Source organism: Tsukamurella pseudospumae (assembly GCF_001575195.1).
Classification (GTDB): domain Bacteria; phylum Actinomycetota; class Actinomycetes; order Mycobacteriales; family Mycobacteriaceae; genus Tsukamurella; species Tsukamurella pseudospumae.
In genome coordinates this window covers 1-56,415 of the sequence record NZ_LSRF01000058.1, presented here as the reverse complement: position 1 = coordinate 56,415, position 56,415 = coordinate 1, and the positions used below count along the sequence as shown (strand labels likewise).

General features: G+C 70.8%; 54 protein-coding genes (1 of these 54 only partly in view). 30 read left to right on the top strand and 24 right to left on the bottom strand.

Going from position 1 to position 56,415, the window contains the following annotated elements; genetic code table 11:
• The 6 genes from AXK60_RS18725 to AXK60_RS18700 all read left to right on the top strand — a co-directional run.
• Positions 1 to 617, top strand: the 3' portion of a protein-coding gene (locus AXK60_RS18725; protein WP_068573518.1) for an aminobutyraldehyde dehydrogenase. It extends 811 nt beyond the left edge of the window; only the last 617 of its 1,428 coding nucleotides appear in the window; the start codon falls outside the window, past its left edge; it ends in the stop codon at positions 615 to 617.
• A 31-nt stretch (positions 618 to 648) separates the two neighbouring features.
• Positions 649 to 2,622 (top strand): primary-amine oxidase, encoded by a 1,974-nt coding sequence (locus AXK60_RS18720; RefSeq protein WP_068573517.1) that lies wholly within the window; start codon positions 649 to 651, stop codon positions 2,620 to 2,622.
• Complete coding sequence (locus tag AXK60_RS18715) at positions 2,619 to 3,485, top strand: universal stress protein (RefSeq protein ID WP_068573516.1); 867 nt, start codon at positions 2,619 to 2,621, stop codon at positions 3,483 to 3,485. Before AXK60_RS18720 ends, AXK60_RS18715 begins: the two co-directional genes overlap by 4 nt.
• Complete coding sequence (locus AXK60_RS18710; RefSeq protein ID WP_068573515.1) at positions 3,482 to 5,041, top strand: APC family permease; 1,560 nt, start codon at positions 3,482 to 3,484, stop codon at positions 5,039 to 5,041. The genes AXK60_RS18715 and AXK60_RS18710 overlap by 4 nt, the downstream gene beginning before the upstream one ends.
• Positions 5,038 to 6,402, top strand: coding sequence for a 4-aminobutyrate--2-oxoglutarate transaminase (gabT, locus tag AXK60_RS18705; RefSeq protein WP_068573514.1), 1,365 nt, complete (start codon positions 5,038 to 5,040; stop codon positions 6,400 to 6,402). The genes AXK60_RS18710 and gabT overlap by 4 nt, the downstream gene beginning before the upstream one ends.
• Before the next feature lie 111 nt (positions 6,403 to 6,513).
• Entirely contained in the window at positions 6,514 to 7,971 is a 1,458-nt protein-coding gene (locus AXK60_RS18700; protein ID WP_068573513.1) for an NAD-dependent succinate-semialdehyde dehydrogenase, read from the top strand.
• Position 7,972: 1 nt separating this feature from the next.
• Here the strand turns inward: AXK60_RS18700 and AXK60_RS18695 are convergent, their stop codons facing one another.
• The 3 genes from AXK60_RS18695 to AXK60_RS18685 are packed head-to-tail and all read right to left on the bottom strand — an operon-like array spanning position 7,973 to position 10,436.
• Entirely contained in the window at positions 7,973 to 8,332 is a 360-nt protein-coding gene (locus AXK60_RS18695) for a hypothetical protein (protein WP_139058037.1), read from the bottom strand.
• Entirely contained in the window at positions 8,329 to 8,742 is a 414-nt protein-coding gene (locus AXK60_RS18690; protein ID WP_068573511.1) for a hypothetical protein, read from the bottom strand. Before AXK60_RS18690 ends, AXK60_RS18695 begins: the two co-directional genes overlap by 4 nt.
• A gap of 20 nt (positions 8,743 to 8,762) precedes the next feature.
• A complete protein-coding gene (locus AXK60_RS18685) occupies positions 8,763 to 10,436 on the bottom strand; it encodes a sugar transferase (RefSeq protein ID WP_068573510.1) in 1,674 nt (557 codons plus the stop codon).
• Positions 10,437 to 10,889: 453 nt separating this feature from the next.
• Here AXK60_RS18685 and AXK60_RS18680 point away from each other — a divergent pair, with 453 nt between their 5' ends.
• The 4 genes from AXK60_RS18680 to AXK60_RS18665 are packed head-to-tail and all read left to right on the top strand — an operon-like array spanning position 10,890 to position 14,587.
• Positions 10,890 to 12,137 (top strand): class I SAM-dependent methyltransferase, encoded by a 1,248-nt coding sequence (locus AXK60_RS18680; RefSeq protein ID WP_068573509.1) that lies wholly within the window; start codon positions 10,890 to 10,892, stop codon positions 12,135 to 12,137.
• Between the two features lies 1 nt (position 12,138).
• Positions 12,139 to 12,924: a glycosyltransferase family protein gene (locus AXK60_RS18675; protein ID WP_068573508.1), complete on the top strand. Its 786-nt coding sequence runs from the start codon at positions 12,139 to 12,141 to the stop codon at positions 12,922 to 12,924.
• Positions 12,921 to 13,574: a PIG-L deacetylase family protein gene (locus tag AXK60_RS18670; RefSeq protein ID WP_068573507.1), complete on the top strand. Its 654-nt coding sequence runs from the start codon at positions 12,921 to 12,923 to the stop codon at positions 13,572 to 13,574. The genes AXK60_RS18675 and AXK60_RS18670 overlap by 4 nt, the downstream gene beginning before the upstream one ends.
• Positions 13,571 to 14,587 carry an NAD-dependent epimerase/dehydratase family protein gene (locus tag AXK60_RS18665; RefSeq protein ID WP_068573506.1) on the top strand — a complete coding sequence of 339 codons (1,017 nt, stop codon included), beginning with the start codon at positions 13,571 to 13,573 and terminating at the stop codon, positions 14,585 to 14,587. The genes AXK60_RS18670 and AXK60_RS18665 overlap by 4 nt, the downstream gene beginning before the upstream one ends.
• Before the next feature lie 8 nt (positions 14,588 to 14,595).
• Here AXK60_RS18665 and AXK60_RS18660 read toward each other — a convergent pair whose 3' ends face one another.
• Complete coding sequence (locus AXK60_RS18660; protein ID WP_068573505.1) at positions 14,596 to 15,150, bottom strand: dTDP-4-dehydrorhamnose 3,5-epimerase family protein; 555 nt, start codon at positions 15,148 to 15,150, stop codon at positions 14,596 to 14,598.
• A 14-nt stretch (positions 15,151 to 15,164) separates the two neighbouring features.
• Between AXK60_RS18660 and AXK60_RS18655 the strand changes: the two genes are divergently transcribed.
• From AXK60_RS18655 to AXK60_RS18645, 3 genes are read left to right on the top strand one after another with little or no spacing between them, the layout of a single operon-like run.
• On the top strand, positions 15,165 to 16,268 hold the full coding sequence (locus AXK60_RS18655; protein WP_068573504.1) for a class I SAM-dependent methyltransferase: 1,104 nt from the start codon (positions 15,165 to 15,167) through the stop codon (positions 16,266 to 16,268).
• A complete protein-coding gene (locus tag AXK60_RS18650; protein WP_068573503.1) occupies positions 16,265 to 17,617 on the top strand; it encodes a glutamate-1-semialdehyde 2,1-aminomutase in 1,353 nt (450 codons plus the stop codon). Before AXK60_RS18655 ends, AXK60_RS18650 begins: the two co-directional genes overlap by 4 nt.
• Entirely contained in the window at positions 17,614 to 18,696 is a 1,083-nt protein-coding gene (locus tag AXK60_RS18645) for a glycosyltransferase family 4 protein (RefSeq protein ID WP_068573502.1), read from the top strand. The genes AXK60_RS18650 and AXK60_RS18645 overlap by 4 nt, the downstream gene beginning before the upstream one ends.
• Here the strand turns inward: AXK60_RS18645 and AXK60_RS18640 are convergent.
• The 3 genes from AXK60_RS18640 to AXK60_RS18630 are packed head-to-tail and all read right to left on the bottom strand — an operon-like array spanning position 18,662 to position 23,075.
• Positions 18,662 to 19,690: a glycosyltransferase family 4 protein gene (locus AXK60_RS18640; RefSeq protein WP_068575225.1), complete on the bottom strand. Its 1,029-nt coding sequence runs from the start codon at positions 19,688 to 19,690 to the stop codon at positions 18,662 to 18,664. The genes AXK60_RS18645 and AXK60_RS18640 overlap by 35 nt on opposite strands.
• An 8-nt stretch (positions 19,691 to 19,698) precedes the next feature.
• Positions 19,699 to 21,678, bottom strand: a complete 1,980-nt coding sequence (locus AXK60_RS18635; RefSeq protein ID WP_068573501.1) for a glycosyltransferase — start codon at positions 21,676 to 21,678, stop codon at positions 19,699 to 19,701.
• On the bottom strand, positions 21,675 to 23,075 hold the full coding sequence (locus AXK60_RS18630) for a flippase (protein WP_082778119.1): 1,401 nt from the start codon (positions 23,073 to 23,075) through the stop codon (positions 21,675 to 21,677). Before AXK60_RS18630 ends, AXK60_RS18635 begins: the two co-directional genes overlap by 4 nt.
• Before the next feature lie 92 nt (positions 23,076 to 23,167).
• Between AXK60_RS18630 and AXK60_RS18625 the strand changes: the two genes are divergently transcribed.
• Positions 23,168 to 24,211, top strand: a complete 1,044-nt coding sequence (locus AXK60_RS18625) for a glycosyltransferase family 4 protein (protein ID WP_068575223.1) — start codon at positions 23,168 to 23,170, stop codon at positions 24,209 to 24,211.
• Here the strand turns inward: AXK60_RS18625 and AXK60_RS18620 are convergent.
• Complete coding sequence (locus tag AXK60_RS18620) at positions 24,171 to 24,968, bottom strand: WecB/TagA/CpsF family glycosyltransferase (protein WP_068573500.1); 798 nt, start codon at positions 24,966 to 24,968, stop codon at positions 24,171 to 24,173. The two genes, AXK60_RS18625 and AXK60_RS18620, sit on opposite strands and share 41 nt — an antisense overlap.
• A gap of 130 nt (positions 24,969 to 25,098) precedes the next feature.
• Here AXK60_RS18620 and AXK60_RS18615 point away from each other — a divergent pair, with 130 nt between their 5' ends.
• Complete coding sequence (locus AXK60_RS18615) at positions 25,099 to 26,088, top strand: GumC domain-containing protein (RefSeq protein WP_068573499.1); 990 nt, start codon at positions 25,099 to 25,101, stop codon at positions 26,086 to 26,088.
• Positions 26,085 to 27,707 carry a hypothetical protein gene (locus tag AXK60_RS18610; RefSeq protein WP_068573498.1) on the top strand — a complete coding sequence of 541 codons (1,623 nt, stop codon included), beginning with the start codon at positions 26,085 to 26,087 and terminating at the stop codon, positions 27,705 to 27,707. The genes AXK60_RS18615 and AXK60_RS18610 overlap by 4 nt, the downstream gene beginning before the upstream one ends.
• A 13-nt stretch (positions 27,708 to 27,720) precedes the next feature.
• On the opposite strand, the gene AXK60_RS18605 is transcribed toward AXK60_RS18610, so the two are convergent.
• From AXK60_RS18605 to AXK60_RS18590, 4 genes are all read right to left on the bottom strand, one after another.
• A complete protein-coding gene (locus AXK60_RS18605) occupies positions 27,721 to 28,701 on the bottom strand; it encodes an NAD(P)H-dependent flavin oxidoreductase (protein ID WP_068573497.1) in 981 nt (326 codons plus the stop codon).
• Positions 28,702 to 28,858: 157 nt separating this feature from the next.
• Complete coding sequence (locus AXK60_RS18600) at positions 28,859 to 29,785, bottom strand: metal-dependent hydrolase (protein ID WP_068573496.1); 927 nt, start codon at positions 29,783 to 29,785, stop codon at positions 28,859 to 28,861.
• 91 nt (positions 29,786 to 29,876) lie between these two features.
• On the bottom strand, positions 29,877 to 30,719 hold the full coding sequence (locus AXK60_RS18595; protein WP_068573495.1) for a MurR/RpiR family transcriptional regulator: 843 nt from the start codon (positions 30,717 to 30,719) through the stop codon (positions 29,877 to 29,879).
• A gap of 62 nt (positions 30,720 to 30,781) precedes the next feature.
• Positions 30,782 to 31,078 carry a hypothetical protein gene (locus AXK60_RS18590; protein ID WP_068573494.1) on the bottom strand — a complete coding sequence of 99 codons (297 nt, stop codon included), beginning with the start codon at positions 31,076 to 31,078 and terminating at the stop codon, positions 30,782 to 30,784.
• 73 nt (positions 31,079 to 31,151) lie between these two features.
• Between AXK60_RS18590 and AXK60_RS18585 the strand changes: the two genes are divergently transcribed.
• On the top strand, positions 31,152 to 32,564 hold the full coding sequence (locus AXK60_RS18585; protein WP_068573493.1) for an MFS transporter: 1,413 nt from the start codon (positions 31,152 to 31,154) through the stop codon (positions 32,562 to 32,564).
• An 11-nt stretch (positions 32,565 to 32,575) separates the two neighbouring features.
• Entirely contained in the window at positions 32,576 to 33,805 is a 1,230-nt protein-coding gene (locus AXK60_RS18580; protein WP_068573492.1) for a metal-dependent hydrolase family protein, read from the top strand.
• 10 nt (positions 33,806 to 33,815) lie between these two features.
• Here AXK60_RS18580 and AXK60_RS18575 read toward each other — a convergent pair whose 3' ends face one another.
• Positions 33,816 to 34,109: a hypothetical protein gene (locus AXK60_RS18575; RefSeq protein WP_068982551.1), complete on the bottom strand. Its 294-nt coding sequence runs from the start codon at positions 34,107 to 34,109 to the stop codon at positions 33,816 to 33,818.
• A gap of 285 nt (positions 34,110 to 34,394) precedes the next feature.
• Between AXK60_RS18575 and AXK60_RS18570 the strand changes: the two genes are divergently transcribed.
• The 11 genes from AXK60_RS18570 (at position 34,395) to AXK60_RS18520 (ending at position 45,808) form a co-directional block, all read left to right on the top strand.
• Entirely contained in the window at positions 34,395 to 35,396 is a 1,002-nt protein-coding gene (locus AXK60_RS18570) for a LysR family transcriptional regulator (protein WP_068573491.1), read from the top strand.
• Between the two features lie 154 nt (positions 35,397 to 35,550).
• Positions 35,551 to 36,564 (top strand): quinone oxidoreductase family protein, encoded by a 1,014-nt coding sequence (locus AXK60_RS18565; RefSeq protein ID WP_082778117.1) that lies wholly within the window; start codon positions 35,551 to 35,553, stop codon positions 36,562 to 36,564.
• A gap of 150 nt (positions 36,565 to 36,714) precedes the next feature.
• Positions 36,715 to 38,022: an MFS transporter gene (locus tag AXK60_RS18560; RefSeq protein ID WP_068573489.1), complete on the top strand. Its 1,308-nt coding sequence runs from the start codon at positions 36,715 to 36,717 to the stop codon at positions 38,020 to 38,022.
• 24 nt (positions 38,023 to 38,046) lie between these two features.
• Positions 38,047 to 38,970, top strand: coding sequence for a fumarylacetoacetate hydrolase family protein (locus tag AXK60_RS18555; RefSeq protein WP_068573488.1), 924 nt, complete (start codon positions 38,047 to 38,049; stop codon positions 38,968 to 38,970).
• 29 nt (positions 38,971 to 38,999) lie between these two features.
• The gene (locus AXK60_RS18550; RefSeq protein ID WP_068573487.1) at positions 39,000 to 39,479 is read left to right on the top strand and encodes a hypothetical protein; all 480 of its coding nucleotides are present in this window, start codon (positions 39,000 to 39,002) and stop codon (positions 39,477 to 39,479) included.
• 18 nt (positions 39,480 to 39,497) lie between these two features.
• Positions 39,498 to 40,466: a fumarylacetoacetate hydrolase family protein gene (locus AXK60_RS18545; RefSeq protein WP_139058036.1), complete on the top strand. Its 969-nt coding sequence runs from the start codon at positions 39,498 to 39,500 to the stop codon at positions 40,464 to 40,466.
• 27 nt (positions 40,467 to 40,493) lie between these two features.
• Positions 40,494 to 41,426 carry an MBL fold metallo-hydrolase gene (locus AXK60_RS18540; RefSeq protein WP_068573485.1) on the top strand — a complete coding sequence of 311 codons (933 nt, stop codon included), beginning with the start codon at positions 40,494 to 40,496 and terminating at the stop codon, positions 41,424 to 41,426.
• Between the two features lie 5 nt (positions 41,427 to 41,431).
• A complete protein-coding gene (locus AXK60_RS18535) occupies positions 41,432 to 42,667 on the top strand; it encodes a thiolase family protein (protein ID WP_068573484.1) in 1,236 nt (411 codons plus the stop codon).
• Positions 42,667 to 44,226 (top strand): class I adenylate-forming enzyme family protein, encoded by a 1,560-nt coding sequence (locus AXK60_RS18530; RefSeq protein ID WP_068573483.1) that lies wholly within the window; start codon positions 42,667 to 42,669, stop codon positions 44,224 to 44,226. The genes AXK60_RS18535 and AXK60_RS18530 overlap by 1 nt, the downstream gene beginning before the upstream one ends.
• Positions 44,227 to 44,258: 32 nt before the next feature.
• A complete protein-coding gene (locus AXK60_RS18525) occupies positions 44,259 to 44,804 on the top strand; it encodes an NAD(P)H-binding protein (protein ID WP_068573482.1) in 546 nt (181 codons plus the stop codon).
• Positions 44,805 to 44,887: 83 nt separating this feature from the next.
• A complete protein-coding gene (locus AXK60_RS18520; RefSeq protein WP_068573481.1) occupies positions 44,888 to 45,808 on the top strand; it encodes an NAD-dependent epimerase/dehydratase family protein in 921 nt (306 codons plus the stop codon).
• Here the strand turns inward: AXK60_RS18520 and AXK60_RS18515 are convergent.
• The 9 genes from AXK60_RS18515 to AXK60_RS18475 all read right to left on the bottom strand — a co-directional run bounded on the left by AXK60_RS18515 (position 45,789) and on the right by AXK60_RS18475 (position 54,642).
• Complete coding sequence (locus tag AXK60_RS18515) at positions 45,789 to 46,166, bottom strand: hypothetical protein (protein WP_139058035.1); 378 nt, start codon at positions 46,164 to 46,166, stop codon at positions 45,789 to 45,791. The two genes, AXK60_RS18520 and AXK60_RS18515, sit on opposite strands and share 20 nt — an antisense overlap.
• Before the next feature lie 41 nt (positions 46,167 to 46,207).
• The gene (locus AXK60_RS18510; RefSeq protein ID WP_068573477.1) at positions 46,208 to 47,239 is read right to left on the bottom strand and encodes an amidohydrolase family protein; all 1,032 of its coding nucleotides are present in this window, start codon (positions 47,237 to 47,239) and stop codon (positions 46,208 to 46,210) included.
• 88 nt (positions 47,240 to 47,327) lie between these two features.
• Complete coding sequence (locus tag AXK60_RS18505; protein ID WP_068573475.1) at positions 47,328 to 48,320, bottom strand: hypothetical protein; 993 nt, start codon at positions 48,318 to 48,320, stop codon at positions 47,328 to 47,330.
• 15 nt (positions 48,321 to 48,335) lie between these two features.
• Positions 48,336 to 49,094 (bottom strand): lysophospholipid acyltransferase family protein, encoded by a 759-nt coding sequence (locus AXK60_RS18500; RefSeq protein ID WP_068573473.1) that lies wholly within the window; start codon positions 49,092 to 49,094, stop codon positions 48,336 to 48,338.
• Positions 49,091 to 50,224 carry an amidohydrolase family protein gene (locus AXK60_RS18495; RefSeq protein WP_244881131.1) on the bottom strand — a complete coding sequence of 378 codons (1,134 nt, stop codon included), beginning with the start codon at positions 50,222 to 50,224 and terminating at the stop codon, positions 49,091 to 49,093. The genes AXK60_RS18500 and AXK60_RS18495 overlap by 4 nt, the downstream gene beginning before the upstream one ends.
• A 17-nt stretch (positions 50,225 to 50,241) precedes the next feature.
• Positions 50,242 to 51,033 carry a 2-keto-4-pentenoate hydratase gene (locus AXK60_RS18490; RefSeq protein ID WP_068573471.1) on the bottom strand — a complete coding sequence of 264 codons (792 nt, stop codon included), beginning with the start codon at positions 51,031 to 51,033 and terminating at the stop codon, positions 50,242 to 50,244.
• The gene (gene mhpA, locus AXK60_RS18485) at positions 51,030 to 52,751 is read right to left on the bottom strand and encodes a bifunctional 3-(3-hydroxy-phenyl)propionate/3-hydroxycinnamic acid hydroxylase MhpA (RefSeq protein WP_068573470.1); all 1,722 of its coding nucleotides are present in this window, start codon (positions 52,749 to 52,751) and stop codon (positions 51,030 to 51,032) included. The genes AXK60_RS18490 and mhpA overlap by 4 nt, the downstream gene beginning before the upstream one ends.
• A complete protein-coding gene (locus AXK60_RS18480) occupies positions 52,748 to 53,779 on the bottom strand; it encodes a VOC family protein (protein WP_068573468.1) in 1,032 nt (343 codons plus the stop codon). Before AXK60_RS18480 ends, mhpA begins: the two co-directional genes overlap by 4 nt.
• Positions 53,776 to 54,642 (bottom strand): alpha/beta fold hydrolase, encoded by an 867-nt coding sequence (locus AXK60_RS18475; RefSeq protein WP_068573466.1) that lies wholly within the window; start codon positions 54,640 to 54,642, stop codon positions 53,776 to 53,778. The genes AXK60_RS18480 and AXK60_RS18475 overlap by 4 nt, the downstream gene beginning before the upstream one ends.
• A 112-nt stretch (positions 54,643 to 54,754) precedes the next feature.
• On the opposite strand from AXK60_RS18475, the gene AXK60_RS18470 reads away from it, so the two are divergent.
• Positions 54,755 to 55,402 (top strand): TetR/AcrR family transcriptional regulator, encoded by a 648-nt coding sequence (locus AXK60_RS18470; protein ID WP_068573463.1) that lies wholly within the window; start codon positions 54,755 to 54,757, stop codon positions 55,400 to 55,402.
• 357 nt (positions 55,403 to 55,759) lie between these two features.
• On the opposite strand, the gene AXK60_RS27985 is transcribed toward AXK60_RS18470, so the two are convergent.
• Both AXK60_RS27985 and AXK60_RS18465 read right to left on the bottom strand, forming a co-directional pair.
• The gene (locus tag AXK60_RS27985) at positions 55,760 to 56,005 is read right to left on the bottom strand and encodes a carboxymuconolactone decarboxylase family protein (protein ID WP_175400071.1); all 246 of its coding nucleotides are present in this window, start codon (positions 56,003 to 56,005) and stop codon (positions 55,760 to 55,762) included.
• A partial coding sequence (locus AXK60_RS18465; RefSeq protein ID WP_139058034.1) for a transposase occupies positions 55,975 to 56,415 on the bottom strand: 441 nt, incomplete at its 5' end. The genes AXK60_RS27985 and AXK60_RS18465, both read right to left, overlap by 31 nt.

Sequence of the window (56,415 nt, the reverse complement as noted above, 5' to 3'; positions counted from 1 at the left end):
CGCAGGCGGCCTTCTTCAACGGCGGCCAGGACTGCACCGCCGCGACGCGGGCGCTGGTCCACGAGTCGGTGCACGACGAATTCGTCGCCGCGCTCGCCGCGCAGGCGCAGTCCTTGCGGCCCGGCGCGCCCGACGATCCGGACGCCTTCTACGGCGCCCTCAACAACGCTCGCCACTTCGGCGCCGTGCTCGACAAGCTCGCCGCCCTGCCCGCGCACGCCGCCGTCGCGACCGGCGGGAAGCGCGTCGGCGAGACGGGCTTCTACGTCGAGCCGACCGTGATCACCGGTGTGCACCAGGACGATCCGATCGTCCAGGAGGAGACCTTCGGCCCGATCATCACGGTTCAGCCCTTCGCCACCGAGGACGAGGCCGTCGCCCTCGCCAACGGCGTCGATTACGGCCTGGCGTCCAGCGTCTGGACCACCGACCACGCCACCGCGAACCGGATGAGCATCCGGATCGACGCGGGCGCGGTGTGGATCAACTGCCACATCCCGCTCGTCGCCGAGATGCCGCACGGCGGATTCAAGCACTCCGGTTACGGCAAAGACCTCTCGGCGTACGGCCTGGAGGACTACACCCGTATCAAGCACGTCATGAGCAGCAACGACTAACCACCCGCACCGTCGGAAAGGCCCTCGCGCGATGACCGCACACTCCCACCCCCTCGACCCGCTCTCCGCCGACGAGATCCGCGCCGTCACCGCGCTGCTCGCGCAGGAGCACGGCGTGGGCGCCACGTGGCGCTACGCGTCGATCGAGATGTTCGAGCCGAGCAAGGCCGAGATCACCGCCTTCGACACCGACGGGACGCCGTGCGAGCGCGTCGCGGTCGCGGTGCTCTTCGATCGCACCGCGAACCACACCTACAAGGCCCGCGTGTCCCTGACGGACGGCACCGTCACCACGTTCGAGCACATCCCGGACGTACAGGCGAACGTCACCGTCGACGAGTGGGACGAGGCCGACCGGGCCCTGCGCGCCCACCCCGACGTGATCGCCGCGCTCGCGGCGCGGGGCGTCACCGACATGTCGCTGGTGTTCATGGACACCTGGACCTACGGCGCGGTGCTCATCCCCGAGGAGTTCGCCGGCCGGCGCATCGGCTGGTCCGATACGTGGGTCCGGGCGTCCGACGGTGCCAACCCCTACGCCGGTCCGGTCAACGGCTTCCACTGCGTGATCGACCTGAACACCATGGAGCTGCTCAAGATCGAGGACACGTTCCACGTGGAACGGCCGGAGATCATGGGCGAGTACGTGCCGCGGATGCTGCCCAAGGAGATCCGTGAGGCGTCGACCCGCCCGGAGCGCAAGCCGCTGGAGATCACCCAGCCCGAGGGCCCCGGCTTCACACTGGAGGGCAACAAGCTGACGTGGCAGAACTGGTCACTGCGCGTGGGTTTCAACTACCGCGAGGGCATGACCCTGCACGCGATCACCTACAACGACAACGGGAACGTGCGCAAGATCGCGCACCGCCTCTCGTTCTCCGAGATGATGGTCCCCTACCGCGATCACTGCGACGACCACTACCGGCGCACCGCCTTCGACATCGGCGAGTGGGGCCTCGGCTTCATGACCACCTCGCTCGCCCTGGGCTGCGACTGCCTCGGCGAGATCCGGTACCTGGACGCCGTCCTGCACGACAGCAAGGGCGAGCCCTACGACATCGCCAACGCGATCTGCATCCACGAGGAGGACAACGCCGTCCTGTGGAAGCACGTCGACCACCACGACGGCGCCGAGGTCCGCCGCATGCGCCGCCTGACGGTGTCCTTCCACGTGACCGTCGCGAACTACGAGTACCTCACGTACTGGCGGTTCTACGAGGACGGCAACATCGAGTGCGAGGTGCGCGCCACCGGCATCATGGTGGTCAGCCACTTCCCCGAGGGCGGATCCCATCCGCACGGCACGCTCGTGGACAACCGCACCTACGCGCCCTTCCACCAGCACTTCATCGTCGCCCGCATGGACCTCGACGTGGACGGCGAGGACAACACCGTCTACCAGTCCGAGACGCGCATGGTGCCCACCGGGCCGGACAACCCCTACGGCCTCTCGCTGCAGCAGGTGAACACCCCCTTGCGCACCGAGGAGGAGGGCAAACAGGACCCGCACTACCCCACGCAGCGATCGTGGAAGGTGGTCAACGACAACGTGAAGACGGGCCTGGGCGTCTCCCCGTCGTACAAGCTCGTCGCCTCCGCGAACGTGCCCGCGATGTTCGACCCGGCCTCCCCCATCCTCGACCGCTGCCGCGCCATCGAGCACACTCTGTGGGTCACGCCCAACGATCGCGAGGAGCGCTGGCCCGCAGGTGAATTCGTGAACCAGGGCGGCGGCGGCATGGGCCTGCCGGCGTGGACCGCGCAGAACCGCTCGATCGAGAACACCGACGTGGTGCTCTGGTACACCTTCGGCATCCACCACATCACCCGTCCCGAGGACTGGCCGATCATGCCGGCCGACACGGTGAACTTCTGGCTCAAGCCCTTCGGCTTCTTCGACCGGAACCCCTCGCTGGACGTGGCGCCCACGCCCGCCAAGTCCGGGTCGTGCTGTTCCACCGAGTCCGACGGTGCCGAATCGTCCTGTTGTGAGGGGGAGAAGTGAAGATCTACGTCGCCTACCTGGCCACCGACGGCGGCCGTGACGCCGTCGCGCTCGGCGTGCAGCTGGCCCGCACCCTCGGCGCCGAGCTCGCGCTCGGCATGGTGGTGCCGCCCGACCAGACCGGGTCCTTCGTCTCCGGCGACCTGACCTCCCAGGTGCTCACCGAGCAGGCGGACGCCTGGCTGACGCAGGCCCGGACGCTGGTGCCGGACGACGTGACCACGAGCACCCATGTGGGCGTGCATGACTCGATCGCCGGCGGCATCATCGCCGAGGCGGAGCGGATCGGCGCCGCGATCGTCGTGACGGGCGCCACCGGTGGAGGGCTGCTCGGCAAGCACTCGCTGGGCCCCGTCGTCAACGACCTCATCCACTCCGCGCCCATGGCCGTGGCGCTGGCCCCGCGCGGGCAGCGCCACTCCAAGGCGGAGCGGGTGCGCTCGGTGACCTGCGCGGTCGGCACCCGGCCGGGCGCCGCGGAGCTGCTGGACGCCGCGATCGCCGGCGCCGAACGCGCCGGGGTCCCCCTCCGGCTCGTCTCGCTCATCGCGGTCGACCTCATGCCCGGCCCGCAGCAGAGCGACGACGGCAAGCTCGACGAGGCCCGCCGCCACTCGCTCGCGGTACTCGACGAGGCCCGCGCCAAGCTGTCCGGATCGGTCGAGGTGACCTCGGCGGTCGTCCTCGGCGACACCGTCGAGGACGCCGTCAACAGCCTCGACTGGCACCCGGGCGACGTGATCCTCGTCGGCTCGAGCCGCCTCGCCGCGCCCCGCCGCCTGTTCCTCGGCTCGACCGCGGCGAAGATGCTCCGCGTCCTCGACGTCCCGATGGTCGTCGTGCCCCGGGCCGGGATCTCATGACCGCCGACGCGGGCCGCGGTCCCGACACCGCGTCCGCGGACGGGAGCGGCGACACCGTCGACAAGGGCCTCGCGAAGGGCCGGATCGGCACCTTCGCCGGTGCGGTCCTGGGCATCTCGACGGTGGCCCCCGGCTACACGCTGACCGCGAGCATCGGCCTCATCGTCGCCTCGGTGGGGCTGAAGATGCCCGCGATCTTCATCGCCGGTTTCATCCCGATGTTCCTCACCGCGTACGCCTACCGCGAGCTCAACTCGCGGGTGCCGGACTGCGGCGCGTCGTTCACCTGGTCCACCAAGGCCTTCGGGCCGTACGTGGGCTGGATGTGCGGATGGGGCATGGTGCTCGCCACCATCATCGTGCTGTCGAACCTGGCGGCGATCGCCGTCGACTACTTCTACCTGTTCCTCGCCCAGGTGATGGGCAACGACTCGATCGCGGACCTGGCGTCGAACAAGCTCGTCAACATCGCGACCACACTGGTGTTCATCGTGATCGCGACCTACATCTCGGGTCGCGGCGTCACCACCAGCGCCGTGGTGCAGTACGCGCTGGTCGGCTTCCAGATGGTGGTGCTGGTGGCCTTCGCGGTCACGGCGATCGTGCGCTCGCACGGCGTGCCCACCGGACTGTCCTTCTCGATCGACTGGTTCAACCCGTTCACGGGGCTGACGATCGCCGCGTTCGTCGTCGGCCTCACGGGCTCGATCTTCGCGTTCTGGGGCTGGGACACCTGTCTCACGCTCGGTGAGGAGTCCAAGGACCCCACGAAGGTCCCCGGCCGCGCCGGGCTGCTCGCCGTGGTGTCGATCCTCATCACCTACCTGCTCGTGGCGATCGCCGTGATGATGTACGCGGGCGTGGGCACCGAGGGCGTGGGCCTGGGCAACCCGGACAACTCCGAGAACGTCTTCCGGCCGCTCGCGAACCCGGTGCTGGGCGGCTTCGGCGGCCTCATGCTGTTCCTCGCGATCTTCGCCTCGTCGATCGCGAGCCTGCAGACCACCTTCCTGCCCGCCGCGCGGACGATGCTCGCGATGGGCAGCTACGGCGCCTTCCCGAAGAAGCTGGCGGCGGTGCACCCGCGCTACCTGGTCCCGACCTACGCGACCGTCGTCTCCGGCATCATCACCGCCGTCTTCTACGCCGTGGTCAAGATGCTTTCGGACCGCGCCCTGCTCGACACCATCGCCGCGCTGGGCATCATGATCTGCTGGTACTACGGCATCACGGCATTCGCCTGCGTCTGGTTCTTCCGTCGCGAGCTGTTCACCAGCGTCCACAACATCGTCTACAAGTTCCTGTTCCCGTTGCTCGGCGGCGCGATCCTGGCGGTCGTCTTCGTCATCTCGGTGCAGGAGAGCCTCAACCCCGAGAACGGCAGCGGCTCCTCGCTGTTCGGGATCGGCCTCGTGTTCTACATCGGCTTCGGCCTGCTCCTGCTGGGGGTCGTGCTGATGTTCGTACGGCGGGCCACCCACCCCGCCTTCTTCCGCGGCGAGACCCTGCGCCGCACCATCGCCCCCGTCGACGTCGACAAGGAGACACTGACATGACCGCATCCACCACCTCGCTGACGTACCGCCTGCCGCAGGTCCGCAACCTCGTCACCGCCCTGCCCGGCCCGGAGTCCGCCCGCCTGGCGGAGCGCCGACGGTCCGCCGTGGCCGGCGGGGTCGGCTCGTCGGTGCCCGTGTACGCCGCGGACGCCGACGGCGGCGTCATCGTGGACGTGGACGGCAACTCGCTGATCGACCTGGGCTCCGGCATCGCCGTGACCAGCGTCGGCGCGTCCGACCCGCGCGTCGCGGAAGCCGTTGCGGCGCAGGCGCAGCACTTCACCCACACCTGCTTCATGGTGACCCCGTACGAGGGCTACGTGGCCGTGGCGGAGCGTCTGAACGCGCTCACCCCCGGCTATCACGACAAGCGCACCGTGCTGTTCAACTCCGGGGCGGAGGCCGTGGAGAACGCGATCAAGGTGGCGCGCCTGGCCACCGGGCGCGATGCGGTGGTCGCCTTCGACCACGCCTACCACGGCCGCACCAACCTGACGATGGCGCTGACCGCGAAGACCATGCCCTACAAGAAGAACTTCGGCCCGTTCGCGCCCGAGGTCTACCGGATGCCGATGTCGTACCCGTACCGGGACGCCGCCGCGGGCCTCGACGCCGACGGCAAGGCCGCCGCCGCCCGCGCCATCACGCAGATCGAGAAGCAGATCGGCAGCGACGCGGTAGCCGCCGTCATCATCGAGCCGATCCAGGGCGAGGGCGGCTTCATCGTTCCCGCACCGGGATTCCTTCCCGCGCTGGCCGCTTGGGCGAAGGAGAACGGCGTCGTCTTCATCGCCGACGAGGTGCAGACCGGCTTCGCCCGCACCGGCGCCTGGTTCGCCTGCGAGGACGAGGGCATCGTGCCGGACATCATCACCATGGCCAAGGGCATCGCGGGCGGCATGCCGCTGTCCGCGATCACCGGCCGCGCCGACCTGCTCGACGCGGTGCACGCCGGCGGGCTCGGCGGCACCTACGGCGGCAACCCCGTCGCCTGCGCCGCGGCGCTCGCCGCACTGGACACCATGGAGGACCTCCACCTCCCGGCGCGCGCCCGGGCCATCGGCGAGAGCGCCACGACCCGGCTGCGCGCCCTCGCGGACGAGATCGGTGTGATCGGCGACGTCCGCGGCCGCGGCGCGATGATCGCGATCGAGCTGGTCCACCCCGGCACCTCGGAGCCGGACGCCGACCTGACGAAGGCCGTCGCCGCGAAGGCCCTCGCCGCCGGAGTCGTGATCCTGACCTGCGGCACCTACGGCAATGTCATCCGCCTGCTCCCGCCGCTGGTGATCGGCGACGCGCTGCTCGACGACGCTCTCACGGTCCTCGAGACCGCGCTCCGCGAGGCCGCGGCCTAGCCGGCTGCTCCATCCCGGCGAACCCGCCCGCGCGCACCGTCCCATCCGGCCGATGCGCGCGGGCACCGTCGCACCCCAGACTGACCGCTACACCCGACTCGAGAGGTCACTGTGAACGTCACCGAACTCCTGAACTCCGTCCCCACCGGCCTGTGGCAGGGGGGCCGCTCCGTGCCGAGCGAGTCCGGCCGCACCTTCGACGTGGTCAACCCCGCCACCGGCGAGGTCCTCGCCTCCGTCGCGAACGCCACTCCCGCCGACGCCCGCGCCGCCCTGGACATGGCGACCGCCGTCGCCGACGACTGGGCCGCCACCCCGGCCCGCACCCGCGCGGAGATCCTGCGCGCGGCATTCGAGGCGGTCACGGCCCGCGCCGACGACTTCGCCCTGCTCATGACCCTCGAGATGGGCAAGATCCTGCCCGAGAGCCGCGGCGAGGTGACCTACGGCGCCGAGTTCCTGCGCTGGTTCTCCGAGGAGGCCGTCCGCATCGGCGGCCGCACCGCGACCGCCCCCGCCGGGACCGGGGAGATCGCCGTCGTCAAGGAACCCGTCGGGCCGTGCCTGGCGATCACGCCGTGGAACTTCCCGCTGGCCATGGGAACCCGCAAGATCGGGCCGGCGCTCGCCGCGGGCTGCACCATGATCGTCAAGCCCGCCGAGGACACCCCGCTCACCATGCTGCTGCTCGCGCAGGTCTTCGCCGAGGTCGGCCTTCCCGCCGGCGTGCTGTCGGTGCTCCCGACCCTCGATGCGCCCACCGTCGTCGGGGAGCTCATGGCCGACGACCGCCTGCGCAAGGTCTCCTTCACCGGCTCCACCGGCGTCGGAAAGATCCTCCTCGCCCAGGCCGCGAACAACGTGCTGCGCACCTCGATGGAGCTCGGCGGCAGCGCCCCGTTCGTCGTCTTCGACGATGCCGACCTCGACAAGGCCGTCGACGGCGCCATGCTCGCCAAGATGCGCAACGGCGGCGAGGCGTGCACCGCCGCCAACCGCATCCTGGTGCAGAGCGGCATCCGCGAGGCCTTCACCGCGAAGCTCACCGAGCGCGTCGCCGCGATGCGCGTCGGGCCGGGCTGGGAGGAGGGCTCCGCCATCGGCCCGATCATCAACGCCAAGCAGCGCGGTTCCATTGCCGCACTCGTCGACGAGGCCGTCGCCGCCGGTGCCACGGTGCGCACCGGCGGCAAGCAGGTCGACGGTGCCGGGTTCTTCTTCGAGCCCACCGTCCTGGACGGCATTCCCGACGGTGCCCGCATCCGCCGCGACGAGATCTTCGGTCCCGTCGCCGCGATCGTCGGCTTCGACACCGAGGAGGAGGGCGTCGCCATGGCCAACGACACCGAGTACGGCCTCGCCGCCTACTTCTTCACGGAGAACCTCGGCCGGGCGCAGCGCGTCGCGCGGAAGCTGCAGGCGGGCATGGTCGGCGTGAACCGCGGCGTGATCTCCGACCCGGCGGCACCGTTCGGCGGGATCAAGCAGTCCGGCCTCGGCTCCGAGGGCGGCAGCGAGGGCATCGAGGAGTACCTCAACACCAAGTACATCGCCCTGCCCGCGGTCTGATTCAGCCGATGCGCGGCAGCTTGAGGTACGCCAGGCCGAGCAGGTCGAAGGAGAGGTAGCCCAGGATCGCGGCGGCGGCGGCGCTCGCCACCACGACGAGCCCCCGCCACCAGGTTCCTCGCGGCGCGGCCTGCAGCCACCAGAGGATGCCGGTGAAGGTCACGATCGGCCCCAGCAGAGCGATCGGCACCGTCGCCAGGCCCGTGTCGCCGACGACCCGGACGACACGGGCCACCGCACCCAGCAGCACTGACAGCGGAACCGTGACCAGCAGCAGCCGCGTCCAGCCCGGACCGGCCGCGATCAGGCGGTATCCCGCTACGGAGCCGGCTGCGCCGGCAAGCGCCACGAGCACGATCACCGGCGGAGCCTCCGTACCGACCACAGCCCCGCCGCTGTTCCGAGCCCGGCGACGACTGGCGCCGCGAACAGGAATCGGACCCCTGCCGACGGCGGCATCCCCAGCAGGCCGACCAGCGCGTAGACCCCCACCGAGGAGACGCCGGCGAGCAGACCGAACACGAGCAGGCCGAAGGCTCGGGGGCCCAATCGGTCCCGCAGGCCGAACAGGACACCGGTGGCGACCGAGACGAGGGCGAGGCCGAGGAGGCGGACGTCGAACTCCGTGCCTCGCCACGCCGGCGCCGACGACAGCTCGCTCACGAACACCGCGGCGAACGCTCCGCCCGCGGCGACCGCCAGGAGGGTTCGACGGTCGGTGGGCAACCGCGCACCGTCGGGCGCGGTCCGGTCCCGGGATCGGTCCTGCACGGAGACGACGATACGGCCCGTCAGTACGCGCCGTCGGAGGTGAGCACCGTCTTGACCGTGCGGGCGATGATGCTGATGTCCTGGCCGAGGGACCAGTTCTCGACGTACCCCACGTCGAGCCGGATCGACTCGTCCCAGGAGAGGTCGGAGCGACCACTGACCTGCCACGCACCAGTCACGCCGGGCTTGACCAGCAGGCGACGCCGCATCACGGGCGGGTACTGCTCGACCTCGTGGGCGAGCGCGGGCCGCGGGCCGACGACGGCCATCTCGCCGCGCAGCACGTTGAAGAACTGCGGCAGCTCGTCGAGGCTGTACCGGCGGATGACACGCCCGACCCGGGTCACCCGCGGGTCGTCCTTCACCTTGAACAGTGGTCCCGCACCGACGTTCTCGCCGGACAGGACGTCGCGGCGCGCGTCGGCGTCGATGTACATGCTGCGGAACTTGATCATGTCGAAGAGGGCGCCGCCGGACCCGACGCGGGTGGCGCGGTAGAAGACCGGCCCGCGGCTGTCGATCTTGATCGCAACGGCGACCGCGACCATCACGGGCGCCGTCAGCACCAGGCCGACTGCGGCCACGGTGAGGTCGAGGAGCCGCTTCCCCAGGCCGAACGACCGGCTCGGCTTCGGGGCCGCGATGTACATCATCGGCGTCTGCCCGAGCGGCTGGCTGACGATCCGGCTGCCTGCGACGTCGGCGATGCCTGCGGTGACGACCAGCTCCACACCGTCCTCGGCGAGCTGCCACATCAGATCACGCACGTCGTCCGGGCCGAGCGAGTCGGTGGCAGTGAGCACGACGACGCCCGCTCCGGTCTCATGAACCGCCTCGAGGACGGTGCGGTCGGTCCCCACGACGGGGATCCGGGCACCGCGCACTTCGATCGCGTCGACGGCCGTCGCGTCACCGGGCGGTAGGCACACCCCGACGATCCGGGCGCCCGCGTACTCGGCGCGCAGCATGCTCCGCACGGAGGCGGTGGCCGACGCGTAGCCGCCGACGATGAGGGTGGGTGCGCCCACGGCGCCCGAGTCCGTGCGACCGAGGCGGCGGCGGAACCAGATGCGGCTGAGCAGGATCCCGCCCAGGGCGACGGGACCGGAGACGACGACGAGGGAGTGCGGCAGGAAGGCGGGGAACAGCACCTCGACCACGACCAACGGGCCGAACACGAGCCGGACGGTGCCGAACACACGCCGTAGTTCGGCCGACCCCAGACGGAGCAGCGGAATGTCCATCGGCCGCGTGCGGGTCAGCTGATGGAACCAGAGCAGATGCACGACGATGACGAGAACGACGAGCAGGGTCGGGTCGGCGCCCTGTCGCAGTCCGACGATCAGGCCCGCGCACGCGGCGATGAAGGCGATCGTGCCGTCCGCGGCGAGGATCCAGCGGGAGAGCCTCGCGCGATACGCGTCCGCGGCCGCGCGGGTCGACGACGAGCCGACGGGGACCGCCACGCCGGCGTCGAGCGCTGCAGGGGGGTCGAGTGCGACCGGGATGTCGAGGGTCGTTACCAGCGGGTCCACGGTGGACTGCGGTGCCGGGGCGCTCGGGCGGACGGCCTCGGGGACCTCCGGCACCGTCGAGGGCGCGGGCAGCGGGGCGGCGTCGGGCGCGGGGGCGATGAGGGTGGTGAGCACGGTGGCTCGCGGCGCACGCGCGTCGGTCCAGGTGTCGATCGACATGTCCCGCCTCTCCGAATCAGGTGCCGGGGCACGCCACGGTGCGAATACCTCGTCGGCAATCACAATCGGCGATCAATGCCATTGCAACTGTGAATTACCAGCGAGGACGCGCCGACACCCGGCCCTCACGCCGCACCGGGTTCGGTGCGCCGCGACGAGGCGCGAAGCCCCGGGGGACGCCGCACCCTCCACCCGCAGGACGAGGGCGGCGACGAGGCCGAAGCGCTGATACTCCGCTGTTGACGGTGCATGCGTCCGCCTACCGACCTCGACCCTCCGGCGTCCGGACCGCCGGTTCTCGACGGTGGACGGAGACGGATTCGAGTGACTGTCGTTAGCCACCGTAGACGTTCAGAATTGCGATCGCAACATCAATAGCCATTTGCAACCAGAAAAGTCTGAGAGACTATGCTCAGATCCCGAAGCGCCCCGTCGACAGTTACGGAATCCATCATGCAGTGCCGTTTGTGCGGTTCGTCGCGACTGCGGAGTGTGGTCGATCTCGGAGCCACACCGCCCTGTGAGAAGTTCCTCACGGCGGACGAGCTCGACCTGCCGGAGCCGACCTATCCGCTGCACCTGCGGATCTGCGAGGAGTGCCTCCTGCTCCAGATCCCCGCCCTGATCATCCCGGAGGAGACCTTCTCGGAGTACGCGTACTTCTCGTCGTTCTCCGCCAGCTGGGTCGACCACGCACGGCGCTTCGTCGAGACGTCCATCGACCGGCTGGGGCTCGACGCCGACAGCCTCGTCGTCGAGGTCGCCAGCAACGACGGCTACCTGCTGCAGCACGCGGTCGCCGCCGGTGTCCCGTGCTTGGGCATCGAACCCTCGGTCAACGTCGGCGAGGCCGCCCGCGAGCGCGGGGTCCCGACGGTGACCGCCTTCCTCGGCCCGGAGACCGCCGCGGCGGTGCGCGCCGAACACGGCCCCGCAGATCTCGTGGTCGCCAACAACGTCTACGCCCACATCCCGGACCTGCTGGGCTTCACGCAGGGCCTGCGCGGGCTCCTGGCCGACGACGGCTGGCTGAGCATCGAGGTGCACCACGCGCTTCCTCTCGTCGCCGAGGGCCAGTTCGACACGATCTATCACGAGCACTTCCAGTACTACTCGGTGCTGACGGCGCAGCGCGCGCTCGCGACCGCGGGGCTGACCGTCGTCGACGTCGAGACGATCCCCACGCACGGCGGCTCGATCCGCGTCTGGGCGCGGCCGGACGGGGTGGCGCAGGCACCGTCGGACCGGGTGCGCGCGGTGCTGCGCGCCGAGGAGGAGGCGGGCCTGCACGACCTCGCCGGGTACGCGGGCGTGCAGGCGCTGGCCGAGCGCGCGCGGCAGGACCTGCTGCGCTTCCTGCTCGAGCGCCGCGCCGAGGGCAAGCGGATCGCGGGCTACGGCGCGCCCGGTAAGGGCAACACCCTGCTGAACTACTGCGGCATCCGGACCGACCTGCTCGAGTACACCGTGGACCGGAACCCGTACAAGCACGGCCGGTTCACGCCCGGCGCGCGGATCCCGATCCACGAGCCCGAGCGCCTCGACTCGGATCGCCCGGACGTCGTGGTGGTCCTGCCGTGGAACCTCGAGACCGAGATCACCGAGCAGCTACGGCATCTCGTCGATGCCGGCACCGAGCTGGTCTATCCGATGCCCCACCTGCACGCCGCGCGGCCGCACGCCGCAGTCACGGAGGTCTGAGATGAAGGTCGTCCTGTTCTGCGGAGGCTACGGCATGCGCATGCGAAACGCCGCCGACGACGCGGTGCCCAAGCCCATGCAGCTCGTCGGGCCGCGACCCCTGATCTGGCACGTCATGCGCTACTACGCGCACTACGGCCACAAGGACTTCGTCCTCTGCCTGGGCTACGGCGCCCAGCACATCAAGGACTACTTCCTGAACTACCGCGAGACCGAGTCCAACGACTTCGTCATGCGCGGCGGCGAGGTGGAGCTGCTGTCGACCGACATGAGCGACTGGTCGATCACCTTCGTCGATACCGGGCTGGAATCGGCCATCGGAGAACGGCTCCGGCGCGCCCGCCCGTACCTCGACGGTGACGAGTACTTCCTCGCGAACTACGCCGACGTGCTGAGCGACGCCCCGATGAACGACATCATCGACCGGGTCCGCGAGACGGGATCGGCCGCCTCGATGCTCCTGGTCCCGCCGCAGTCCTCGTTCCACTGCGTGGACGTCGACGGTGCCTCGAAGGTCACCGGGATCACGCCCGTGTCCGAGTTCCCGATCTGGGAGAACGGCGGGTACTTCGTGCTCACCCAGGAGGTCTTCGACCACCTGCCGCCCGGCGGCGATCTCGTCGCCGACTCGTGCACGGCGCTGGCCAAGGAGGGGAAGCTGTTGGGCTACCAGCACCGCGGCTTCTGGAAGCCCGCCGACACCTTCAAGGAGCGCGCCGACCTCGACGCCGGCTACGCGCGCGGCGACCGGCCGTGGATGGTGTGGCAGACCCCCGTCGCGCCATGATCGACCTGTTCACCGGCCGCCTGTCCGAGATCGCGGTGCTCGGCGCGCACTGCGACGACATCGCGATCGGCATGGGCGGCACGCTCCTTCAACTGGCGGAGGCCAACCCGGGGCTGCGGGTCCGCGCGTTCATCGGTAGCGGCGCCGGCACGCCCCGCGAGGCGGAGGAGCGGTCCGCATTGGCCGCCTTCACGCCCGAGGCGGAGCTGCACGTGACGGTGCTGGACCTCCCGGACGGCCGGGCGCCGGCCCACTGGGAGCGCGCGAAGTCGCTGCTGTCGACGTTCCGCCGCTCCACCGAGCCCGATGTCGTGTTCGCACCGCACCGCGGCGACGCGCACCAGGACCACCGCCAGCTGGCCGAGCTGGTCCCCACCGAGTTCCGTGACCACCTGGTGCTGGGCTACGAGATCCTCAAGTGGGAGACCGACACTCCACGGCCCACGCTGCTCAACCCACTCTCGCCGTACTCGGCGATGGCGAAGGCGCGGCTGCTCGCGGAGCACTATCCGTCGCAGACCGCGCACGACTGGTTCGACGACGACGCCTTCCTCGGCCTGGCCCGGTTGCGCGGCATCCAGTGCCGCGCGACCTACGCCGAGGGATTCATGCTGGAGAAAGCAATCATCCGATTCGGAGGAGATCGATGAAGGTCCTGCTCACGGGCAGCCAGGGGTATCTGGGCACGGTCATGGCACCGGTCCTGCGCGCCGAGGGGCACGAGGTGACGGGCCTCGACTCGGGCCTGTTCGCCGACCGCGTGCTCGGCCCGGCGGTGGACGACCCGCCGACGCTGACCACGGACCTGCGCGACGTGACGGTCGAGGAGCTCCAGGGTTTCGACGCGGTGATCCACCTCGCGGCCCTGTCGAACGATCCACTCGGCTCGCTCGCGCCGGAGATCACCTACGACATCAACCACGCGGCGTCGAGCCGGCTGGCACGGCTGGCGAAGGAGGCGGGCGTCTCCCGCTTCCTGTACGCCTCGACGTGCTCGGTGTACGGCGCCGCGGGCGAGGGTCTCGTCGACGAGGAAGCGCCGCTCAACCCGATCACCCCCTACGCGATCAGCAAGGTGCGGGTCGAGGACGACGCGGCCGCGCTCGCCGATGCCGACTTCACCCCCGTCTTCCTGCGCAACGCCACCGCCTTCGGCTTCTCGCCCCGCCTGCGCGCGGACATCGTCCTCAACAACCTGATGGGCTACGCCGTCCTCACCGGCGAGGTGCTGGTGCTCTCCGACGGCACCCCGTGGCGGCCGCTGGTGCACGCGCAGGACATCGCGCGGGCCTTCGCGGTGTGCCTCACCGCGCCGAAGGAGACGGTCTCGGCGCGCGCCTACAACGTGGGCACGGAGGCCAACAACGTGACGGTCGCGCAGATCGCGCAGTCCGTGGTCGACGTGGTCCCCGGCGCAGCTGTGCGGATCACCGGCGAGGCCGGCAACGACCCCCGCTCGTACCGCGTCGACTTCTCCCGTGCCCGTGACGAACTGGGCTTCGAGGCGCAGTGGACGGTGCCCGACGGCGCCGCGGAGCTGCACAAGGCGTACACCGAGTACGGGCTCACGGAGCACTCCTTCCACCAGGACTTCACGCGGCTCGCGGTGCTCAAGGGCCTGCAGGCCGGCGGTGCGATCGACGGATCGATGCGCCGTCGATGACGGTGCGCTCAGCCCAGCCGCGACCGCAGGTCGGCCCACGAGCCGGCCGCGCGGTCGCGGGGCGAGACGATCGACGTCGTGAGCGGCCAGTCGAGCGCCAGGTCGGGGTCGGAGTGGTGCACCGCGAGGTCCTCGGCGGGGTCGTGCGGCCGGTCGATCCGGTAGCACACGTCCGCCACGTCGGTCAGGGCCTGGAACCCGTGCAGGAAGCCCGGCGGCACGTACAGGGTGTGGAACTCGATGTCGTCCAGCCGGAAGGCCTGCGATCGACCGAAGGTCGGCGAGTGCGGCCGCGCGTCCACCAGCACGTCATGCACCGCACCTCGGGCGCTGCGCACCAGCTTCGCCTCGCCGCGCCCGGACCGGCCGTGCATCCCGCGCAGCACGCCGCGCACGGACCGCGACTGCGAGTCCTGCACGAATCGCGCTGCGGCACCGTCCTCCCCGAGGTGCGCGTCGAAGACCTCCGCGTCGAACGTGCGGGTGAACAGGCCCCGGTCGTCGACGTGCGGCACGGGGACGAACAGGACCACATCGGCGAGCTCGGTCTCACGGATCTGCATGGGAGTACTGTGCCATGATCTCGTCCCGCACGTGCCGCGGCTGCGGCTCCCCCGACCTGACCCGGGTGCTCGACCTGGGTCGGGTGCCCGCGGCGGACCTGTTCCCGCCCGCCGATTCCCCGGTCTCCCCGGACGAGTCCGCGCACCCGTCGGCCATGGACCTGTGCGGCGACTGCGGTCTCGCGCAGCTCGCCGACGACGACACCGTCGCCGACGAGCCGCGGGGCGTGGAGCCCCGCGCCCTGCGCGAGCAGGCCGCGGACGCGGTGAACCGGGTGGCGGCCGCCGGGCTGTTGGCCGGTTCGACGGTGCGCGAGTTCGGGAGTCCGCACGGCGGGACCTGGCTCCCACTGCTGGCGGACCGGGGGTTCGCCGTCACCGACGATGAGGCGCCCGCGGATGTCGTGCTCGACTGCTTCGGCATCATGCATGAGCCCGACCAACGCGCTGCCTTCGCGGCGCGGGCGGCCGCCGTCGCACCCGGCGGCGTTCTCCTCCTGCAGTATCAGCCCCTCGGATCGATCGTCGCGCACCGGCAGTGGACAGCGCTGCGGCACGGCCACTTCGGCTACTACACGCTCTCCGCGCTGCTGCGACTACTCGGGGATGCCGGTCTGGAGCCGGTGCGCGCCTTCGAGTTCGACCTCTACGGAGGCACCGTACTGCTCGCCATCCGGCACAGCGGGGCCGCGCCGACCCACCGCAGCGCCGGCGTCGAGCGGATCCTGCGGGACGAACGCACCGCACGCCTGACGGAACCCGAGGGCCTCCGCCCACTGGCCGACGCGCCGCGCGAACAGGCTCGCGCCCTGCGGAACTGGGTCGACCGCGCCGCGGCCGGCGGTGAGACCGTTGCGGCGTACGGCGCCGCCTCCCGCGCCGTCGCGCTGTTCGCCCTGGCCGGGTTGGATCGCAGCAGGATGTCCTGCATCGCCGACGCCTCGCCCACCAAGCAGGGCCGCCGCATGCCCGGCACCGACGTGCCGATCGTCGCGCCCGAGGCGCTCGACGCAACCACGGGCCCCGTGTTCCTGACCCTGCCGGACCTCTACGACGAGATCACCGAGGCGTACCCCGCGCTGCGCGGGCGCCTGGTGACGGAGGACGAACTGTCGTGACCGAGCCCGTCTTCGACGAGTCCCGCCGCCTGCAGGACCGCCTGCACGCCCTCGTGCCGGGCGGCGCGCACACCTACGCCCGCGGCGCGGACCAGTACCCCGAGTTCATGCCGCCGGTGCTCGTCCGCGGCAGCGGCGCACGCGTCTGGGACGCCGACGGCAACGAGTACGTCGAGTACGGCATGGGCCTGCGCGCCGTGACCCTGGGCCACGGCTACGCCCCGGTCGTCGACGCCGTCCGATCGGTCCTCGACGCCGGCCTCAACTTCAGCCGCCCGACGGTGACGGAACTCGCCGCCGCCGAGGACTTCCTGGACCTCGTGCCCACCGCGGAGATGGTGAAGTTCGCCAAGAACGGGTCCGACGCCACCACCGCCGCCCTGCGCCTGGCGCGCGCCGTCACCGGCCGCGACCTGGTCGCCGTCTGCGAGCAGCCCTTCTTCTCGGTGGACGACTGGTTCATCGGCGCCACCGACATGAACGCCGGAATCCCGGCGGCCACCAGCGATCTCACAGTGCGCTTCGGCTACAACGACGCGGCATCCCTGCGCGCCCGGTTCGCGGAGCACCAGGGACGCATCGCCGCCGTCTTCCTGGAAGCTGCGACCGCGCTCGCCGAGCCGGAACCCGGTTTCCTGGAGGAGGTCCGGGCACTGTGCGACGAGCACGGCGCGCTGCTCGTCTTCGACGAGATGATCACCGGCTTCCGCTGGTCGCCGCACGGGGCGCAGTCGGTCTACGGCGTCACTCCCGACCTGTCCTGCTGGGGCAAGGCCATGGGCAACGGCTTCCCGATCGCCGCGCTCGCCGGCAAGCGCGAGTTCATGGAGCTCGGCGGACTGAACACGGACGCCGACCGGGTGTTCCTGCTGTCCACCACGCACGGGCCGGAGTCGATGTCGCTCACCGCCTTCCGCGCCGTGGCCCGCGCTTATCGGGAGACGGACCCGGTGAGTGCGATGGAACGCGCAGGCCGCCGCCTGGCGGACGGCGTGAACGCGGCAGCCGCGGCGGCGGGCGTGGGTGACGCGGTCGCCGCGATCGGCAGGCCCTCGTGCCTGGTGTTCACCACACGCGACGCCGACGGCGCACCGTCGCAGGCGTTCCGCACCCTGTTCCTGCAGGAACTGCTGCGCCGCGGCGTACTGGGCCAGTCCTTCGTCGTCTCCGCCGCGCACACCGACGCCGACATCGACCACACCATCCGCGCGGCCGCCGGCGCGCTGACGGTGTACCGGCAGGCGCTCGAGGCGGGCACCGTCGACGGGCTCCTCCAGGGTCGCCCCGTGGCACCCGCGCTGCGCCGCACCGCCGCGCCGCGGCGCCTGCCCGGCGGAGCCGCCCGGTGACGCCACCGATCCGGGTCCTCGTCGTGGGCCCCGCGCCGCCCGGCCCGACGAGCCGGGGCGGCATGGCCACCGTCATCGGGCACATGGCCGCGATCACCGACCCGGGCATCGAGGTACGACTGCTCACCACCTACGTCGACGCGCCCACCGCGAAACGGATCCGGGTGGGACTGGCGGGCATGGCGCGCGGCACCGTCGCCGTCGCGCGCGGCGATGCGGACGTCCTGCACGTGCACCTCTCACACGGGGGCAGCGTGCTGCGCAAGGCCCCGCTGCTGTGGGCGGCGCGCCTGCGCGGCGTTCCGGCGGTCGTGCACGGGCACAGCTTCGATTTCGGCGGTTGGATGGCCCGGCTGCCCGCCCCCGCTCGGTCCCTCGTCCGGGCGGCGCTGCCGGCCGACCACTGGCTGGTTCTGGGCGCGGGCCTCGCCGTCGAGTACGCCGCGGCACTGCGGCTCGACCCCGCGCGGGTCGAGGTGCTCTACAACCCCGTCCCCCCGGCCGCACTCGACGCTTCCGCACCCGGGCCCGACGGTGCCGCGAGGGTCGAGGTGCTCGCCCTCGGCCGGCTCGGCGTGCGCAAGGGCAGCTACGACCTGATCTCCGCGATCGCGGAACTCGAACCGGCCGTGCGGGACCTGCTGCACGTCACGCTCGCCGGCGACGGCGAGGTCACGCAGGTGCGGGCTGCCGCGGAGCCCCTCGGCGCGGCGGTGACGGTGCGGGACTGGGCCGGCCCCGCCGAGCGCGACGAGCTGCTCGCCGCGGCCGAGGTCCTCGCCCTGCCCAGCTACGACGAGGGCCTGCCGATGGCCCTGCTCGAGGCGATGGCCGCCGGCCTGGTGCCGCTGACCACTCCCGTCGGCGGCATCCCGGAGGCCGTTGTCGACGGCCGCGACGGGCTGCTCGTGCCGCCGGGCGACGTGCCCGCGCTCGCCGCGGCGTTGACCCGTCTCGTCGAGGATCCCGCTCTGCGGCGACGGCTGTCCGACGGTGCCCGCGCTCGCGCCGCCGACTTCGATATCGCCGAGTGGCACGACCGGCTCAGCGCGCTGTGGACCTCGCTCGCGCGGCGATGACCCGCTCCAGTTCGGCTCCGAGCGCCGCAGCGGACACCGTCGAGGCGCAGCGCCGGAGGTAGTGCTCGCGGGCCGCGCCACCGCGCCGCGCGGCGGCCTCCGGGTCGGCGAGCGCATCGAAGGCGCGGGCGAGGCCGGCCACGTCGTCCACACCGATCGGCTCCTCGCCGGGCGGCTGGAACTCCGGCAGGGCACCGGCGTCGGAGACGATCGGGACCACCCCGAGCTGCATCGCCAGCACCTGCACGCCGCTCTGCGTGGCACGCCGGTAGTGGGCCACCGAGCCCTTCGCGGCTGCGAGATCGCCGGTCACCTCGGCGTAGGAGTACGGGCCGCGGCGCCACCGCACAGCCTTCCCGAGGTCCCGGTCCGGGCCGTCGCCGATGAGGACCAGTTCGTCACCGCGCCAACCGGGCCCGTTCACGTGCCGCTCCCACGCCGCGAGCGTCACGTCGAGGTTCTTGTAGGCGGAGAGCCGGCCCACCGCCAGGAAGTTCCGACGGTCCGCCGCCGGCACGACGGGCGGCACCAGGGCGTCGTCGAGGTCGCTGGTGAGCGGCGCGACGGCCGACGCTCCGACCTCGCGGGCGACGAAGTCGCTGAACGCGACCGTCGACGCGGCACGCGCGTTCCACCGCCCGAACAACCGCCGCTCCCAGCCGGGCAGCTCCTCGTCGGCGCCGTGCGGGCGGTCGTCGTGGACGAGGTTCATCCGCGGCGCCGTGCCGGCGAGGGCGATCCACCGCGGGTCGCGGACGAGCTCGGTGACCACCACGTCCGGGCGGAAGGCCCTGGCGCGCCGCAGCTCCCGCGCGAACTCCGGCCACGTGCCGGCGGTCTTGGGCCGCGGGTCGAGGACCCGCTCGTAGGGCCGCGCACCGTCGGACTCGGGGTGCCGGTCCGAGGTGACCAGCACGACCTCCCACCCCGCGGCGATCAGCCGCTCGCAGTAGACGCGGGCCAGCGGCCGCATCCACGGCGAGAGCCAGAGCACCCGGCCGGTCATGTGCGCACCGCCGCCCCGGCGAGGGCGGCCTCGTAGGCGTCGGCCATCGCCTCGACCGTGTACTGCTCGCGCATCCGCGCGAAGCCACGATCCCCCAGGGCCGACCACTCCTGCGTGCGGGAGAGCAGGGCGCGCAGCGCTTCCCGCCAGCCCTCGACGGTGATGTCGTGCACCAGGGCGCCGGCGGCACCGTCGTCGAGCATGTCCGGGACGGCGCACACGGCCGAGGCCGCGACCGGCACGCGCAGGGCCATCGCTTCGAGGATCACCATCGGGAAGGCCTCGGAGCCGCTCGGGACGCACACGAGGTCGGCGTCGGCGAGGGCCTGCTCCGGGCCGGGCGACCAGCCGCGCCAGCGGACCCGGCCCGCGAGCTCGGGCGGGGTGAGCGCCTCGAGCCGCTCGCGATCGGGGCCGTCGCCGAAGATGTCGAGCTCCCAGGCGAATTCGGTGAGTCCGGCCAGCGCCGCCACCAACAGGTGCGGGTTCTTGTGCTCGACGATCCGCGACAGCATCACCAGCCGCGGCACGGCGCCGACCGGACGGCGCACGGGCACCCCGTCGAGCTCGGAACGGGCCGCGACCCCGTTGGGCGCCACGAAGAACCGGCTCGCCACCGCCTGGTGGGCGGAGACGAGGTCGCGGTGCGCGGGCGAGAGGGCCACGAAGCCGTCGGCGCGGCGCATCGCCGCGGCGAGCGGCGCTGAATAGGTGGGCCCGTCCGTCTCCGGCGGGATGTGCGCCCCCACCAGCCACGTCCGGTCCCGACCCCCGGCCCGCCACAGCGTGGCGAAGCCGGTCTCGGTGTTGGTGTCGCCGCTGATCAGCACGGTCGGGCCGGGCGGCAGGTCGAGCAGCGGGCCCCACCACGGCTGGCGCACGACCCGCACCCCCGCGGGCGCCTCCGCGATCAGCGGCCCGAACCGCTGCAGGCAGACGATCGTCACCGAGTACCCGCGCCGCTGCAGCTCGCCCGCGAGGACGAGATGGTGCCGCTCAGCGCCGCCGAACACCAACCGATTGACGGTGAACACCACGTTCGGCCGGCCGCCGTGCGGGGCCACGCGCCGGCTCGCGCGCTTGCTGCGCTGCACCCGGTCCAGGAGCGAATCCCCCAGCAGGAACGCGCCGGCCGCGCGGGCACCCGCCGCGTGCTCGATGTTCAGGGCCATGTTCGCGCGCAGGAGGTCGGCCGAGCGACGCCAGGCGACGGCATCGTCGCGCACGGTGCCGTGCCCCGAATGCTCCACGCCCGCATCGCCCGTCAGCTCCAGCGTCCAGCCCGCGTCGAGCGCGCGCCGCTGCCAGTCCGTCTCCTCGCCGTAGAGGAAGAACTCCTCGTCGAACGGGCCGAGCGCGTCCCACGCATCGCGGCTGATCGCCAGGCACGCGCCCGTGAGGTAGCCCTCGACCCGCTCCGGCGGGGCCGGGTACAGGTCCGAGAACGGCGTCCGGCGCAGCGCCTCCGCGTAGCCGGCGCGGGAGACCAGGCCGCGCACCAGGCCCCGTCGACGGTGCGCGACATCCCAGGTGCGGCCCCGTCCGGACGCGTCGTGGTCGTCGTGGATCACCGGTGCCGCGGCCGCGACGCCGGGCCGGCGCAGCGCAGCGCGGGTCGCGTCGAGACCGCCGCGGAGCAGCGCGTCGGGGTTGAGCAGCAGCAGGTCGTGCCCCGGGGCGAGGGCGGCCAACCGGTTCACCGCCGCGGCGAAGCCGAGGTTACGACCGTCGCCGTGCCAGGAGACCGCCGGGAACGCCGCGCGCACCCCGCCCATGCCCGGATAGTCGGGGCCCGAGTTGTCCCAGACCAGGACCGGCGCACCGGGCAGGTGCGCGGCGACCGCGGTGAGGCAGGCTGCGACATCGGCGGGTACCCGGTAGGCCACGATCAGGACGGCGAGCTCGCGGGTGCTCCCGTCCTGCGGCGGCGGGGCGAGCCGGAGCCCACCCGAGAGCTGAGGGCGTTCGGCGATCATTCCGGCGTTCCTTCCTCGGAGCTGAGCAGGCCGCGGGCGTCGCGCAGCCGCACCGGTCCGAGCACCAGGTTCACGGCCAGGTACGCGACCGCCGCGGCGGCGCCGGTGAGCAGGACCGGCAGGGCGTGTCCGACGACGCAGACCGTCGCGGCCGCGGCGACGGCGGGGATCAGTCGTGCCAGGAACAGCCACGGCGTGCGGTACGGGGTCCGGCCGGCGAGGCGGCGGGTCGCGACGGCCAGGCCGAACAGCTCGCTCACCACCAGGGCCGCCGCGGCGCCCTTCGCGCCGAACTGCGGGATCAACACGACGTTCAGACCGATGTTGAGCAGCAGGCTCACGATGTTGAGCCGCAGCAGGAAGACCTGGTCGTGCGCGGCGAACAGCCCCTGGCTCAGGGTGCCGGTCACCAGGCGGATCGCGACGGCGACGAACAGCAGGCCCAGCGTGCTCCCGCCCGCCGCGACGAAGTCCTCCGAGCCGAGCAGCCGGACCAGCTCGGGCGCGAGCAGCGCACCCGCCACCGCCAGGGGCACCGCGACGAACAGCATGAGCTGGATACTGCGCACGGTGAACCTCGCGAACCGGGCGCGGTCGGTGGCGAACAGGTTCGTCATCGTCGAGAGCGTGGACGCCAGGAACACCGTGGAGATCACCGTCGCGTTGAAGGCGACCGTGTACGCAAGGTTGTAGGCGCCGGTCTCCTCCTTACTGCTGAGGACCGAGAGCAGGACACCGTCCGAACGCCAGTACAGCGCCGCGATGACCAGGACGCCGGTCTGCGGCAGGCTCTCGCGCACGAGCTCCCAGCTCTCGCGGAACGAGAAGATCGGCCGCAGGTCGACGATCCGGCGCGCGACGCCGCCCTGGATCAGCAGCACCACCAGCGGCGGGATCAACTGGACCAGCGCGTACCAGTACAGGTCGGCGCCGACGTGCACGAGCAGGAAGGTCAGCCCGAACGACAGCAGGCGGCCCAGCAGGTCCGACAGCGCGATCGCGCCGAAGCGCACGTCGGTGACGAAGACCGGCTGCACGCAGCTGCTCAGCGTCGTGAGCACGAGGCTGCCGCTGATGATCGCGATCATCCCCACGACCAGCGGATCGTCGCGGTAGAGCAGCCAGCCGGACAGCGACGACGCCGCCCCGAGCGGCAGGCAGTAGGTCAGGGAGAAGCCCGCGTTGACGCGGACCAGACGCGACAGGTCGCCGGTGCCGCCGGTGACCCGCCGCACGATCACCGCGCCGATGCCGAGCTCGGTCAGGCTGCTCCACAGGCCGATGAACATGATCGCCGCGGAGAGCTGCCCGTAGGGCCCGGGTCCGAGCGATCGGGTCGTCAGGGCGACGGTGCCGATCGACGCCACCAGCCCGACGATCCGCGCCACGAACTGCATGCTGAACGCCCGGGCGATCCGGCCGCCCGAGGCACGCCCACGCAACGTGGGTTCGGCCTCGGCGTTAATCTCATCGCCGAGAGGAGGTTCGGATGCGAGTAGTGGTTCCGCTGGCGGGGGGACTGTCGCCGGCTGATTGGGCCGCCCGGCACCGGGCGGGAGAGGTTCCGGATCGCTCACCGTACGGCCTCCATCGGCTGGCCGATCACGGCCTCGACGTGCGCTTCGCCCCGTCGGAACTGGGCGAGCGGTCCCGACTGCTGCAGCGGGTGGCGCGGTCCGTGCGGCACCGCACCGATGGCTACGAGCTGATCGGCGCGCCCTCGCTCGCCGACGCCGATGCCGTCCTCGCGTACGACGAGCGGACCGGCGTGCCCGCGCTGCTGCGGAGCGATGCCCCCGTGGCGGCGGGGATCGGCTGGCTGACCACCCGCGCGGCGGCCGGACGCGTGCACGGCGCGCTCGCCGCCCGCGCCCTCCCCCGCGCGGCCGCAGTGTGGGCGCAGTGCTCCGCGGTGCTCCCCGTCATCGGGAGCGAGTGGAAGATCGCGCCGGAGCGCCTGCATTTCATCCCCCTGGGGATCGACACCGAGTTCTACACCGAGCAGCCGGCCCCGGAGACGGGGTGCACGGTGATGAGCGCGGGCGAGGACCGCTTCCGCGATCATCCGACGCTGGTCGCGGCGGTCGAGGAGGTCCGCCGGACGGTGCCGCACACCACCCTCGAGCTCGCGTCCAGCCTGCCCCTGCACGCACCCGAGGGCCTCGTCACGGTGCACACGGAACGGCTCAACGGCCGCATCCGCGAGCTGTACCGACGCGCCGCCGTCGTGGCGATCGCCCTGCACCCGACGGCGACCGGCTCGGGCCTGACGGTCGTGCTCGAGGCGATGGCCAGCGGCCGTCCGCTGGTGGTCACGGACAACCCCGGCGTCTCCGATTACGTTCAGCACGGCGTGACGGGCCTGCTCGTGCCGCCCGGCGACGCCGACGCGATGGCGGGCGCGATCCGCACGCTGCTGCTCGACGAGGACATGCGCGTGGAGATGGGCCGACGCGCCGCGGCGACCGCGCGCGAGCGGTTCACGACGGAGGTCATGGCAGCTCACCTGGCCGAGATGCTTCGGGCCATGTGACCCGGTCCAGCCGGACCCGACGCAGGCGAAGTGCTGCCCTGGGCCCCTGCAGCAGGTACCGACGCCCCAGCCGGCGCGGCTCCTGCAGCAACCGGTACAGCCATTCCGCTCCCGCGCGCTGCCAGGCCGACGGTGCCCGCGACACGGTGCCCGCGAGGAAGTCCGCGGCCGCACCGAAGGGCAGTAGCACCTGCGCCCCGGTGCCGGGCCCGGCCTCGTCGATCCACTGTTCCTGCCGGGGCTTGCCCAGACCGACGACGAGCACCGTCGGCGTGGCCGACCGGATCTCGTCCTCCAGGCGCGCGGCCGCGGCCGGGTCGTCGATCTCGGCCCGCTCGGGCGCCCAGTAGCCGGCCACCGTCAGCGCCGGATACCGCTCGGCGAGCGCCGGGGCGAGCCGCGCGTGCATCGCGGGGGTGCCACCGACGAATCCGATCCGCCAACCGAGCTCCGCCGCGAGCGCAATGATCGCGGGCAGGAGGTCCGCGCCGGTGACGCGGGGCCACGGATGCCCCGCGGCGAGCGCGCCGCGACCGGCGACGGGCGCACCGTCGGCCACCGAGAGCCACTCGACCCGCGGCCCGAGACTGCGCCGCCCGCGCCCGAAGTGATGCAGGTGGTCGACGTTGACCGAGCACACCGCCAGCGGTCGTGCACCGCCCTCGGCGATCCGGAGCCGGATCCGGTCCAGGACGTCGGTGCCGGTGACGCAGACGACCTGCTCGTCGTCGAGCAGCATCGCGCTGCGCGTGCTCACGGCTCCGGCCGTTCCATGATGCTCACGAAGTCATAGTAAGGTGAAGCGACGGATTGCTGGGAATGCAACCACACACATCATTCGGTTGGGCTCCCGCGCCCCGCCGGGGAGCGAAACGGGGTCGGACCGGATGAATGTCGCAGCCTTCCTCCGCTGGGTGCTCACGAAGCCGCTCGTCATCGTGGTGGTGCTCGCCTGCGCCGTGGCCGGTGGCCTGGTCGGCTACCGCTCGGCGACGGTGCAGTACGAGACAGAGGCGGCCGTGCTGGTGATCCCGCCGTCGATCCCGTCGGTGCCCGGTGCGTCGGACGCAATGCTCAACCCCTTCACCAACCTGTCCGGCAGCACCACGCAGCTGGCGTGGGTACTGGCCAGCTCCGCGCAGTCGGTGCAGGCCCGGGAAGTGGTGAAGCGCACGGGGGCGTCGCCGGACTACACGATCGCTTCGGTCGCCGGTGATTCCAGCTTCTCCCAGCTCTCGCCCCAGATCACGATCAAGATGCCCGCCACGGATCCGCAGGCCGCCAAGGCCGGCGCGCAGGCGCTGATCGCCTTCATGCAGGACCAACTGCGCAGCATCCAGAAGGACGCCGGCGTCAACCCGGGCGTCTACGCCGACCTGCGCACCACCACCGAGCCGCAGGCCGGCGCCCAGGTGAGCAGCACCGCCCTGAGCAACGCGGGCGGGCTGGCGTTGGGCGCCGCGCTGGCGGGCCTGTTGGTCAGCCTGCTCGTCGCGGCCGTCCTCGACACGCGGCGCAAGCGCAGCGCCGAGGCCGCGATCAGCACGAAGGCCGAGGAGACGAGCCCGCTGGGCGGCGTCGTTCCCGCGGCCGGCGAGGCTCCGGTCGAACCTGCTGCCGCATCCGTCGACACCGAGGAGTCCGCGCCGGTCCCCACGTCGCGGCTCGAGATCGCACGCCCGCCGGCGGACGAGGCCGACGCCCCGGCCCGCCCCGCGGCGCCCCGCCCCGCGCGTCCCGCCGGCCGCGCAGAGCAGCGCGCGATGACGCGCTGGCGGGACCGCGTGGAGGTCGTCTCCGAGGAGTCCGAGATCCCGCTCCCCACGTTCGACGGCGACGACGGCGAGGCCACGCGTCGCCTCGGCACCTCGGGGTGAGCGCTGCGCGCTGCGGCGTCGTGCCGAAGCGCGTGGTCGCGCTCCTCCTCACGCTGGCGATCGTCGCCGGGTGCACGTCGCCCCCGCCCGAGCCCGGCACCGTCGACTTCGACGGACCGGACCTGGTCAACCCGATGCGCGGCCAGTACCAGAACATCCTGACCGACCTGTTCCCCCAGGCCAGCGAGCCGAATCGGGACCGCCCGGCGTGGCCGGGGACGCGGTTCGAGAGCGTCCGGATCCCCTGGCGGATCCTGCAACCCAAGGACCCGCGCACCGTCGCCGCCGGCGCGCCCGACACCGAGCGGTACGACTTCACGCGGCTCGACCGAGCCATCGCGGACGCCGCGGCCCAGGGCCGGCAGTTCGGCTTCCGGATCACCGCCTTCGACTCGTGCTGCGACGCGACGGACAAGGGCCAGACGGTGTCGATGGCACCGGACTGGCTGGCCACGACGCCTGGCGCGAGCAGCACCCGCACCGCCGACGGCGTGCACTACGTGCTGCCGGAGTGGAACAACGCCGCCTACCTGGACCGGTTCACGGACCTCATCGCGGCGCTGGGCCGCCGCTACGACCGCGACGAGCGCGTCGCGATGTACGAGATGTCCGGCTACGGCGATTTCAGTGAGAACCACGTGGCGTTCGCGCGGGACACCCTGAAGATCCCGGCACCGTCGCCGGAGAACAGTCGGAAGGAGCTCGGCTACTTCAGCCAGTACCGGGATCAGTACCTCACCTACGCCTCGGCGCAGCGCCTGGTCGACGCGACCCTGCGGGCCTTCCCCAGCACGCAGATCGTCTCGACCATGGGCAACCCCGCGATCGCCGGCCTGCTACTGCGCGACAGCCCCGAGCTGCGCGGGCTGCGGCGCCCCGTCGGCATCCGGTCGGACTCGCTGGGAGCCCTGCCGATCTTGCCCACCTGGGCGGAGAACCGCTGGTCGGAGTACGTGCAGAAGCGCGACCCGCTGATCGGGGTGCTCGCGGAGCGGTTCCGCACCGCCCCGGTCATCACCGAGTGGCCGCCGCAGCTGCTGTCCGGCGGCACCGTGCTCGACTACTACCGCCGGGGCCTGCGCGACGTGGTGAACGGCCACGTCTCCCTGGTCTCCAGCACCGGCTTCCCGGCACAGAGCCGGCCGGAGCGGATCACCGACGAGCAGTACTCGCTGTGGCGGCGGGCCACCGTGTACACCGGCTACCGCTACGCGGCGGACCGGGTCGAGGTCACCGCGACCGGGTCCGGACTGCGCGCGGCCGTGCACTGGGTCAACCGCGGTTCCGCGCCCACCTACGACGGGTGGAAGGTCTCCTACGAGGTGGTCACGGAGTCGGGCCGCCGGGTGGCGCGAGTCGACGGTGCGCCGCCGCTGCGGACCATGGTCTCGACGCAGCCCTACAGCGACCTCGCCGCCACCCCGCCGGTGGCGGAGGCGACGGACACCGTCGACCTGCCCGGCCTGCAGCCCGGGCGGTACATGCTGCGCGCGATCGTGACCTGGGACGAGCACAAGCCCCGCGGTACCCACCGGACGACGATGCCGCCGATGCAGCTCGCGATGGCCGGGCGCGGCAAGGACGGCGGCTACTCGGCCGGCTGGTTCCAGGTGGGCTGAGCCCGGGGAGCCGTCAGCCGACGACGAGACCCGGGAGTCGCCGCGCCATGATCTCCTCGGCCTCGGCGACGACGGTGCCGACCACACCCGCGACGGTGTCCACGGACTCGATGAGGCCCTGGGTCTGGCCGGCCCACCACATCCCGTCGTCCATGCGACCCTCGGCGAGGACGTTGGCGCGGCCGCGGGCGCCGGAGGCCAGCTCGGCGACGTCGTCGAAGACGGCGCCGGGGCGCTCCCCGATCTCGACGATCTGCTCGGAGACGGCGTTGCGCACCACGCGGGCGGTGTTGTGGAAGTTGCGGAACACCAGCACGGTGTCGCGCTCGGAGTTCTCGACCAGCTGGTTCTTCACGTTCTCGTGGATGGGGGCCTCGACGGTGGCCATGAAGCGGGTGCCCATGTTCACCGCGTCGGCACCGAGGGCGAGCGCGGCGGCGAGGCCGCTGCCGGTGGCGATGCCGCCGGACGCGATCACCGGGATCGACAGCTGCCGGACGGCGGCGGGGATGAGGATCAGGCCGGGCACGTCGTCCTCGCCCGGGTGACCGGCGCACTCGAAGCCGTCGATGCTGATGACGTCGACGCCCTTGCGCTCCGCCGAGAGGGCGTGGCGGACGCTGGTCGCCTTGTGGATCACCTTGACGCCGGCGGCCTGGAAGTCGGGCAGGTGCGGCGCGGGGCTCGAGCCCGCGGTCTCGACGACCTTGATGCCGGACTCGATGATCGCGGCGCGGTACTCGTCGTACGGGACGGGGTTGATCGTCGGCAGGATGGTCAGGTTCACGCCGAAGGGCTTGTCGGTGAGCTCCTGCGTGCGCTTGATCTCCGCCGCGAGCGCCTCCGGGCTGGGCTGGGTGAGCGCGGTGAGGAAGCCCAGGGCGCCGGCGTTTGCGACCGCCGAGATGAGCGGGGCGGTACCCAGCCCGGTCATGCCACCGCACACCACGGGGTGGTCGATGCCGAACATCTCGGTGATGCGGGTCCTGATCATGGAGGTCCTCTCGTCGTGCGCCTTTCTCCACAGTCTGTCCGACGACGGTGCGCGCGTCATCGTCGGGAGGCCCCGTCCCGGGCCGCTTCCGGTTGTGCCGGCGCACACCCGTCGGGTGGTGGGCGCCGTCAATGGACGCCCGACGGTGCGCCGTGGGTCAGTGCTCCGCGCCGCGCGCGGCCGGGGAGGTGGCGAGGTAGGCGACGGCCTGCGCGGTGGAGCCGATGGACGCGGGGTCGAAGCTCGGCTTGAAGTAGAGCAGCGTGAACCAGATGACCTGCCGGATCTTCGGGAGCAGCTTCTTGTGGGACGCCTTGAGGTACTCCCACCACAGCCGCGGGTAGGAGTAATCGAAGTTCGGGTCCTTGCGCAGCAGGTACCCCGAGCAACGATGGAGGGTGAGCCCGAGGAAGAAGACCACCGTGAGCATCGCCCGCACACGGTGCAGGTAGCTGGGGTCGAAGTAGGTGGCCACGTCGTGCGCGACGGACCGGTGTTCGACCTCCTCCGCCCCGTGCCAGCGGCAGATGTCCGCCATCACGGGGTTCACGTCGTAGTCGTCCCACGCGTTGTTCAAGCCGAAGACGCCGAGGATCGCGGTGTAGTGCTCGATACCGGCGATCAGCCACAGCCGCTGGACCATGTCGTTGTACTGCGCGCGGTCCGATCGGTAGCGGCGCGGCGCGAGGATGCGACGGAAGATGAACTCGGCCTGGCGGGCGATCGGCGCGGTGTCGATGCCGCACCGCTGGAGGTACTCCGAGAGCGCGCGGTCGTGCGATTCGGCGTGCATCGCCTCCTGGCCGATGAAACCGCGCATGGTCCGCGCCAGGTCCTCGTCCTTCACGTACGGCAGCGCCTCGGCGTAGACCTCGCAGAACCAGCGCTCGCCCTCCGGGAGGATGCCGTGCAGCACGGAGCTGACGATGTCGCTCGCCACCGGCTCGCCGGGGATCCATTCGAGCGGCACGTTCTCCCAGTCGAACTCCACGTCACGGGCGTGGATCTCGACACCCACCGGTTCGGTGGAAGCGTTCGTCTTGCCGCGCAGGGACACCATCGTCGACTCCAACCGTCGGGCCATTCATACAAGCGTGTAGGAACTCGCTCCGAAGTCTGTCGCGGCGCTAGTGATATGTCAAGGGCTGATTTCTATCATCAGTCCGCGGGCGGCGTCAGGCCTGGTCGTCCATGAGATCCAGGCTGTTCCACGCCTGTTCGATCCGCCCGGCAGTGCCGCGCCGGTCCGGTTCGGCGAGGGCACGGAGCTCGGCCAGGATCGCCTGGACGACACCCACCATCGCCGTCAGCGACGGTGCCGGGTCGATGCCCTCGATGGGCGTGATCACGGCGTGCGCCGCGTCGGCCGTCAGCGGCGAGGCGCGCAGGTCGGTGAGCACCGCCACTGTCACGCCCTGCTCGGCCGCGATCCGGGTGAGACCGCGGATCGCGCGGGTGAGGCGCCAGACGTTGACGACCACCAAACAGTCCTCGGGGCCGAGCGGCGCGACCTGGACCGCCTGGGTCGTGGGCGGCCCGGCGGCGACCTGGATGTCGTAGCCGTGGAACGAGGCGAGGTACGCCAGGATCTGCGCCGGGCCGGCGCCGCTCCCGGTCGCGATCACGACGGTGCGCCGCGCCGCCGCGATCGCCGCCGCGATCGCCCGGATCGCGGCGATGTTCTCGGTCGTCGCGACACCGGCCAGGTTCGCGGCGTCCTGGTGCAGCATGAGCGCGGCCGCATCATTCGTTGCAGGCGCGACCGACTCCCCGGCCGCCGACGACGCGAGGTAGGCGGCCCGGAGCGATACCCGGAGGTCGGGCCAGCCGTCGAAGCCGATCTGCTGGGCCGTGCGCACCACCGTGGACACGTTCACCCCGGCGCGCTCGGCGACCTCGCGGGCCGAGGCGTACGAGGCCATCTGCGGCGCCCGCGCGAGGGCCTGAACGACCCGTTCGGCCTGCCCGCCCAAGCCGACGCCGGCTGTGCGCTCGCCGAGCCACGCCTCGATCGACACCGCGTCTCCTCCCCGGGTTCGATCACCCGATCCTTCTGCACGACAGCCGATTCGGACGACGGTCAGCAGGCGTGAACGACCCGCAGCTTCTCGGCCCGAGCCGTGATGTCACCGCCGGCCGCGGCGGCGATGCCCGCCGAGAAGGCGTCCCGGCGCGGGTCCCGCTGCCACCGAGCGTATCCGTCGGCGTCCGTCCAGTGCGCGATGCAGGTGATCGACCCCGGCCGAGCGTCGTCGACGAGGAGCTGCGCCGAGGCCGCGCCGGAGACCTCCATGACGCGCTCCGCTCGGTAGTAGGCGACGACGGCGGCGACGCGATCGACCGGGACGTGGAGGGTGAGGACACTGACCGTATGCATGCAACAACTATTGCATGTGCCCTTCAATGCCTCTACTCTTTGCGTGAATCGGATCACAGTCGACGGAGGAACCATGTCGCAGTCACACCCCACCACCGCTCCGCCCGACGAGGCCCTGCTCGCCCGACTGGACGGCCTGGAACCCGGGAAGCCGCACCGCCGCCTCATGGTGATGGGTGGGCTCGGCTACACCTTCGACTCCTTCGACGGCGCTCTCATGGGCTACGCACTCTCGGCGCTGATCGTCGTCTGGCACATCCCGAAGGGCACCGCGGGCTGGCTGCTGTCGTCGATCTTCTTCGGCTACCTGGTGGGCGCACTGCTCGCGGGCGTGCTGGCCGACCGGTTCGGCCGCCGCCGCCTCATGCTGACGTCACTGCTGATCTTCTGCGCGTGCAGCCTGCTCATGGGCACGTCGCACTCGGTCGGTGAGCTGTTCGTCTGGCGCGTCCTCGCGGGAGTGGGCATCGGCGCGGAGACCGCGCTCATCGCCCCGTACATCGCGGAGTTCCTGCCCGCCCGGGTGCGCGGGAAGTTCGTCGCGCGGACCGTCGGGTTCCTGTCCTTCGGCTACATCCTCGCGGGTGTCGTCGCGCCCCTGGTGATCTCGCCCCGTCCGGAGACCGGGTGGCGGATCGCGGCGGTGATCTGCGCCCTGCCCGTGCTCCTTCTGCTCTGGTGGCGGCGCAGCATGCCCGAGTCGCCCCGGTACCTGCTGGCACAGGGGCGCACGCAGGAGGCCGTCGCGGTCGTCGAGCGGTTCGAGAGCGAGTGCGGGGTCGAGCCGGTGGCGCTCACGACCACCCCCGGGACAGCGGGGACGGATCCGACCCCGGTCCCGCAGCCGTCGGCCCTGGCGCGCCTGAGCGGCCTCTGGGCGGGGCCCATGGCGCGCACCACCCTGGTGATCTGGACCCTGTGGTTCGTGCTCACCGGCGTCAACTACGGCTTCTCGAGCTGGCTGCCGACCCTCCTGGTCACGGAGAAGGGCTTCACCATCACCAAGTCCTTCCTGTTCGCGCTCATCACTGCGATCGCCCAGGTACCGGGCTACTACCTCGCGACCCGGCTCATCGACCGGATGGAGCGCAAGTGGCTGATCGCGGCGTACGCGGCGGGGGCCACCGTGTCGGCGCTGATCATCGCGCTGTCGTCCAGCGAGACGATGCTGCTGGTCGGGGCGTCGCTGCTGGCCGCGTTCGTGAACGGTGCCGCGGCGGTCTACTACACCTACACCGCCGAGCTCTACCCCACCGCGATCCGCGCGACGGGCATGGGCGCGGCCTCGGCCGTGGGCCGGGTCGGCGCCATCCTCGCGCCGATCACCATCGGCTACCTCAGCGCGGCGGGCCTGAGCTTCTCCGCGATCTTCCTGTTCCTGGTCGCGCTGCTGGCCGTCGGCATCATGGTGGTCGTGGCCTTCGGCCCGCGCACCTCTGGCCGCGCCCTCGAAGCCGCCTCCCCGAGCCTGACCGAAACCGTCTGAAGGAGAACATCATGCGCACGCTGATCATCAACGCCCACACCCTCGAGGCCGCCACCGGCGAGCGCGTCGACGGGGCCTGGCTCGACCTCGCCGACGGCGTCATCGCCGCGACCGGCACCGGCGCCCCGCCCACGGTGCCGGGCGATGTGCGCGTCATCGACGCCCGCGGCGGCACCGTCATGCCGGGCCTCGTCGACGCGCACGTGCACGTCCTGCTCAGCTCGATCGACCGAGCGGAGGTGGGGAACTGGACGCCCGGCTACGCGACGGTGCGCGCCCTCGGCGCCGCGGGAGCGATGCTGCGGCGCGGGTTCACGACGGTCCGCGACGTGGGCGGCGCGGATCACGGCATGGCACGCGCGCTCGACGAGGGCCTGTTCCCCGGCCCGCGGCTGATCTTCGGCGGCAAGGCGATCTCGCAGACCGGCGGGCACGGCGACCTGCGGCCGCTCAGCGACGACGCGCACCCGTGCTGCCAGTCGCAGCCGGGGTTCTCCCGGATCGCCGACGGTGCCGACGCCGTCCGCGCCGCCGCCCGCGACGAGTTCCGCAAGGGCGCACACCACCTCAAACTGGTCGTCTCCGGCGGCGTGGCCTCGCCCGCCGACGAGATCGACGCGGTGCAGTACACGGAGGAGGAGATCCGCGCGGCCGTGGTCGAGGCCGAGAACCACAACCGGTACGTGACCGTGCACGCCTACCATCCGCGCTCCGTGAATCAGGCCCTCCGGGCGGGCGCGCGGTGCGTGGAGCACGGCAACCTCATCGACGACGAGACCATCGCCCTCATGCTGGAGAAGGAGGCCTTCCTCGTTCCCACCATCATCACGTACGAGGCGATGTTCCAGGCGGGTCCGGCATCCGGGCTCAGTGCCGGCTCGCTGGAGAAGTTGGGCCAGGTGCTCGACGGTGCGGTCGACGCCCTGGACCGCGCGCATCGCGCCGGCGTCGACATCGTCTACGGCAGCGACCTTCTCGGTGGCCTTCAGGTTCGCCAGCTCGACGAGTTCGAGATCCGCACCCGGGTCCAGCCCGTGCTGGACGTGATCCGGGCCGCCACCAGTACCGCGGCCCGGTTGCTGAACATGGAGGGCAGGATCGGGACGCTCGCGCCCGGCGCGGAGGCGGACGTCCTCGTGCTCGACGGTGACCCGCTCACCGACGTGCGGGTGCTCACGACGCCGGACCGCCACTTGCGGTACGTGATCCGGCGCGGCGAGGCGTTCGGGATCGCCGAGTAGGGCGCGTTTCTCAGGCGGGGCGGGCCGTCAGGTCGGCGGTGTCCGCGAAGACGAGGTCGCCCGCGTCACTGAGCACGGCCCACCGTCGGGCGGGCTCGGCGATCCGCTCGCCGTCGTACTCTGTAGCGACGGGGGTGAACTCGCCGAAGTCCTCGACGATCTCCCCCGCGACCTCACGGTCGGTACCCGCGAAGGCGGTGACGGCCTTCCCGACCGCGTGCCCGGAATCCCCTTCCGCGGGAACGGTCTCGCCGTCTGCGGGGGTGGTGCCGCCCTCGGAGGGGTCGGTGCTCGACGTGGCCATGGTGCGCCTTCCGTGAGGGCTGTTCGGTCCGATGGCTCGCCATCGGATCCGACGGTCCGCGGTACTCCCGCCGGTCGCTCGACGGAATCGATAACGGAGCAAAGATCGCCGACGACGTCCACAATCTTGTTCGTTATCTTCGCGGAACAATAAACGCACTCGAAGTCTCCGCGGAAACGGATTCAGTACCAGCAACCCATTCCGCCCGTTTCCGTGCCATTTCTCGCGACCATTCCGGTGCATCCATTGTCCGGTCGATGCGATCACGCACGAACCGCCGTCCGCGTGATCGGACCCGCGCCGACGGCCTTCGTGCGATCCTTCACGCGCGGCATGATGAACGTGAACGCCGACCACGAGGAGCGGAACGTGACGGAGCGTGATCTACAGCGGGTCGATCTGAACCTGCTCGTCGCGTTCGACGTCCTCATGTCCGAACGCAGTGTCACCCGGGCGGCGGCGCGCATGCAGCTGGGCCAACCGGCGATGAGCGCCGCGCTGGCGCGGCTGCGCCGGCTGTTCGACGATCGCCTGCTGGTGCGGGAGGGCCGAACGCTGGTGCCGACCCCCGTCGCGGAGTCGCTCATCGGTCCGGTGCGACAAGCCCTGGCACTCATGGAGAGCGCTCTCGGCCAGCGGTCCGGCTTCGACCCGGCGAAGGACGAGCGGACCTTCACAGTCCTCACGAGCGACTACTTCCTCGTCCTGCTGCTCCGCCCCCTCCTCGCCGCGCTCCGGCGCGAGGCTCCGGGCGTGCGCATCCATGCGCGCCAGGTCGACGCGGACTACGCCGACGTGCTTCGACAGGGTCTGTTCGACCTGTGCATCGTGCCCCGCGAGTCGCAGCGCTCCGAGGTCACTCTGCGCAGTGAGGATCTGTTCACCGACCGTGTCATGTGCGCCGTGGATTCCGCGAACCCCGAAGTGGGTGACCGACTCACCCTGGAGCAGTTCCAAACCCTGCCGTACGTCGCCTTCTCCGGCGGGCCCGCGCTCGAGACGACCGCGCAGCGCCAGCTCCGCGCGCTCGGCATCGACCGCCCGATCGACGTCTCCGCGCACGGCTTCGTCTCCGCACTCATCATGCTCCGCGACACACCGATGTTCACACTGGTCCATGAGCACCTCGGGATCAGCCTCACCGAGCAGGCTCGACTACGGCTACTCGAGCCGCCCGTTGCCCTGGACCCCATCACCGCCACGATGCACTGGCTCCCTCGCCAGGACGAAAGCCCTGCGCACCAGTGGCTACGCAGGCAGTTCCGGGAGTCCGCAGCCGCTCTCTGACGAAGTATCAACGTCATCGATGCACTATATCGATATGCATCGATAACACTTGTGTGATCCACACCACTACCGTCGAAGGAGATCGACCGCCCGAACGCATCCACCCGATGCCCCGGCTCCGCGGTTCGACCCCCTTCTCAGGTAGGAGTTCGCCATGCGCGCAATTCAATTGGACGAGTACGGCCCCGTCGAGAACTACCGGCTCGTCGACGTTCCGGAGCCCTCCGCGGGCCCCGGCGAGGTCCGGATCAAGGTCGAGTACTCCGGCGTCCGCTGGGGCGACGTGATGAACCGGCGGGGCACCCTCGTGCGCCCCGATCCCCCGTTCATCGTGGGTCTTGAGGTCGCCGGCACCGTCGACGAGATCGGCGAGGGCGTCACGGGGTACGCCGTGGGCGACCGCGTGGTCAGCATGGTCGACGAGGGCGGCTACGCCGAGTACGCGGTGGCTCCGCAGCACCTTCTCGCCAAGATCGACGACGACGTCGCCCTCGACAAGGCGCTGGCCTACTTCCTCAACCTGCGCGTCGCGTACATGATCGTCTACCCCTGGGCCAAGGTGCAGGAGGGCGAGACCGTGCTGCTGCATGCGGCCTCCGGCGGCGTCGGCTTCCTGGTACTCCAGATCCTCAAGCGCCGCTTCCAGAACGTGACGGTGATCGGCGTCTGCAGCTCGGAGGAGAAGGCCGCAAAGCTCCGCGCCGCCGGCTGCGATCACGTGATCAACCGGCTCACTCAGGACTACGTCGAGGAGGTGACCCGCATCGCGGGCACCAAGGCGACGGGCTACTCGAACGCCGCGCAGGCGGGCCAGGGCGTGGACCTGTCGATCAACGGCGTCTCCGGCCCGACGATCGAGGGCGACATGAAGGTGATCCGCAAGCGCGGCCGCTGGCTGCTGTTCGGCCGCCAGGCGGCGGACCGCGGCGCCACGATCGACACGCACCAGATCAACTACGACGGCATCACGATCATGCCCTTCTCGATCGTCGCCTGGTTCGGTCAGCCGGAATGGGAGGAGTCTCTGACCTTCCTCAACGACTGGCTCGCCCATGAGGAGCTCAACGAGTCCATGACCTGGCCGCTGGAAGAGGCCGCCGCCGCCGAGACCGCCATCGAGAACGGCAAGACCGTCGGCAAGGTCGTGCTCAAGGTCGCGCGGGACTGATCACCGTGCGCCGCTTCGTGGACATCTCCGTCGATCTCCGCAACGACATCACCCGGGCCGTCGCCCTCTTCGACGATTAGCCCCTTCCTCTTCCCCACCCATCACCACCCGGTGCCGTCCTCGGCGGTCCGGGTGCGAAAGGCACCTGAAATGTCCACATCGTTCGGCGAGGAGCTCTCGCGAAACTGGAACGTCCTGCTCGGGTCGATCATCGGCGGCGGCTGCGGCATCATCCCGCTGGCCGCCGCGGCCGGAGCCATGTTCATGCGCTCCATCCAGGCCGACTTCGGTTGGACCCGCACGGAACTCTCCCTGTCGTCGGTGGTGCTCGGCGTGGTGCTCGCGGGGATGGCGCCGCTCGTCGGCGTCCTCGTCGACCGGTATCGGACGTCGTGGATCGCCGGCGGCTCGATGGTGCTGATGGCGGGCGGGTGGGTTGCGCTCAGCCTCGTCGGCAACAACCTCGGTCTGTACCTGGCCCTGTTCGCCGTGACCACCGTCATCGCCGCCGGCGCGTCGGCGGTTCCCTTCGCCCGCGCCGTCAGCATCGCCTTCCCGGGCAACCGCGGTAAGGCATTGGGCCTGGCGATGATCGGCAACGGGGTCTCCGGGGTCCTGCTGCCGCTGTACATCGTTCCGCTCGTCGCCGCCGACGGCTGGCGCTCCGGGTTCCGGGCTCTGGCGCTCGTCGCCGTCGTCGCGGCGCCCATCGTCTTCGGGCTCCTCCGCAAGGGCGAGCGGAAGCCGGGGGTCGCCGACGCGGCCGCGGCGTTCTCCCCCGGCCCCGACCTCGCCACCGTCGGGATGACGGTGCGCCAGGCGATCGCGAGCCGTCCGTTCCGGATGCTGCTCGTCATCTTCCCGCTCGTCACGCTCTCGTTCGCAGGACTGCAGATGCATTTCCTGGCGATGCTCGGCGATGCCGGCCTCTCGGCACAGTGGGTGGCCTGGTACGCGAGCTCGATGGGCATCGCGCTCACCGTGACCCGCGTGATCTCGGGGTACCTGCTGGACGCCTTCCCCGCCCAGCGGGTGTGCGCGATCATCATGGGCCTCGGCGCCGCCTCGGTCCTGGTCTTCGCCTTCAGTGGCACAGCCGGATCGGTCTTCGGCGCGATCGCCATCGGGCTGGTGAGCGGTGCGGAGATCGACATGCTCGGCTACTTCGCCTCGAAGTACTTCGGGTTCGCCTCCTACGGGCGGGTGTACGGAATGCTCTGGTCCACGATCCTGCTCACCACCGCCGTCTCGCCCATCCTGTACGGCCTGGTCAAGGACGGCACCGGCAGCTACACGCCCGCACTCGTGGCGGGAGCCGCCCTCCTCGGCGTCGCGAGCCTGTTGCTGCTGCGCATGGCCCGTATCCCCTACCTCCCGACAACTTCCGGGCCCCCGGCCCCCGTCGGGCGGTCCGACGGTACGCCGATCGGCACCGTCGGCATCGCTCCCGTGGCCTGATCCACTTCTCCGAAAGGCGACGCCATGAAGTTCGCGACCTACTCCGACGTCCCGGGTGGGGCCACCCGTGCCGCGGTGCTCGACGGCGAGATGTTGTATCCCGTATCCGGCGCGTCGAGCGTGCTCGATCTGATCGGCGACGGGCTGGATCAGCTTCTGCTGCACGGTCGTACCGCCCGCGAGACCGCTTCTCCCGTTCCGCTCGCCTCGGTCCGACTCGAGGCGCCGCTGCAGCCCCCGTCGATGCGCGACACGATGAGCTTCCACGAGCACATCGTCAACTGCATGGGCGAGGTCGATCCGTTGCACCACGAGTTCCCGTGCTTCTACGTCACCAACCACGACGCGGTGATCGGCCCGAACGACGAGGCCCGCGTCTCCCCCGGCTGCGAGCAGTTCGACTACGAGCTCGAGGTGGCGACGGTGATCGGCCGGCCCGGCACCAACATCGCTCCGAACGAGGCGGCCGAGCACATCATCGGCTACACCACCTACATCGACTGGAGCGCACGGGATCTCCAGTTCGAGGAGATGCAGCTCCGGCTCGGCCCGGCCAAGGGCAAGGACGGTGCCACCACCCTCGGCCCGGTCCTCGTGACGGCGGACGAGTTCGCCCCGCTGCGCGCGGGCAAGGGCCACGACATCGGTATGCGCGTCGCGATCAACGGCGAGCCGATCAGCAGCGGCAACTGGTCGTCGATCAATTGGACTTTCGACGATGTCGTCGCCTTCACCTCCCGCGGCACCTCGCTGCGGACGGGCGCGGTGATCGGCTCCGGCACCGTCGGCAAGGGTTGCCTGCTCGAGCAGCGCGCCCTCGACCCCGAGGGTTTCCGCGGCTGGCTCCGGCCCGGCGACGTGGTCACCTTCGAGGTCGACCTCATCGGCCGCATGGACATCACCGTCGGATCCCCGCTTCCCCGCCACCCCCTCAGCTCCGGCCACTGAAACACCAACACCGAACAGGAAAGAAGATCATGATCGTTGTACTCACCGTTTTCAAGTACGTGGAGGGCGCCCCGATTCCGGCGCAGAAGGAGTCCGAGGCCCTGGAGGCCGCGCTCCAGGAGGAGATGATCGACACCGGCGACATCCTCTGGTTCCACAGTCGGCTGAAGTTCTTCGGCACGGAGGTCGGCGGCGTCCGCTGGGACGATGCGGCGCTCTACGCCGTGCGCGACGCCGAAGCCATGCGCCGCTGGATGCTGTGGGACAAGCACCGCGCGGTCGACGCTGCGATGGCCGAGAACAACGCCCTCGTCTCCGTGCTCCCGTTGCAGTTCACCGACGCCGAGGACACCGAGGCGGCCATGAACGAGTTCCTCGCCGTCATGCGCGAGGGCGCGTTCGACCGCGCGGAACACGGGCTGACGCTGGACTTCCCGGCGGCCCGCTTCGGTCCCGACTACGCCATGCCCGAGCTCGCGGACCTCGCCGCCGGCACCGACCGGAAGTGAGGGATCACCGTGAAGGTCGTGACCTTCCACCGGCAGGGCGACCCCGCCCCGCGACTCGGCCTGGACAACCGGGACGGCTCCACCTACACCGACCTCACGGCGCGATTCCCCGAGGACCCCGCGTTCGGGTCCATGCTCGCGTTCATCGACGCCGGCGCGCCCGCTCTCGAGAAGGCCTGGGAGGCATTCCTGAAGCTCGACGGTGCCTTCCTCGTCGAGCAGGGCACCGTCACCCTGCTCTCGCCGTTCCGGCCGCGCCGCCTGCGCGACTGCGGGCTGATCGTGGCGCACCTGCGCCCGAGCATGCTCAAGAGCGCGCAGTGGCTCGCGGCGAACACCGACGCACCGTCGGCGATGGAGCTCTACACCGCCTTCGACCCGATCTTCGCCCCGCACTACGACCCTGCGGTGCCCCCGCTCTTCGTCGACCGCGACCCGGCCACCGCCTGCGCGCCGGGCGCCGTGCTCACCTGGCCGGCCGAGAGCGCGTGGATGGACTACGAACTCGAGCTCGCGGTGGTGATCGGGAAGGCCGGCACGGACATCGCGCCGGAGAACGCCGCGGACCACGTCTTCGGCTACACCGTCTACAACGACTGGACGCTGCGCGACATCCAGGCGGCGAACATGCGGCGCAGCGGCGAGGTCCACGGCGACGCCAAGGACTTCCCGGACTCCAACTCCTTCGGGCCGTGCGTGGTCACCAAGGACGAGATCCCCGATCCCCGGAACCTCGCGATGACGGTCCGCGTGAACGGGGAGGTTTGGGGCGCAGGCAGTTCCGCACGGATGATCCACTCCTTCGAGGACGCCGTCGTCGCCTTCAGCCGCAACGGCGGCATCAAGGCCGGCGAGGTCTGGGGCACGGGCACCGTCCCCGACGGCTCCAGCTTCGAGCTCGGCAAACGGCTCCCCCGGCCCGCGTTCGTCGAGCTCGAGATCGAGGGCATCGGAAAGCTCTCCCACTACGTCGTCCCGCAAGCCTGAAACACTCACCCCGAAAGAAGTACCACCATGTCCACTCAACTCGCACTCGAGGACGACCCCCGCCTCATCCGCCTCACCGACGAGGTCTACGTCTTCGGCACCTACCCGTACAGCGGCCTCGTCGTCACGGACGAGGGCTGCATCGCGATCGACGGCCCCATGTCGCCGAACATCTGCGCACCCTGGAAGGAGTTCATCGACGCGAAGGGGCCACTGCGGTACCAGGTGTACTGCGAGCACCACTCCGACCACACCATCTCCGCGCCCTACCTGCAGCCGGAGGTCCTGGTGTCGTCCGAGACGACGCGTGGCGTCATGGATACCGACGAGGTGGCCCGGGAGGCCATGCGCACCTGGGGTGCCTACCCGGATGTCGACAGTGCCGTCATCGACGGCTACCGCATGGCCTACCCGACGCTGACGTACCGCGGGCGCCTCAATCTGGAGCTGGGTGGCAAGCGGTTCACGCTGTTCGAGGCCCCGGGGCACACCATGGGTTCGACGGTCGTGCACGCGATCGACGATCGCGTCGCCTTCATCGCCGATCTCGGTGCGACCCCTGCCATCCAGTCCGGTGACCCCGTCGCGTGGCTGACCACGATCGCGCTGTTGGAGACGCTGGACGTCGACTGGTACGTGCAGGGTCACATGGACCCGATGCGTCGCGAGGACCTGCACGAGTGGCGGCTGGCTCTGCTCGGCGCGCTGGACACCGCGCGCGAGCGGGATCGCGAGGGCCTGACCCCGGATCAGATCGTCGCGCAGGGCGGCGTCTTCGACGTCGCGAAGATCCTCGGCGGCAAGACCTTCCTCGGCCGCGACGACATTCCGCCGGGCCTGCTGACCTTCGGCGCGGGTGCGCTCCAGGCGATCGGCGCCGAGCGCATGTCCGAGGCCGTGCACCGCCATCCCACCGATTCCCTCTCGGCCGCACTCGGCCCCGTCAGTACCCAGGAGTGAGTTCCATGAGCCAGGACGTCTTCATCATCGGCGTCGGCATGACGCCCTTCGGCGTGCACGCCTCCGAGACCGTGCCGACCCTGACCGCACGCGCGGTCCGCGAGGCGCTCGCCGACGCCGGCATCACGCCGGCCGAGGTGGAAGCCGCCTACTTCGGCAACACCACCCAGGGACCGCTGGAGGGGCAGGCGATGATCGCCGGTCAGATCGCGCTCCGCGGCGTCGGTTTCGAGCGCATCCCGATCTTCAACGTCGAGAACGCCTGCGCGAGCGGTTCGTCCGCGCTCAATCTCGCGATCACCAGCGTGCGGGCGGGCGAGGCCTCCGTCGCGCTCGCGGTGGGCGCCGAGAAGATGAACACCGGCGACAAAGCGAAGACGATGAGCGTCTTCGACGGTGCCTACGACCTGTCCGATCCCGCTGCGCTGCAGCGCACTCTGGACGCGCTCGGCGGCGAGGTCGACACCAGCGACGCCGGGCAGCGCAGCATCTTCATGGACATCTATGCCGCGATGGCACGCAATCACATGACGACCTTCGGCACCACGCAGGAGCAGATCGCCGCGGTCTCGTCGAAGAATCACGGTCACTCGGTGAACAACCCCCTGTCGCACTACCGCAAGGCCATGAGCGTCGAGGAGATCCTCTCGGCGCGAGCACTCGCCTACCCGCTGACCGTCCCCATGTGCTCGCCGCTCACGGACGGCGCGGCCGCGGCGATCGTCTGCACCGCGGAGGTCGCCGCGCGGATCGCCGGGAACAGGAACGTCCGGGTGCTCGCGTCCGTCGCCGGTACGAGCGTCGAACGCGAGACGGCCGACTACTCGAAGCACGTCACGCGGCTCGCCGGCGAGCGCGCCTACGAGCGCGCGGGTATCGCGCCGAGCGACGTGGACGTCGCGGAGGTGCACGACGCCACGGCGTTCGGCGAGCTCGCGATCAGCGAGCACCTCGGCTTCTTCGAGCCCGGCGGGGGCGGCGCGGCCGCCGAGGCCGGGGAGACGACCCTCGGCGGCCGCATCCCGATCAACACCTCCGGTGGGCTCGAGTCCAAGGGCCATCCACTGGCGGCGACCGGGCTCGGCCAGATCTTCGAGCTCGTCACGCAGCTGCGCGGCGAGGCCGGGGCCCGGCAGGTCGACGGTGCGCGGATCGCCCTCGCCGAGAACGGCGGAGGCTTCAGCCCGTTCGGCACCGGCGAGGAGGCCGTCGCCGTGGTCACGATCCTCAAGGCACCCTGATGGCGATCATCGACTACTTCGACCAGGGCTGGGCCCGCAACGCCGGCGGTGACGCCTTCGTCCTGGGCGATCGACGGTGGACGTACCAGGAGGCCGGTGAGCTGACCTGCCGGATCGCCCACGCGCTGCTCGGCGAGAAGGTCGCGCTCACCGGCAACGCCGCGGTGCTCTCCCCCAACGACCCCGTCGGCTGGATGTGCGTGCTCGGCATCTGGCGGGCCGGCCGCACCTGGGTGCCGCTGCATCCGGGCGAGCCGGCGAGCACCTCGGCGCAGCTCATGCGCCAGTTCGATTGCGAGGCACTGTTCTTCCACAGCTCGATGCGCACCGAGGCCGAGGAACTCTGCGCGGCTCTGCCGCAGGTGAGCCTGGTGATCTGCATCGACTCCGACCTCGACGGGGCCTACACCTCGCTCGAGAACTGGATCGACGGCGCACCGTCGACCCGCCCGACGGTGCCCTACGACATGGACGACGTGGTGATGATCTCGCCCACCGGCGGCACCACGGGCCTGCCCAAGGGCGTGATGAACACGCATCGCACCCTGGCGAACACGTGCGCGCACCTGCTCATGGCGTTCGAGTACGGCGACGACGAGCACGTCGTGAACCTCGCGGCGGCTCCGCTGACGCACTCCGCCGGCATCGTCACCCTGCCCACCATGGTGCGGGGCGGCACCGTCGTCATCATCGAGCGGCCGGACCCGGCCTCCGTGGTCGCGGCGATCGAGGAGCACCACGTGACGGACCTGTTCCTGCCGCCGACGGTGATCTACCGGATGCTCGACTGGGTGGCCGGACGCGACTGCGACTTCTCCTCGCTGCGGTACTTCGTGCACGGCGCGGCGCCGATGTCGGTGGAGAAGCTCAAGCGCGCGATCGAGGTGTTCGGCCCCGTGATGATGGCGGCGTACGGGCAGACCGAGGCCTTCGCGGCCATCGCCTACGCGCGGCCCGACGAGCGGGTCAAGAACGGGATCATGGTGCCCGACAGCCGACTCGACTCCTGCGGCCGGCCCTACCCGCTGATCTCCGTCGAGATCCGCGACCGGAACGATGCCGCGGTGTCCGTGGGCGAGAGCGGCGAGATCTGCGTGCGCGGCGATCTCGTGATGAAGGGCTACTACAAGCAGCCGGACAAGACCGCCGAGACGATCGTCGACGGCTGGCTGCACACCGGCGACGTCGGCCACTTGGACGAGGACGGCTACCTCTACATCACCGACCGGACCAAGGACATGATCATCTCGGGCGGCTTCAACGTGTACCCGAGCGAGATCGAGCAGGTGATCTGGGGCCATCCCGCGGTGGCGGACTGCGCCGTGATCGGCGTCCCCGATCCAGATTGGGGCGAGAAGGTGATCGCCGTCGTCGAGCTCTCCCCGGGCCAGCAGGTCGACGGGGCCGAACTCATCGCCCTGGTCAAAGAGGCACTGGGCAGCGTCCGGACGCCCAAGCGGATCGACATCGTCCCGAGCCTGCCGCGCAGTGGCACCGGCAAGGTGCTCAAACGCGCTCTGCGCGAGGACTACTGGTCCGGCGCGGACACCAAGATCTGACAACACGTATCCGAAGAAGGAAGGACATCATCATGACCACAGCGATTCTCGTCGGAGGCAACGGCTACATCGGGCGCGAGGTGACCCGTCAGTGGCTGCAGCGCGACCCCGCGGTGCAGCTCATCGTGACCAGCCGGGAGGACCGGCACGAGATCGAGGACCCGCGTGTGCAGCACGTGCAGGTGGATGCCGCCGACGCGGCGGCCTTCGAGAGCGCCCTCCCGGCCTCAGCCGACTACGTCGTCACCTTCACCTACGGCTCGAACGAGGTCCTGGAGAACATCCGCGGCTACGCCGAGAAGCACGGCGCGCAGGCCGTCGGCAACGTCGGCATTGGCGCCGTCGAGCTCCCCGGTTTCGAGGACTTCGTCGCCATGAAGAAGGCCGAGCTGGAGTTCCTCCGCGCCGGAGCGGTGCGCGTCGCGAACGTCGACGCCACCGTCGTCTACGGGGCCGACCGGGACGACGACCTCGCGAAGGCCGTGCGGTCCGGCGCGCTCCACGCGCTCCCGCCGATCAGCGTCGAGGTCGTCGCGCAGCTGCTCATTGACCGCCTGGTGCGCGCCTGGGCCGCCTGACCCGGCTCGATGTTGACACTGCTTACACGCCGGGCTACAGTCGTTCGTGTAAGCAGTGCATACATCGACGAGTGAGGGACATCATGCAGACGATTCTGGGCGCGAACGGGCAGATCGGCGAGGAGCTGGCGCGTTACCTGCACGAGAACGTCACCCAGGACATCCGGCTGGTCGGGCGCAATCCCGAGAAGGTCAACGAGACGGACGAACTGGTCAAGGCCGACCTGATGGACGCCGAGGCCACCGACCGCGCCGTCGCGGGCAGCGACATCGTCTACCTCACGGTCGGTCTGCCGATGGACTCGGCGATGTGGGAGGAGCGCTTCCCACCGATGATGGAGAACACCATCGCCGCCGTCCGCAGGCACGGCGCGAAGCTGGTCTTCTTCGACAACACCTACATGTACCCGCGGACGGCGGTCCCGCAGGTCGAGGGCAGGACGCCCTTCGAGCCGCGCGGGCGGAAGGCGGCCGTGCGCGCGCAGATCGCGACCCGGCTGCAGGAGGAGATGGGCGCCGGTCGCATCGAGGCCGTGATCGTGCGTGCCCCCGAGTTCTACGGCCCGGGCAAGACCCAGGGCCTGACCAACACCACCGTCTTCGACCGGATCACGAAGGGCGAGCGGCCCCTGGTCCCCGTGAGCGCCGACACCAAGCGCAGCCTGATCTGGACGCCCGACGCCAGCCGAGCGATGGGCCTGATCGGCAACACCCCCGACGCCTACGGTCAGACCTGGCACCTGCCGATCGACCAGAACCGCCTCACCTATCGCGAGATGATCGCGATCGCCTCCGAGGTCGCCGGCCGGAAGATCCCGTTCAGCACGATCCCGCTGTTCGTGTTCACGCTGGCCGGCCTGTTCAGCGAGAAGGCCAAGGAGGCCTCGGAACTCATGCCCCGCTACGGCAAGGACAACATCTTCGACACCTCGAAGTTCACGGCCCGGTTCCCCGATTTCCGGGTCACCACCTACCGCGAGGGCATCACGCAGATCCTGTCCTGACTGCGACGCCGGTCCCGCTCACCACGTCGTCGTAGACGTCTCGGGCCGCGAACGCCGCGGTCAGCGCCCGCTCGACGTTCCGCTGTGTGCCCCGACGGCCCGCAACCCGGTGCGCCTCGTGGGCGGCATGGTGCGCCTCCCGGAGCTCGACGGGGACCGGCCCGTCGTAGGCGGCGAGGTCTCGGTCGAGATCGTTGAGCATCGTCGTGGTCACGCCCCGCAGAGTGCGCCGGTAGCGTTGCACCGAGGGCGGCGTGAGCAGGCCGGCAGCACTGAGCGCCACCAGGATCAGCGCCAGCAGTAGCGTGATCGCGATCCGTAGCCCGCGCAGCAGCTCCGGGGTCGTCGAGGGAGTCATCGTGTTGTCGTAGTCGGCCGATTCGTGGCCTGGCAACGGCGTCAGGCGTCGGCCATCAGGCGGGTCATTCCCCGCAGCACGGAGCGGGTGACCGCCCCGCGCACGCGATCGGGGAGCGACGGTGCCGGGGCCGGTGCTCCCTTCCCCAGGCGCGGGAACAGCGCGAGGGCGTTCTCCCGCTCGATCCGGCGAGCGAGCTCCGCATCACCCGCGGTGTAGGTGTCGAGTCCGGCGGCGAAGTACTGCACGGCCACCTCGGGCGCGAAGGGCCAGTCGCTGCCGAACAGGACGTGGCCGGGGTCCGCGAAGGCCACCAGGCTCGGCAACGCCGCCGCGCTGGCGGACAGCGCGGTGTCGAAGTAGAAGCCCGAGAAGTCGTCGAGCACGTCCAGTGGGCTCCGACCTGTCTCGCCCGCGATGGTCAGGGCCATCCGGTGCGACGAGTAGGGCACGAATCCGCCTGCGTGGCTGAGGATGAACCGGATGCGGGGGTACCGTCGCCGGATCCCGTTGCGTACGAGCAGGTACGCGGCCCGGGTGGTGTCGAGCAGGAAGTCGGCCGCGAAGGGCGGAATCCCGTCGACGGCCGGTGCCGGGAGATCCGCCGGATGGATGAACACCGTCGCGGCCCGCTCGTCGAGAAGGCTGAGGAGCTGATCCTGCCCCGGCTCACCGAGATACGTGCCGCGGGCATTGGCGAGCAGGACCACGCCGTCGGCGTGCAGGTCGTCCAGGGCACGCCGGGCCTCGGCCGCCGAGGCGGCCACGTCGGGCGTCGGCAGGGTGGCGAAGAAGCCGAACCGGCCCGGGTTCGCCGCGACCACCGCCGCCGCCTCGTCGTTGAGCGAGCACGCCAGGCCCGCCGCCTCGGCGGAGTCGGTCAGGAAGGTCGTGCCCGGCGTCGAGACCGACAGGATCGCGGTGGCGATCCCCGCGCGGTCCATCACCCCGAGGGAGTCCTCGGCGGACCACGCGGGCAGGTCCCGCCCGCCGGCCGCGTCGATGCCCTCGGCGGCGAGCCGTTCACGGTACGAGGCGGGAATCATGTGGTGGTGGACGTCGATGCGCTGCATGGAATCTCCGTGGTTCGGCGGGACGGTGGATCGGTGGCGGCGGCGGGCTCCGCGATCCGGCTCGGGTCCGGATCGCGGACGGTGCCGCCTACCCTCCGGCGTGGAAGGGCTCGGTGCCGAGGACGAGCCGGAGCCCGGCGATACCGGAGTGCTCCTGGGCGTAGCGCAGCTCTCGGCTGAGGTCGCTGAGGCTGTTGCGCGGCGGCACCCCCAGGCTGAGGGTGGACAGCGTGCCCAGCGCGTAGCCCTCCGAGTCCACGTAGGCGGCGCCGCTGTCACCCGGCACCCCGGGCCGCGCGGCGATGACCGTGTGCGCCCAGCCGCCGGCGTCGGGCTCCGGGGACTGCAGGGTTCCGCGGTGCGGTGACAGCGCGTTCACGCCACCCCGCAGCGACGAATCGCCGTAGCCGAAGACCCGCTCCCCCGCGTGCACCCGATCGACCCCGAGACCCACCGGGCCGCCCCAGGTGGGGAGCGACGGATTGACGGATCCGGCGGCGCTCTTCGGCAGCCGGATCAGCGCGAAATCGTTGTTGGCGCACAGGTCCGCGCCCTTCTCCCCCGCTTCCTGCATCGTCCTCCAGCTGGAGTAGGCGAGGGAGCCCGTGGCCTTCGTCGTGCCCTCGGCCCGCACCGACCCACCGGTGCGCAGGTCGACGGCGGTGCCCAGGGGCACGGTCTGCGCGGTGCAGCCATTCGGCAGCTTGTCCGTGCCCGTGTAGCCGCAGTGCGCGGCCTGGCCCAGGTACACCTCTCCCTTGGCGTCGGTGAAGACGAAGTTGGTCGTGCACTGGCTGTCGCCCGTGTAGGCCTGCACACCCGGGTGCAGCGTCGCCTGCGCGGCGGGGGCCCAGGACACCCCCGCCTCTGCGGCGGCGACGGTGTGCGCCGCCCCCGCGGAGGTCGCCGCGCCCGTGGACGTCGCCGCCCCGGACGTCCCCGTCGCAGCGGACGAGGCGGCGGGGCTGTCCGTCGCATCCGCCCCGCAGCCGGCGGTGGCTGCCAGAGCGGCGGCCGCCGCGACGGCGATGAGAGCGCGGGCGGCCCGAGTCAGGCGATCGTCGCTGTCGATGCGTCGCATCTGTTTCTCCTCATCTCACCCGATGATCGGGCGACGGTACCGGGTCTGGCGGTCTAGTTCGGTCTGCATGGCGGCCCGTACGCGGTCGGCGTAGTCCTCCGCGGCCTCGTCGGGCTCGGGGCGCATGGCGGGCAGGAAGGTGGTGCGGAGCTTGGTGGGCAACGGGATGTAGGGCAGCAGTCCCACCGCCCCGATGTTGACGCCCCAGGGGATGGACACGGTGGTCGGCAAGCGGTTGAGGCGGAACCGCTCCCGCACGCCGGTCGCCTTGGCGAGCCAGGCACCGTCGTCGAGGACGACGACGGATTCCCCCGCACCGCTCGTGACCACGGGCACGATCGGGACGCCGGCTTCCACGGCGAGCCGGGCGAAGCCGGAGCGGCCGTCGAAGAGCACCGTGTTGCGGTCCTTCCAGGTCTTGAAGGCGTCGACATCGCCGCCGGGGAAGACGAGGACGTGATTGCCCTCTGCGAGGGACTCCTTCGCGGTCTCGCGGCCGGCGGGCCGGGAGCCGAAGGGTTCCAGGAACCGTCCGACGCCGAGTTGCCACGCCACCTGATGGGTCAGCACGATCACCGGGCGCTCATCGCCGCTCTCGCGGTGCCCGATCCCGAAGGCGACCACGTTGAGGTCGAAGACACCGCCGAAGCCGTGGTTGGCGACGAAGAGCACGGGTTCGTCGGGAATCGGTGCCGCGATGGTGGTCTCGTGCCGGTTGTACGCGCCGACGAAGGTCTCCAAGGCCCGCGCGATGCGGTCGCTCCAGTCCGTCATCTCCCGATCGTCGCCTTCAGTCGCGGCAGTTGCCCCAGCGGGTTGTGCCGCTCGATCTCGAGACGCTGCTCGGTGGTGAAGGTCTCGCTGAGGCCGGGCGCGGGGTCGCGGTCACCGTGCTGGTCCAGCACGAGCGCCGAGAAGGGCCAGTCGCTGCCGAACACGATGTGGTCGCGGCTGGTCGCGGCCAGCACGCTGTTCATCGCGGTGGGCGCCGCACTGAGGGCAGTGTCGTAGTACATGCCCGCCACCTGTGCCTTGACGTCGAGCAGCGAGATCTTCGGCAGGCCGAGACGGCCGAGCACCGTCTGCGAGGCGACGCCGATGCGATGCGTGAGGAAGGGCAGGGTGCCGCCGGCGTGCGCGAGCTGGAACCGGATGTTCGGATACCGCTCCATCACGCCGGTCATCATCATCATGGTCGCCGCGCGCGTGGTGTCGAAGGTGAACTCCGCGAGGAAGTCCGGCAGCGGCAGGTGCGGCTTCGCGTTGTCGGGGATCGCCGCCGGGTGCACGAAGACATACGCGGAGCGCCGGTTGAGCTCCATCATCAGGGGCTCGTACCGCGGATCGCCCAGGTACACGCCGTCGTAGGCACTGAGCAGCGTCACGCCGTCGAGGTGGAGCACGTCGAGCGCGTACGCGAGCTCGGCGATGGACGCGATGAGGTTGGGCAGGGGCAGGACCGCGAAACTGCCGAAGCGCTTGGGGTGCTTCTTGATCAGGTCCGCCGCGTACGTGTTGCAGTACCGCGCGAGGTCGATCGCCTCCTTACCGGCGAGGAAGGAGACGCCGGGGTCCGATACGGCGAGGACGCGAGCGGAGATGCCGTAGTAGTCCTGGAAGGCGAGGTCCGCCTCGGGCGACCACGTGGGCGTCGGGTAGCCGCCGATTGTGAAGTGCCCGTGCGAGAGCAGCGCCGCCCGGTACTCCGGCGGCAAGAAGTGGGCGTGCAGGTCCACGCGGTACTGGCCCGTGGGAGCTGCGAAGCCCGGCTCCGGCTTGGCAGCGGCGGGTGCTGCGGCTGCAGCGCCGAGGGCGACCGCGCCGACGGTCGTCGCGGCGCCGGCGAAGAAGTTGCGGCGGTTGATCATCGAGGGGGCTCCGGTCTGCGGCAGGGTTGTCTTCACTGGGGGTGTATCGGTTGTCAGGGCTCGAGCGCGAACTCGGCCACGGCCGTCGCGAGGGTCTCGTCGCCCAGGCCGATGCGCGCCTCGACGTGATCACCGGGGCGGACCGGAACCATGGGGCCCAGGGCTCCGGAGAGAACGACGTGCCCGGCGCGCAATGGATCGCCCAGGTCGCGGGCCGTCTCGGCGAGCCACAGCAACGCGTTGAGCGGATCGCCGAGGCAGTCCGTGCCGTATCCGGTGGAGGCGATCGTGCCGTTGACCGTCATCGTCATCGTCACCGCCGACGGGGTGATCGCGTCGGGGAGCCTGTCGCCGATCACGTACAGGCCGGCGCTCGCGTTGTCGGCCACGGTGTCGGCGTAGCTGATGTCCCACTGGGCGACTCGGCTGTCGACCACCTCGATGGCGGCGTGGCTCCGGGCGACGGCCCGGCGGACGGACTCGAGCGTGAGGTCACCGTCGAGGTCCTCGCCCAGGACGAAGGCGATCTCCGCCTCGACCTTGGGCTGCAGGAGCATCGAGCCCGGGATCGGCGTCCCGGTCACGTCCATGTCGTCGAACAGCACCCCGAAGTCGGGGCGGTCGACGCCGAGCTGCGCCTGCACGACCGGGTTGGTCAGCCCGATCTTGCGGCCGACGACGACGGCGCCGCGATCGACGCGGTCCTGGGTGAGCAACTGCTGCACGGCGTACGCCGCCGTGACATCGGTGGGCCCGATGAGGTCGCGGATCGGCAGGCACGGGCTGCGCAGGTCTGTCGCGGTCAACAGTCGGCGCGCGGCGGTGGTGATGGTGTCGGCGCTCATGCGGGCCTTCCGGTCTGGGTGGGGGTGGCGTCGATGCGGGTCGTGGTGCGGCTGTCGGTACCGGACGGTGCGACCTGCCGGACCAGTGCGCGGGTCAGGTCCGCGGCGTCCCGGCTCGCGCCGAAGACGTACTTGTCAGGTCGCAGGACCACGACGGTGCCGGGCCGGTGCCCGGCGCGCCGCAGCCACGAGGTCAGGAGGTCGTCGGTGTCCTCGAGGTCGAGGAGACCGGCCTTGCGGCGGCCGTCGCCGATCCGCCCCTGCGGCCGCGCGCCCGAGCGGTAGATCGTCGCGAAGTTCGCGCCGAGACGCTCCCACACGAGCGCCTCCGCGCCGAGCGCCTCGCGCGGGTCGGTCTCGAATCCGATGACGGCCCAACCGATGCCGAGGGCGTCGTCGAGCCGGACCCGGTGGCCGTCGTAGCGCCGTACCACGGGCTGCGGCGGCAGGGTGCCCTCGATACCGCGGACCGGCTTGCGGTCGAGGCCGAGGTACTCGCCGCGACGGAACCGCGGCTTGGGCTTCATGCCGGCCCGCCGCACCCAGGCGCCGAGTGCGGGCACGCGGAGCGCCGAGCGCAGCGCGATGTCCCGCGACCGCGCGAGGGCCCTGCTCTGGACGGAGACGAGCGACTTGTTGAACACGGACAGCTCGATCATCGCCTTCGCGTGATGCCGGCGCTCGGACTCGTAGGTGTCGAGGATCGCGGGATCGGCCCCGTGCTGCAGGACGGCCTGGAGCTTCCAGGACAGGTTGTCCGCATCGCGAACGCCGGCGTTCATGCCCTGGCCGATGAACTGCGGGGTCATGTGCGCGGCGTCGCCCGCGAGCAGGATGCGGCCCTCGCGCCAGCGGTCGGCGATCACGGCGTTGAAGGTGTAGACGAGGCGCCGCTCCACGGTCACCTCGTCGACGTCGACGTACTGCCCGATGAGTCGCTGCACCGTCGCGTCGGACTCGAACTCGTCCTTCTGGTCGTCGTCGGCGAGGTTGAACTCGAACCGGTGATGCCCGCCGGGCTGAGGACAGCTCACCGTCGGCATATCCGGATCGCAGACGAAGTCGAAGTACGGGAGGTGGCGGAACGGGTCCGCGCCCTCCTTGGCGGCCAGGTCGACGACGAGCCACCGCTCGGGGAAGCTCTTGCCGCTCATGTCGATACCGAGGCCGGTGCGGATGACGCTGCGGCCACCGTCGGCGCCGACGAGGTACGACGCGCGCACCGCCTCGCGGGTGGCATCATCGATCACGTTGTCCTGCTTGCCGTACCCGCTGCCGGTGGAGGCCGCGTGAACGACGATCACGCCGTCGGCGTCCTGCTCGAACTCGACCACCTCGCGGCCCCGTCGGACCTCGACGTTCGGGTAGCGGATGAGGGTGTCCCCCAGCTTCGTCTCCAGGTAGGGCTGGTAGAAGAAGTTCGTCACGGGCCACCACAGCGGGCGCTGCGGCTGGCGGAACTGGACGAGCACCTCGCCGTCGGAGGTGACCCACTGGACCGCCGAATCGACGTTCATGTCCTCGTGGATCTCGTCGGCGACGCCGGCGGTCTGGAAGACGCGCAGGGCCTCGTCGTCGGTGTAGACGGCGCGAGCGTTCCCGTAGAAGTGCGGTTCGCGCTCGAGGACGAGGACGGACAGGCCCCGTCGGCCGAGGAGGTGGGCGAGGGTGAGGCCGGTGGGCCCGAGGCCCACGACGGCGACGTCGTAGTCGTTCACTTCTTCATTCCGATCGGTGTGCTGAGGGCGGGAACGGTCCGCTCCGGGCGGCGGAGGTTGCGGAGGGCTTCGCGGACCTGGGCGAGGTTGTCGGTCATATGGACGGTGTCGTGGCCCCAGATGCTGATGCCCTGGTAGGTCGTCGGCTGCCAGGCGGCTTCGAGCTCGGGAGTGACGACGATGGGATTCCAGCCGACCTCGAGTTCGAACCCCGAGGGCGTGACGCAGTAGAAGGACAGCTCACGGTCGTTGGTGTGCTGGCCCACCGTCCACGCGATGCGGAAACCGAGGTCGCGGACCCGCTGGTAGGCGGCGAGCATGTCGTCGAGGTCGGCGACCTGGATGTTGACGTGCTGCGCCCGGGTGCGGATGGGGTCGACGGGCAGGTGATGCAGGCCGGCGACGGCGATCGAATGGTGCCGCTCGTTGACCCGCAGGAAGCGGATCTTGAGCGTGAGACCGTTGACGTTCTCGTCGATGTAGTCCGAGAGTCGCGAGTCGAAGACGGTGCCGTAGTAGCGGTGGATGCTCGCCGGGTTCCGCGAGGTGATGGCGACGTGCCCCATGCCGGAGTCACCGGTCACGTAGCCGGAGGTGAGCATGCGCAGCGGCTGGGTGGTAGTCCGGCCGGTCGTGAAGACCTCCTGGACAATGCCTTTCGGTCCCGGGAAGCGCCACAATCGTTCCACGCCGCGCAGCGCGGCGTCCTCGGGGGAGCCCTCGACGATCGGAACGCCGCGATCACTGACTCGCTTGATGACCCGGTCGAAGGTCTCGTGATCGTCGACCTGCCAGCCGATCGCCATGAGGTCCTCGGCGGGGCCGCGGCGGATGAGGAAGCGGCACTCGTTCTCGTCGAGCCGGAATCGGAGGGTGTCGGCGTCGAGCTCGTCGACGTGCAGGCCGATCGCGTCGGCGCCGAAGCGGTGCCACTGCTGCATCTTCCGGGACTCGACGGCGAGGTAGCCGAGGTGGACGGCGCCGAAGACGGATCCCTGCTTCGCGACCTCTGTTGCAGCGGCGGTCATTCGGTGCCGCCGAGGAAGGTGGCGGCGAGGTCGTTGAACAGGTCGGCGCGCTCCCACTGCACCCAGTGACCGGTGCGCGCCGCGACGTAGAGGTCGCAGTTCGGCATGGTCTTGGCGAGCATCGGCCCGCCGGCCGGGCGGTTGACCTTGTCGTCGGCGCCCCAGATCACCAGGGTCGGTGCCTGGACGTCCGCGAGGCGGCGGTCGCGGGTGAAGTCCATGCGCAGGAGCGTGCGCAGCGCGGTGGGGCCGGACGGGCGGCGCAGCGGCGGGTTCGCGACGACATCGGGCTGGATGCTGGCCCGATACCGCAGCTCGATGAGTTCCTCCGGCACGGCCGAGGCGTCGTAGACGAGGTACTCGCGGATGAACTCGCTGAGCTTCTCCTTGCTCGGCCCGTCGCCGCCGTAGTAGCCGAGCAGTGAGTTGAGGCCCTTGGTCGGGAGCGCACGCGTGGTCCCGATGCCGCCGGGGCCCATGAGGATCAGCTTGTCGACCTTGTCGGGCCGGTCCATCGCGAGCCGGAGGGCCGCGGCGCCGCCGTAGGAGTTGCCGACGAGGTGCGCCCTGTCGATGCCGAGCTCGTCGAGCAGGCCGCGCAGGACCATGGCGAGGTCGCCGAACGGGTCGCTCTGGTCGATGTCCTTGCTGGACTGCCCGTACCCCGGCATGTCCGGCACGATCACGCGGAACTTCTGCGCGAGGACGTCGATGTTGCGCGAGTAGTTCGACGCGCCCGTCGCCCCGGCGCCGCCACCGTGGAGCAGGACCACGGGGGCGCCCTCGCCGGCCTCGGTGATGAAGATCCGACGACGCCCGACCTCGACGGTGCGTTCGGTACGGGTGGGGGTGGTGGCGGTCATCGGTGGCCCTCTCGGTCGGTACGTTTCTGACTACATCATCAGAAACGTGATCCGCGATGCCAAGAGGTTTCTGATAGATTTATCCAAGAAACCCACCGAAGGGAGACCGCGGATGACCACCGAGACGGCCGACGCGCCCGCACGGCGCCCCGATCCCCGTCGGGCCCGCACCCGTAACGCCCTGATCGGCGCCGCCCGCCGCCTGCTCGCCGACGGGCGGGCTGCGGTGAGCGTGCAGGAGATCACCGACGAGGCCGGCGTGGGCTTCGGCAGCTTCTACAACCATTTCGAGACCAAGGAGGAGCTGTTCACCGAGGCCGTGGCCAGCGTCCTCGACGAATGGGGCGAGCTCCGCGACGCGGTGGTCGACGGCATCGAGGACCCGGCCGAGGTGTTCGCCGTGAGCTTCCGCATGCTCGGCCGGATGCAGCGCCACCTGCCCGAACTCGTGCGCGTGATGCTGCACCAGGGCATGTCCGTGCTGCTCACCGACCGCGGCCTGCGGCCCCGGGCGCTCGCCGACCTCCGGCGCGGGATCGAGGCGGGCCGGTTCACCGTGCCCGATGCCGAGATGGCGCTGATGATGTCCGGCGGCGCGCTGCTCGGGCTCGTCCAGCTGCTCGACGCCCACCCGGATCTCGACGATGCCCGCGCCTCCGACGACTACGCCCGGCACGTGCTGCTCATGCTGGGGATCGAGAAGGACGACGCCGACCGCATCGTCGCGCTGCCCCTCCCGGAGATCTCGGTCCCCGTCTGACCCACACGAAAGGGTTTCCACACGGCCGAAAAACTGTCCGCGACAGATGCTCTCGCGCGCGGCACGGCCAACCGCATCGGCGGCCCCGATGAGGGTGCCGACGACGACGAGCTGCCGATCCACCGCGAGATGTTCGAGCGGGCGCGGTCGAGTCAGGACGCGATCGAGGCGCGGGTCGCGCGGTTCCAGAAGCGCCCGCCCGTCTTCACCGGGCAGTAGTCCGCTCGCGGCGGGTTGTCGCTGGGTGACAACGTCGACCGCACGTTTTGTTCGCCCGAACCGATGTGCTCCGGGCATTGCGCCGTACCGTCCCCGGGGACACGACCGTGCGAGGCGTGCACTGGGTCGAAATCCGCGTTACTGCTGTTGCAGGGGCAGGAGTTCTCTCTCCGCAAAGACCTGGCGGATAGCCAGCATCGCGTTGAACACTCGTGGGTTCCCGGCGAAGGCGAGGAGGTGGATCACGGCGTCCACGATGTCCTGGGGCGATGCACCAGCGGTGAGGGCCGCTCGAGTATGGAACTTCAGCTGGCGTTCCGCGTCCCCAAGCGTCGTCAGGGCAGCGATTGTTACTAGGGCGTGTCTCCCAATAGTCGTGACCATCGCAAGCATGCTTGGAGCACGACCCCGGCCCGGTAGGTGATGGCGAGTTTGTCGTAGCGGGTGGCCAGTCCGCGCCATTGCTTGGTGTCGTTGAATGATCTCTCAACTACGTTGCGGCCCTTGTAGGTATCGGTGTCGAATGTCGGTGGCCGACCACCCGCGGCGCCCTTGCGGCGGCGGGCGTCGATCTCGGTGACCTTCTGCGGAATGACTGCCTTGATACCCCGGCCGGCGAGCATCCGCCGGTTCACGCCACTGGTGTAGGCCCGGTCGGCGACGACCGCGTCCGGGCGAGTGCGGGGACGCCCAGCCCCGCATCTCGGTACCCGAATATCGGCGAGGACCTCGGTGAGCATGGCGCCGTCGTTGCGCTGTCCGCCGGTGACGACCACCGCGAGCGGACGCCCCTG

Bases quoted from the DNA above. Each gene is read 5' to 3' on its own strand.
- AXK60_RS18720 (WP_068573517.1), top strand. From the start codon at position 649: ATGACCGCACACTCCCACCCCCTCGACCCGCTCTCCGCCGACGAGATC.
- AXK60_RS18710 (WP_068573515.1), top strand. From the start codon at position 3,482: ATGACCGCCGACGCGGGCCGCGGTCCCGACACCGCGTCCGCGGACGGG.
- gabT (WP_068573514.1), top strand. From the start codon at position 5,038: ATGACCGCATCCACCACCTCGCTGACGTACCGCCTGCCGCAGGTCCGC.
- AXK60_RS18685 (WP_068573510.1), bottom strand. From the start codon at position 10,436: ATGTCGATCGACACCTGGACCGACGCGCGTGCGCCGCGAGCCACCGTG.
- AXK60_RS18680 (WP_068573509.1), top strand. From the start codon at position 10,890: ATGCAGTGCCGTTTGTGCGGTTCGTCGCGACTGCGGAGTGTGGTCGAT.
- AXK60_RS18675 (WP_068573508.1), top strand. From the start codon at position 12,139: ATGAAGGTCGTCCTGTTCTGCGGAGGCTACGGCATGCGCATGCGAAAC.
- AXK60_RS18670 (WP_068573507.1), top strand. From the start codon at position 12,921: ATGATCGACCTGTTCACCGGCCGCCTGTCCGAGATCGCGGTGCTCGGC.
- AXK60_RS18665 (WP_068573506.1), top strand. From the start codon at position 13,571: ATGAAGGTCCTGCTCACGGGCAGCCAGGGGTATCTGGGCACGGTCATG.
- AXK60_RS18660 (WP_068573505.1), bottom strand. From the start codon at position 15,150: ATGCAGATCCGTGAGACCGAGCTCGCCGATGTGGTCCTGTTCGTCCCC.
- AXK60_RS18655 (WP_068573504.1), top strand. From the start codon at position 15,165: ATGATCTCGTCCCGCACGTGCCGCGGCTGCGGCTCCCCCGACCTGACC.
- AXK60_RS18635 (WP_068573501.1), bottom strand. From the start codon at position 21,678: ATGATCGCCGAACGCCCTCAGCTCTCGGGTGGGCTCCGGCTCGCCCCG.
- AXK60_RS18630 (WP_082778119.1), bottom strand. From the start codon at position 23,075: ATGCAGTTCGTGGCGCGGATCGTCGGGCTGGTGGCGTCGATCGGCACC.
- AXK60_RS18625 (WP_068575223.1), top strand. From the start codon at position 23,168: ATGCGAGTAGTGGTTCCGCTGGCGGGGGGACTGTCGCCGGCTGATTGG.
- AXK60_RS18615 (WP_068573499.1), top strand. From the start codon at position 25,099: ATGAATGTCGCAGCCTTCCTCCGCTGGGTGCTCACGAAGCCGCTCGTC.
- AXK60_RS18605 (WP_068573497.1), bottom strand. From the start codon at position 28,701: ATGATCAGGACCCGCATCACCGAGATGTTCGGCATCGACCACCCCGTG.
- AXK60_RS18600 (WP_068573496.1), bottom strand. From the start codon at position 29,785: ATGGCCCGACGGTTGGAGTCGACGATGGTGTCCCTGCGCGGCAAGACG.
- AXK60_RS18590 (WP_068573494.1), bottom strand. From the start codon at position 31,078: ATGCATACGGTCAGTGTCCTCACCCTCCACGTCCCGGTCGATCGCGTC.
- AXK60_RS18585 (WP_068573493.1), top strand. From the start codon at position 31,152: ATGTCGCAGTCACACCCCACCACCGCTCCGCCCGACGAGGCCCTGCTC.
- AXK60_RS18580 (WP_068573492.1), top strand. From the start codon at position 32,576: ATGCGCACGCTGATCATCAACGCCCACACCCTCGAGGCCGCCACCGGC.
- AXK60_RS18575 (WP_068982551.1), bottom strand. From the start codon at position 34,109: ATGGCCACGTCGAGCACCGACCCCTCCGAGGGCGGCACCACCCCCGCA.
- AXK60_RS18565 (WP_082778117.1), top strand. From the start codon at position 35,551: ATGCGCGCAATTCAATTGGACGAGTACGGCCCCGTCGAGAACTACCGG.
- AXK60_RS18560 (WP_068573489.1), top strand. From the start codon at position 36,715: ATGTCCACATCGTTCGGCGAGGAGCTCTCGCGAAACTGGAACGTCCTG.
- AXK60_RS18555 (WP_068573488.1), top strand. From the start codon at position 38,047: ATGAAGTTCGCGACCTACTCCGACGTCCCGGGTGGGGCCACCCGTGCC.
- AXK60_RS18550 (WP_068573487.1), top strand. From the start codon at position 39,000: ATGATCGTTGTACTCACCGTTTTCAAGTACGTGGAGGGCGCCCCGATT.
- AXK60_RS18540 (WP_068573485.1), top strand. From the start codon at position 40,494: ATGTCCACTCAACTCGCACTCGAGGACGACCCCCGCCTCATCCGCCTC.
- AXK60_RS18535 (WP_068573484.1), top strand. From the start codon at position 41,432: ATGAGCCAGGACGTCTTCATCATCGGCGTCGGCATGACGCCCTTCGGC.
- AXK60_RS18530 (WP_068573483.1), top strand. From the start codon at position 42,667: ATGGCGATCATCGACTACTTCGACCAGGGCTGGGCCCGCAACGCCGGC.
- AXK60_RS18525 (WP_068573482.1), top strand. From the start codon at position 44,259: ATGACCACAGCGATTCTCGTCGGAGGCAACGGCTACATCGGGCGCGAG.
- AXK60_RS18520 (WP_068573481.1), top strand. From the start codon at position 44,888: ATGCAGACGATTCTGGGCGCGAACGGGCAGATCGGCGAGGAGCTGGCG.
- AXK60_RS18515 (WP_139058035.1), bottom strand. From the start codon at position 46,166: ATGACTCCCTCGACGACCCCGGAGCTGCTGCGCGGGCTACGGATCGCG.
- AXK60_RS18510 (WP_068573477.1), bottom strand. From the start codon at position 47,239: ATGCAGCGCATCGACGTCCACCACCACATGATTCCCGCCTCGTACCGT.
- AXK60_RS18505 (WP_068573475.1), bottom strand. From the start codon at position 48,320: ATGCGACGCATCGACAGCGACGATCGCCTGACTCGGGCCGCCCGCGCT.
- AXK60_RS18500 (WP_068573473.1), bottom strand. From the start codon at position 49,094: ATGACGGACTGGAGCGACCGCATCGCGCGGGCCTTGGAGACCTTCGTC.
- AXK60_RS18490 (WP_068573471.1), bottom strand. From the start codon at position 51,033: ATGAGCGCCGACACCATCACCACCGCCGCGCGCCGACTGTTGACCGCG.
- AXK60_RS18480 (WP_068573468.1), bottom strand. From the start codon at position 53,779: ATGACCGCCGCTGCAACAGAGGTCGCGAAGCAGGGATCCGTCTTCGGC.
- AXK60_RS18475 (WP_068573466.1), bottom strand. From the start codon at position 54,642: ATGACCGCCACCACCCCCACCCGTACCGAACGCACCGTCGAGGTCGGG.
- AXK60_RS18470 (WP_068573463.1), top strand. From the start codon at position 54,755: ATGACCACCGAGACGGCCGACGCGCCCGCACGGCGCCCCGATCCCCGT.
- AXK60_RS27985 (WP_175400071.1), bottom strand. From the start codon at position 56,005: ATGGTCACGACTATTGGGAGACACGCCCTAGTAACAATCGCTGCCCTG.